This is a genomic window from Novosphingobium sediminis, from assembly GCF_007991615.1.
In the GTDB taxonomy this organism is placed as follows: domain Bacteria; phylum Pseudomonadota; class Alphaproteobacteria; order Sphingomonadales; family Sphingomonadaceae; genus Novosphingobium; species Novosphingobium sediminis.
Window position 1 is genome coordinate 1 of record NZ_BJYR01000013.1, and the last position, 54,971, is coordinate 54,971.

Below are 54,971 nucleotides of genomic sequence, written 5' to 3' on the forward strand. Positions count from 1 at the left end.
AACCGGATTTGACATTAAGGTGTCTTACACCCTTGAATCGGCTCTGTCGAACCCGTCTTGCGCGGAAAAGTATGCTCTTCCCGCTCAGGCGTCAGTCGTTTCGGCGCCGCAAGCCCCGCAGCGACCGCGGATTTCGACGACCGGGCGGACGGCGGCAAAGCCGGCACGGTGAGCCGCATCGCGCAGCGCTCCGGTCAACCGGTCATCATCGATATGCGTGGCTTCACCGCAAGCGTCGCAGATCAGGAAAATGCAATCATGGTGACAACCGGGATGGCTGTTGGCGACATAGGCATTGGCGCTTTCGACCCGCCGCGCGAGATTGGTGCGCACGAACAGGTCTAGGATGCGGTAGACGCTGTTTGCAGCTACCCGCTTGCCTCGCCGCGCGCCCACGCTCTCTGCGATGTCATAGGCCGAGGCCGGTTTTTCATGAGCAGCCAGCGCTTCGAACACGTCGCTGCGCATGTCCGTCCACTGCTCACCCGCCGCCTGCAACGCGCCCCGCGCTGCATCGACCAGCATGTCACCGGCAAAATCGTGATGGTTGTGATGGCCCGCCATGACCAGAGAGATAAACCGCCTTGCGCCGGATCGCAAATCCGGCGCGCATCGGCTCACCCGCGGGTGAAATCAGGCTTCCAAAGGCCCGGGAATCCGCGCTTCAGGGCAGTGACCTTTGGCGCATCCCACATCCGGATATAGCCGTGATCAGGGTTCTTCAGTGCGAAGTCCTGATGATATCCCTCTGCCGGGAAGAAGCCGCGATTGGGTTCAACGGCCGTCACGATCGGCCGCTTCCACAGGCCCGACTTCTTGATCTGCGCCAGATAAGCCGTGGTCACCCGTACCTGCTCCGAATTCTGCGGCACGATCGCATTGCGATACTGGGGGCCGGTATCGGGATACTGGCGATTGAGCTGGGTAGGATCGCTCGCCACCGAGAAGAATACCTGCAGCAACTGGTCGTAGCGGACGACCGCAGGATCATAAGTGATCTGCACGGCTTCGGCATGACCGGTCGTGCCGGTGCTGACGATCTCATAGTGCGCGTCGGCGCGGCTGCCGCCTTCGAACCCGGAGACCACGCTGGTGACGCCCTTCACGTGGCTGAACACCGCTTCCATGCCCCAGAAGCAGCCACCGGCGAACACGGCCGTTTTCACGCCCTTGGCTTCCCGTGCCTGCACGGCTGATGCCGGGGCCAACACGCCGGACTCGGCCTGCGCGGGCTGAAGACAGGCCGCCGCAAACGCAGCGACGACCACACCTGCGAGGATGCGCAGATCCTTGCGCGGGCGGCTCATCGCAGTGCCTCAACCGCAGCTTCGGGCGATGCGTCCGGGGCTGAAGGCAACCCGAAAGTGAACACCATCGCAGCCGAACCGAGCACAAAGCCCAGCACCAGCGAACGAACGAAATCCTTGCCGAAAAGCGTCATTACCAGAACGTCCAATCTTGCATTCGCGGGTAGCCGCGCCGCTCCGGCACAGGCTTTACCGCAGTGTTCCCGGCCCCAGGTGTGAACCAGAGCACAGGGGTGCTGCGGTGCCGTTCGCTTCATTCGGCCAAATGGTTACGCGATCTCCGATTACAAGATGGGCTTCGCGACGAATCAGTCTCGACGTCGTCATGCGGCGTGCGTCCGATTGACCTTCGCCGCAGCGCGCGCGAATAAGGCGCCACGAATGCAAACCCGTGGAGAGGATCGACCATGCACCGCCCCTTGCTGAGTTGCATTGCCCTTGGGGCGGTCGCCCTCGCTGCCGCACCGCTCGTCGCCAAGGACAAGCCTGCGCTGCCCAAGGAATTGCCGCCGGTGTTCGAAGCCGTGGTCAACTGCCGGGTTCTGACCTCCGACAGCGAACGGCTCGCCTGCTACGACAGGAGCGTCGCGGCCCTCGCCGATGCGCGTGACAAGCAGGACATCGTGGTCGCCGACCGCGCGACGATCCACGAAACCAAGAAGGGACTGTTCGGCTTCACCCTGCCCAAGCTCAAGCTGTTTGGCGGGACGGAGAAGGATGGCGACGAGATCAAGGAGATCGAAAGCACGATTTCGGCCGCCCGCGACACGGGTGACGGTTTCGCGATCTTCACGCTCGCCGATGGTGCGCGATGGAAGCAGACCGACGGAGGCAATGCCTTCGCGCGGCCCGGTGCTTCCATCCGCATCAAGCGCGGCGCACTCGGCAGCTACCTCGCCTCGATCGACAAGGGCGCCTATGTGCGCGTGGTGCGCCTCTCGCAGTAAGGCGAACCGGTCAATTCGACTGGTTGATGGACTTGCTCGACATCGCTTCATAGGCATCGCGGGCGACCTGGTTGCCCTGACGTTCCAGCGCAGCCCACTGCGACATGGTGTGGCAGATGAACGTCTTGTGCACGAGCGAGCCGGTTTCCTCGGTCTTGCGGCACCTGATGAAGTCTGGATCGTTGACCGAGCGCCCCTTGTTGAACGCGCGGATTTCGGACTGCGACATCGCAGTCGGATCCTTGTCCAACGCCGGAAGCTCTGTCGTTGGAACGGCAGTTGTTGCCGCAACGGCGGCAAGAGCGAACAGATATGTCGCGGGCATGCGTAGTGATCCTCTGAATACACGTAATACTAAAGTTTAGCCCGCCACTGCGTTCTGGGCAAGGTAAACGGCTAGCCTAACGCGGCATCATTCGCCGCAAAGTAGGCGGTTATTGCAGCGCATTCCCGTTCGGAAAGGTGCGGATTCCACGCATCGATGATCAGCACTGCGCGCCGCGCATCACTGTCGTTCCACGCTTCGTGCTCGATCGTATCATCGAACGCAAAGGCCTTGCCTTCTACCCATTGCCGCGTTTCGCCGCCGACACGGAACCCGCAGCCGGGCGGCACATCAAGCGCGAGGTGGATGATCGCACGCGTGTTGGTAACCCCGGTGTGGGCCGGAATCCGGCTGCGCGGGCGGAGCATCGAAAAGAACGCATTGGGCGCGCGTCCGGGAATCCGCGCCAGCGGCAGGCTATCCAGAACCCGCGCAGTATGGGGACAGCGCTCGATCACCGCGGCATTGGGAACGCCATATTCCAACAGGAAGCAGGCAGACCAATCGAGCGAACCATCGAGCACCGTCCACTTGTTCTCCGGGCTGCCCGGCTCCATGCGAACATAAGGGCGGATCGCCTCGCCCGGTTCGGCCAGAAGGGCATCAAGCTCGGCACGGATTGCGCCAGCTTCCGCTTCCAGTGCCGCGAACCACGGGAAATGGCGGCGATCGAAGAACTCGTCTGCGGGCAGGAAGGGGTAATAGAGCCCGGCGCACTCGTTGGCATAGATCCGGCGCTGGCCAAGCGCAGCAGCGGCAAAGGCATCGATACGGCGCCGCTCGGTCTCGTCGCGTTCCCCCGCATCGGCAGCAAGCGCCGCAGTGGTAGCTTCGGCAAGCCGCGAGCGCAGTTGCCCGCAGAAAGCCTCACCGGCCGCAAGTTCGGCCCGCACCGGATCGGGCAAGCCCGGGTATTGCTGCGCAAGCTGCTGGACGCCGTCCCACGCGATCAGCGCCTTGGTCTCCTCGCCCTCCCGCTGGAGGAGCTGCGCCATCCGCAACTGTGCGGTGAAATCGAGCCGATCGAGCTCAAGCGCCCGCTCAAGGGCGACGCGCTCGCCCGGCGTGTCACCGCCGATGCGGCAGGCCAGTGCAAGATTGATCCAGAGCGACAAGGCCGCCGGGTCGGCATCAGCCGCTTCCCGTGCGGCGAGGATCGCGGTGGGCGCATCGCCAGCACGCAGGGCGGCCATGGCGCGGGAATTGGCAGCCTGGGCCCTTGCCCGATCGATTGGTTGCGGTGTCATCGGCGAAAGTGTCTACAGCGCCGCGCCCATCAGGCAAGCGACGTTGCAGCAAAAGGGTCTGCGCCTTAAGGCTTGGTTCATGGCCCCCACAGCGTTCAATCCCGCAGATGCCGAATGGCTCGCGCACCGGTTGGTTGAAGGGACCGATGCGGTACGCTTCGCCCATGTGCCGCGCGCCGCCCATGATGCCATGGCATTCCTGACCGACGATGGCTTCACCGCGCATTTCGGTGCCATGCCGCAACAAGTCGATGTTCCCGCGGCACAGCTTCTCGCGCGGTTCCCCGGCAAGGCCCGGCTCGGCTTGCTGTTCCACTCCGCCTTCTGCGGCTCGACCCTGCTGGCGCGCGCGCTCGCGCAGCCGGGCGTGGCGATGGGGTTGTCCGAACCTGTGATCCTCAACGATATCGTCGGAATGCGCCGCCGCGGCGCGCAGCCGGCCGCAGTCGCCCGCGCTGCCGATCTTGCCTTGCGCCTGCTGGCCCGCCCGTTCGCGCCCGGGGAGGGCGTGGTGGTAAAGCCCTCCAATCTGCTCAACCCCTTTGCCGAACTGCTGCTCGCGCTCGCTCCGGAGGCGCACGCGCTGTTCCTGTACGCCCCGCTCGAGACCTTCCTCGTCTCGGTGGTGCGCAAGGGCCTGCCCTGTCGGCTTTGGGTTCGCGAGCTGCTCGAAGGGTACCTAGCGGCAGGCATCGTCGCGCCTCTGGGGATCACGCGCGAAGACGCCTTCCGCCAGAGTGACCTGCAAGTTGCCGCCACCGGCTGGCTCGCGCAGCACCGCCTGTTCGCGGCACTGGCGCACAGGATCGGACCGGGGCGGCTTCGGTCGGCGACGTCAGAACAGCTGACCGGCGATCCGCTCCGAGTGATAACCGCCGCGGCGGCGCATTATGGCCTCGCGATGGAATCGGCGGCTGCCGAACGGATTGCAGCAGGGCCTGCGTTTACCCGGCATTCCAAATCCGGCGCGTCGTTCACACCCGATCAGCGCCGGGATGAATATGCCGCTGCCCGCGCCCTCCATGCGGGCGAGATCGATATGATCCTCGGTTGGGCGATGCAGGTGGCGGAACAGGCGGGCATCGCAATGGATGCCCCGAACCCGCTGCTTCAGGACGCGTAGCCCAGCTTCTCGATCCATGGCTGCAGGATCGGCATCACCGGTTCGAGATAGGCCGCATAGGGTTCCCACTGCCGCGTGCCATCGAACAGGCCGCGGCGCACCTGCCGGGCGCTCGCGGTCGATACCCCACGTGCGCGGGCAGTGCGATCGAAGCGCTTGAGATCCTCGGTCCAAGCCAGACCGGCGATCTCGCAAATCTCGCGTGTCATGGCGTCAAAGTCCTGCACCATGCGGTGATAAGGGACTTCGAGAACGGTAAGCGGCAGCCGGGCAAGCGCCACTTCGGTAAGCCGCATCAGTGCATCATAATGCCGCGCCGTGCCTTCGAGCGTGGTGAAATCCATCGCCGCATTGCTGAGCGCGAAACTGGTGCGGAAACAGCTCCACACCACATCGCGCGGATCGCGGCGCACGAGCAGGACTTTTGCGGAAGGGAACAGCCGGGCGATGAGTGGCAGGCGGATGGACTTGAGCGGGTCCATGTCGACGAGTGTTGCACCCGCTGGATCGCGGCCGAGTGCCTGTCCTGCGCGCTGCCAGTACGCGCTTCGATAGGGTGCGAGGGCTGCATCATCGAGGGCAGCGAAACGGGCGAGCCCGCCGGGTTCCGCAAGGAAGGCAAGGTCAGCCTCGCGCAGCGTCGGCATTTCCTCGATGGCCGCAGTGCCGGGGAGCGAAGCGAGGACGTTCTCCAGCAGCGTATTGCCGCTGCGCGGATAGCCGAGCACGAAGATATGCGGATGTGCGTCTCCCGGCAGAGGCTGGGGCAAGTCTGAAACGTCCATCGCCGTAAGGCCCGCCGCAACCGCATCAATGAATTCGCGGTGCGGTGGCCGCCCGGCGAAAGTGGCGGCGTGGATCGCGGCGAAGTCCTGCTTGGCGCGGCTATAGGCGGCAAAGGCGGCATCGGTATCGCGCAGGCGGTTGCAGGCGTCTCCCAGGGTATGGAGCAATTCCATGCGTTCTGGCGATGGCTGGGGCAGCCATGCCAGTGCCGGTTCGACCAGCGCGCGCGCTGCCTGCGCCTCGCCCGCTTCGAGTTCGATCGTGGCCAGCGCGGAAATCGCTCCGGTGTTGGCGGGGTCGGCAGCCAATGCTGCGCGGGCATGATGGCGGCCCGCTTCGGCTTCACCATCGCGCGCGGCAATCGCGGCTAGGCCGGCGTGTGCGGCGCCGCGCGGCCGGGTATGCTCCGGTGCATGGGCAAGCACCTCGCCGTAACAGCGTCGGGCTTCGTCCATGACCCCGCCCGCGGCCATCACGTAAGCGCGTTCTAGCCAGGCCTCTGGATGGCCGGGGCTGATGGCAAGCGCGGCGTCGCACTGCAGCGCCGCATCGCGCAAACGACCGGCAGCGCGGTGAAGCCCGGCAAGGCCAACCATCGCTTCCACTTCGCGCGGGTTGATCTGCAACGCGCGCTCGAACAGCGCGGCTGCACCCGCGTGATCGCCGCTGACGGCACGATACCACCCGAGCGTGGTGCAATCCGCCGCTGTCCCGCGGCCTGCGTTGAGCGCAGCAGCAGCAGCCCGGGCAGCGGTTTCGAGGTCTTCTGACATCGCCTTGCCATCGGCTGCACCCGCCATGAGGTCAACTCCTGCAGTCACTGGTGGAACGGAGGCAATCACAAAAAAAGGGGCGGGCATTGCTGCCCGCCCCCTCTTTGGCGTTGTGATCGTTGCGGATCAGAACTTGACGCGAGCGCCAACCGCGAAGCGACGGCCCAGCGCGTCGTAGGACGACGGATAGGTGTTGCCGCTGTTGTACGAGGTCGAACCGATCGTGTTGCCGACGATCGGCGGCTTCGTGTTGAACAGGTTCTGCACCGTGAAGGTGAGGGTGAACTGTTCGATGTTGAAGCGCGTCGTCACGTCGAGGTAGTCGAACGCGTCGATCTTGTTGAAGTCGACCGTTTGACCGCTGAGCGCACCGCTGTCTGCAGGGATGGTGCCCTTGAAGGCGTTGCCGTCTTCGTAGCGAGCGCTCGACTGGTGACGCCACAGCAGCGACAGATCCATGCCCTTCAGGCTGAAGGTGTTCTGGACCGACCAGGTGTGACGCGGCTGGATCGAGCCGGTGAACGAGCAGTTCACCGAGTAGAGACCAACGCATTCACGATCGATGCTGGTGGCGGTAGCCTTGAACTTCGAGTGGAAGGTCACGTTCGCCACGGCATTGAGCGTCCACTTCACCGCGCCGATCGGACGCTGGTAGTTGAGGATCACGTCGATACCGTCGGTGAACAGCTTACCCTGGTTGGTAAGACCACCGAACAGGCCCTTGGTCGTCGCCGGGCTGCCGTCCAGACCACCGGTCGCCGGACCGCGGCGAATGATGGTGCAAGCCGTATCCGTGGCGCTGGCCGCGGTGACGTTGCCGAAGCAGGCGTCGATAAGGTCGCCCGGCAGCGGCGTACCGATCTGATTGGTGACCTTGATGTTGTAGTAATCGACCGACACCGAGAAGCCCGGCAGGAACGGCAGGTTCTGAACCACAGCGCCGAGCGTGTAGGTCGTCGCCTTTTCCGGCTTCAGGTTGATGTTGCCGCCCGAGGTGATGTTGGCCTGAGCCGCAGTCGGGTTGAGGATCTGACCGATCGAGTTCGCCGGAGCACCCTGCGCAAGGCAGATTGCACGGAGGTTCGCGTTGGTCAGCGGAGCCGCGCCGGCGCAGGGGTCTGCAGCCAGGTTGGTCAGACCGACGGTGTTCGGCGTGAACAGTTCGGCGATGTTCGGTGCACGAACAGCGCGCGAGTAGTTGCCGCGGAACTTGACCTGCTCGGTCGGTTCCCAGCTGCCGCCGAACTTGTAGGTCCAGGCTTCAGTCTTCGGTCCGCCGCGGACGCTGTACTTCGAGTAGCGCACGCCGCCTTCGGCGGTCAGGCTCTTGAAGAACGGCTTGTCGGAGACCAGCGGCGCCACGAGTTCGCCGTAGCTTTCCCACACGCTGTAGGCACCGTCGATGTCGGGAGCAGCACCGCCCGCACCGCCGAGTTCGCCCGGGGTCTTCGACAGGGTGTCGGAGATCTGGGCTGCACGGTAACGGCGGTATTCAGCACCAGCCGCGAAGCCGACCGGCTCGCTCGCGGTCGGAACGGTGAAGCCGAAGTCACCCGAGAGCAGACCGCGAACCTGGAACAGCGAGGTGTTGTTCGACGAGGTCGAGGGCGACAGGGTGTAAGCAGCCTGTTCCGGCGTGATCGAACCGGCACCACCGAAGAGGTTGATCGGAACGCAGCCGTCGTTGCCGCTGAGGCACGAGTTCTTGTTGGTGGCCAGCAGGGCATCCTGCACGCGCGACTTGAGCACGTAGCCGGTGATGGTCTGCAGGCGGTCGCTCTCGCCGTAGCTGGCGCGAACGTCCCAGTTCACCGTCTTCGTCAGCGCGCCGCGGAAGCCGAGCGAGTAGTCGAACACGTTGGTGGTGTACTGCGAGTTGCGGGTACCGGTTTCAACGAAACGACGACGCACCACGGTGTTGAAGGTGCGGTAGTTCGGATCCGTCGGATCGGTCGCGGCGCGGGCAGCAACGCACTCTGCATCGGTCAGGCCGTTCGCGGCGCAGAACTGACCGGCGGCGCCGGCAGGCAGGTACGGGTTGCTGAAGGGGATCTTCATGCTTTCAGCGAAGAGACCCGACGGCGCGATGATCGTCTTGACGGTGTTCTTCGAGAACAGGCCGCGCGTGTAGACTTCAACAGCGTCCGAGAGCTGGTAGTTCGCCTGGGCGAAGATATTGAAGCGCTGGAACGGCGTCTGGAAGATGTTGTAGGGGTTGAAGTTGAACGGCGTGAAGCCCGGCTTCAGCAGGCCGGTCGAGGGATCGATCACGCGGTTGGCGCCGTTGATCGAGAAGCGCGCCGGAACCGCAGTACCCGAACCACCAGCAGTGCCCGAGAAGCTGTCGAGCTGGATGTTCGAGAAGTCGCGTGCGCCCTGATAGACGGGGTTCGACTTCTGGTAGCCGATGCTCAGCACGGCATTGCCGCGGCCGTCATCGAAGTTGACGCCGGTGGTGACGTCGCCGCGGAAGTAGTTGCCGTCACCCTGCTGGGTGATCTGGTCGGACACGGCGATATCGACGCCCGCGAAGTCCTTCTTGGTGACGAAGTTCACAACGCCGGTGATCGCGTCCGCGCCGTAGGTGGTCACGGCCGCACCGGTGAGGGCGTCGACACGGCTGATCAGCGCGAGCGGGATGTTGTTGAGGTCGACGCGGCCCTGAAGGTCGGCCGGGACGATGCGCTGGCCGTCGAGCAGCACGATGTTGCGGTTCGAACCGAGGCCGCGAAGGTCGACGTAGTTCGAGCCGGTCGCGCCGTTGTTCACCGCCGAACCGATGTTCGGAACGATGCCGGGAACCTGACGAAGAACTTCTTCAGCGGTGTTCGACTGCTTGAGGGCGATCTGGTCGGCCGTGGTCACGTTGACCGGAGTGGCCTGAATGAGGTTCGGGTTGCGGATAAGGCTGCCGGTCACGACGATCGCGGTAGGCTCGTTGGTCTCGGTAGCAGAGTCAGCCTGCGGGGCGGCTTCCTGCGCGAACGCAGGCGCAGAGATGAGCGCGAGCGCGAGGGCAAAAGGCGCAGCACCCGCCTTCAGGGCGGCGTTGTTGTTGGTCTTCACGTGTCCAGTCCCTTCAATAGGCGGCCTCGATCCCCAAGGCCGCCGGAAGAAGTCCCTCGATCGAAAATGCCTCACCCCCGGTCTTCGCCGGGCCCGACAGATGGCATACGATCTTTGTGGGACGGTGGGGCTTACTGGTAGATTTAACCCACTTCTTGGAAGGATGTTCTGCAACCAAACCGCAAAACGTCCCTGCCATGTGGCGTGTTTGCAACACACTGTAAGCGTGGCGCAACGTACGGGTTACCGGACTGCAACGATCCTTGCGCTCGGAAATTACCTCCGGATCGGTTTGTTGATAATATTTTGCGCTCGCCCCGCGTTTTCAGGAAAGAAATGTGCGTCGGCCTGCAGATTCAGCGTGATGGTGCAGCAAACAACCGGGGATCAAGCCGCCGGCCCCGCCAAGTGAGAGCCCAATGAAGATGCGGGCCCGTCGCGCGGCCAGTCATCCCGACATGCCCAATCAGCTGGCCCTGAACCACCGTGTCACCCACATGCACCACCAGATCGGAGCAATGGAGGAACGCCGATGTCAGCCCCATGCCGTGATCGAGGATCAACAGGTGGCCCTCGAGCGTGAAGGGTACATCGCTTGCCGCGAGCGTCACCACACCATCCGCAGGCGCGCGGATTTCGGCACCTTGCGGCGCGGCGAGGTCGATCCCGGCGTGATAGGCGCCGGGTTCGCCGCGATAGATTCGCTGCGAGCCGAACTCTCCGGAAATACGCCCCGGCGCTGGCCAGGTCATCGTCTGCCGCCAGCCGTCCGCCTTGCTGCCGCTGGCGCGCGCCGCACCGATTCGGGCCAGCTCCGCCTCGCGCCGCGCCTTGAACTCGGCATCGGGCAGCTTGCCCGGGCGCTTGGCCACATTTATCGATTCGATGCGCCAGCTGCGGGGGGCCACGGCAAGCTCGGTCGAGAGCGAGAAGCCACTGGCAGCCGTGACCGCAAGAGCAAGGCTCGGCGGAGCATCGCGATCGAACGCGGCGAAGAAGCTGCCATCAGCTGCAAGCGGCAGGAGAGTTCCACCCAGCGTCACGCTGCGCGTACCAGCCGGCGCAGTACCGCGAATCCAGCCGCCTTGCGTCAGCTTGCCGCGATACTGAAGGCCGCCGACAGTGACGGCTGCAGGTTCGGCAGCAGATTGCGGGTTCGCAGGCGCACCCGATGGGCTAGGTCCCGGGCCCGCGCCACAAGCGCCAAGCAGCGCCAATACGGAAAATGCGCCGCGCCAGACCGCGCCGGCAAGCGGCACGCGCCGCGCTGTCATTCCTCGCCGAGCAGACGGCGCGTCGCAATATCGGCGCTGGCGTAGGCTTCCTGCTTCTCGACGCTCCAGTAGCGCAGCATGTCGAGGCCGATCCGTGCGCCGCTTACGGCGCAGAGCACGTGATCACCCGCGCTGAGCTGGCGAAAGTGGCTGGGGAGGTAGTGCAGGCGCGCAAGGCGGTTGGCAGAATTCATCAGCATGGATGCAATCTAGCCACTCAAGACGCTCAAAGCAATTTAGGCTGCGCATCACCCGGCGCAGGTGGGCGTGGTTTCGGCGCGGCACGGACCGGAGCTGCAGCAGGCGCGGCCCCGGGGACCACTTCGAGCACGCCATCGGCGAACTTGAGTTGGAGCAGCGCCTGCGCAGCCGCCGCATCGCGCGAGCGGACCAGCGAGCCGTCCGCCGCCTTCACCAGCACATAGCCTCGCGTCAGCGGCGCCTCAGGATCGAGCGAACGGCGCAGCCGGTCTAGCGCCCCGACCTGCGTGCGCGCCGCTTCGATTCGCTGAAGCACCACCGCCGGCCGCAGACGTTGCGCCGCCAGCGCACCGCGCGCCTGCTGAAGTCTGGCCGCAAGCGCGGCAGGGCGCAGCCCTGCGGAGCGCTGCGCCAGCAAAGTCGCGGCAAGTCCGGTACGGTGTACAAGCGCTCGCCGCAGCCGGTCGCCCAGATCATCCAGCCGCTGCGCTTGCCCCTCGAGCAAGGCTTGCGGTGCGGGCAAACGCCGCGCGCGTTGCTCCAGTCGTTCGCGCGAGTGGCTGAGCAGCCGAACGGCCGCCCGCTGCTGGCGTGCCTGAAGATCCGCCAAGCCAGCGAGCAGCTCGCCGCGCACCGGCACGGCCATCTCGGCCGCTGCGGTCGGTGTTGGCGCGCGCACGTCTGCGGCGAAGTCGACAAGCGTCGTGTCGGTCTCGTGCCCTACCGCGCTGATCGTCGGGATGGTCGAGGCAGCGATCGCGCGCACGACGTCCTCGTCGTTGAAGCACCACAAGTCCTCGATCGAACCGCCCCCGCGCGCGACGATCATGAGGTCAGGCCGAGGGACGGGGCCGCCGGGCTCCAGCGCGGAAAAGCCGCGCACGGCCGCCGCGATCTGCGCCGCCGCGCCTTGCCCCTGCACAAGCACCGGCCAGACCACGACATGAGTCGGAAACCGGTCGCGCAGACGATGGAGAATATCGCGGATCACCGCACCCGTCGGCGACGTCACGACGCCGATCACGCGCGGCAGATAGGGCAGGGGGCGCTTGCGCGAGGGTGCGAACAGACCCTCCGCTTCAAGCCGGGCCTTGGTCTTGGCGAGAAGCGCGAGGAGCGCGCCTTCGCCGGCGATCTCCATCCGCTCGATCACGATCTGGTAGTTCGACCGGCCGGGATATGTCGTCAGCTTGCCGGTCGCGATCACTTCGACGCCGTCCTCCGGCACGAAGCCCAGCCGCTGCGCGCCGCCGCGCCACATCACCCCGTCAAGCCGCGCACTCTCATCCTTGAGGCTGAGGTAGAGGTGCCCCGAAGCCGCCCGCTTCACCCCGGAAAGCTCGCCGCGCACGCGCACGAAACCGAAGCGATCTTCCACTGTGCGCTTGAGGAGCTGCGAAATCTCGCTGATCGAAAGCGCCGGGGCGTTGTCGCCCGCGGTCTGGGCGGCTAACAGCCCCGCATTCTCATCATCTCGGTAAGGCGGCATCTCTGGCATGAATATCCTGTTGCTCGGCGCGGGCGGACGCGAACATGCGCTGGCGTGGAAGCTGGCGCAATCGCCGCGTTGCACCACGCTGTGGGCTTCGCCGGGGAACCCCGGCATTGCCGACGTGATCGCCGATCTCAATGCGCACCGTTCCGGCACGGCTTCGGGCGCCTGCACGGCAATCGATCTGGCAGATCACGCCGCAGTAGAGGCATTCTGCATGGCGCAGGACATCGGTCTCGTCGTGGTCGGCCCTGAGGCGCCGCTTGTTGATGGCCTCGCCGATTCGCTGCGCGCTGCCGGGATCGCGGTGTTCGGGCCCGGCAAGGCTGCCGCGCAGCTTGAAGGCTCCAAGGGCTTCACCAAGGACATGTGCACGCGTGCTGGCATCCCCACCGCTGGCTACGTCCGTGCAAAGAGCGCTGCCGAAGCCCATACCGCGCTTGCCGGATTTTCCCTCCCGGTGGTCATCAAGGCCGATGGCCTCGCCGCCGGCAAGGGCGTCGTCATCCCCCAGACCGCCGAGGAAGCTGCCGCCACGGTAGACGACATGTTTGGCGGCGCGTTCGGCGGGGCTGGCGCCGAAGTGGTGATCGAGGAGTTCCTCGAAGGCGAGGAAGTCAGCCTGTTCGCTCTGACCGACGGCAGTGCGATCGCTCTGTTCGGATCGGCGCAGGACCATAAGCGGGTGGGGGAGGGCGATACCGGCCCCAACACTGGCGGCATGGGCGCCTATAGCCCCGCTCCGGTGCTGACCGCCGAACTCGAAGCACGTGCAATGGCCGAGATCATCGCGCCGACCGTGAAGGCCATGGCAGACGCGGGCATGCCCTATTCGGGCGTGCTGTTTGCCGGGCTGATGCTGACCGCGGACGGTCCCAAACTGATCGAATACAACTGCCGCTTCGGTGATCCCGAATGCCAGGTGCTGATGATGCGGCTGGACAGCGATCTGGTCGATTTGCTCGATGCCTGCGCGCGCGGCGAACTGGCGGAAGCTGCCGCTCCATCGCTGCGCCCCGAAAGCGCGATCACCGTCGTCATGGCAGCCAAGGGCTATCCCGGCACACCGGCGAGCGGCGGCATGATCGCCAACCTGGCTGCTGCAGAGGCGCGCGGCGCCAAGGTGTTCCACGCAGGTACGGCAGCACCGAGCGAGGGCGTTCTCGTCGCCAAGGGCGGGCGCGTGCTCAACGTCACAGCCGCCGGTGCAAACCTCAGGCAAGCGCGCGACCGTGCCTATGCCGCGCTGGCCGAAGTGCGCTTCGACGACGGCTTCTGGCGTAGCGATATCGGCTGGCGCGAACTGGCGCGCCAGCCCTGATCGTCAGCCCAGCCGCTCTGCCACCAGCGCAGCGAGGTCTGCCTCGGGCCGCGCGCCATAGTGCGAGATGACTTCAGCCGCGCAGATCGCGCCGAGCTTGAGGCACTCCGCAAGGCTCTTGCCGCGCACATGGCCGAACAGGAACCCGGCGGCGAAGAGGTCGCCAGCACCGGTCGTGTCGATCACGCGCTCGACCGGCTCAGCCGGGACAGAGACGTGTTCCCCATGCGCGACAGCATGCGCGCCGTTTTCGCTGCGTGTCACCACCAGCACCGGCACCTTGGGTGCCAACTGCGCGATCCCGGCGTGGAAATCATCCTCGCCGGTCAGCGCCGCGAGTTCGTGCTCGTTGGCAAAGAGGATATCGACCTCGCCCGCCGCAATCAGCGCGCGGAAATCATCGCCGTGGCGCGCGATCACGAAGCCGTCTGACAGCGTGAAAGCCACCTGCCGGCCCGCCGCACGCGCAGCGCCGATGGCGCGGCGCATGGCCTGCCGGGGCTCTTCCGGATCCCACAGATAGCCTTCGAGGTAGAGCACCGACGAATCGGCAATTACGTTTTCATCGAGCGCCGAAGCGGGGAGGAACTGCGAAGCGCCGAGGTAGGTGTTCATGGTGCGCTGACCATCGGGCGTCACGAAGATAAGGCACCGGGCGGTTGCCGGATCATCCCCGCGTGCCTGCGTATCGAAGGCAATGCCGCCCGCGCGGATGTCATGCGCGAAAACTTCGCCCAACTGATCGTCAGCGACCTGCCCGATGAACGCGCACTTCGCGCCCAGCGCCGCAAGGCCCGCCAGCGTATTCGCAGCCGAGCCGCCCGAAATCTCGCGCGCGGGGCCCATCGCCTCGTAGAGTTCATGCGCGCGGGCCGTGTCGATCAGCGTCATGCCGCCCTTGGCGAGGCCGAGTTTCGCGATATCATCTTCCGCTGCCGGAGCCATGACGTCGACGATCGCATTTCCGATCGCAATCACATCGAAACGGGCGGGGGCAGGGCTCATTCAAATACTCCGTGCAGGGCGCTAGCGCGGGCCGTAGCGGGCGGGGCAGCGCGGTGCAACGACAGGCTGCACCGATTTGCCATGCGTTGACAGCACGCGGCGCAGCGGCGATTCACCATCGCCATGAATGCTCGTCATCTGCTTGTTCTCCCCGTCTTGCTTGGTCTTTCCGCGTGCGGCGGCAGCACGGACGCCGTGCGCCCGCTGCCGCCACCTCCACCTCCGCCCAAGGCGATCCATCCGGCACCACCCGCCGCGATCCAGACGCAGCGCCCGCGGCCACACATCCAGGTCCTGCCGGGGCTTGAAGGCGTGATCGGCGCCGATGCCGAGGCGCTCACTCGCCAGTTCGGCACGCCGCGTCTGGACGTACGCGAGGGCGACGCGCGCAAGCTGCAGTGGACCGGCACACCATGCGTACTCGATGCCTATCTCTATCCGCCCGATGCAGGCGGACGCCCGGTCGCGACATTTATCGACGCGCGGCGCGGCGATGGGCGCGATGTCGATCGGGCAGCCTGCGTTGCAGCGCTCAGGAAGCCTCGCTGACCGAGCAGGTTGGCGCCTGCGGCAGGGCTGTCCACGGGGCAAACGCGGCAACGCCCTGCCGTGAAACATCGGCCAGCGTGTAGCGATCGAGTACGGCGAGGAAGGCTTCCAGCGCCTCGGCCAGCACACCGCTCAGCCCGCAATCGGCGCGCAGCGCACAAGTGGCGCAATCGGCAAGGCGCATGCCCTTTTCGAGCGTGCGCACCACTTCACCCACCGCAATCTGTTCTGCTGGCCGAGCCAGCGCGATCCCGCCGCTGCGCCCGCGGTGCGAGACGGCAAATCCGGCCGCGACGAGCGCCTGCGCGACTTTGGCGACATGGTGATAGCTCAAACCCTGCTGCGCGGAGAACGCGGGCAAGCTGAGCGAGCCCTCCTCACGGGCAAGGACGATCAGCAGGCGCAGGCCGAAATCAGTGTGCTGGGTGAGTTGCATGGCGCGTTCCAGACTCCATTTTCCGCTTGCCTAAATCAAGCAAATTAAATACCGGTATTTTCAATACCTGATTGGAGAGACTCTATGCGCACTGCTTCCGAACATGCCCGCGCCATCGTCAAGGCGACCGCTCCCGTGATCGAAAAACACGGGGTCGAAATTACCACCGCGATGTACAAGCGCCTGTTCGTGAACGGAGCGGTGAAGGACATGTTCGATTCCGCCGCGCAGGAAAGCGGCGAGCAGCCGCGCCGCCTTGCCAATGCGATCCTCGCTTATGCGAAGAACATCGATCATCTCGAAAACCTTGGTTCCGCTGTCACCAAGATGGTCCGCCGCCATGTCGAAACCGGCGTTCGGGCGGAGCACTACCCCTATGTCGCCGAAGCGCTGCTGCCGGCCATCCGCGATGTGGTGGGCGCCGACGTGGCGACTGACGAAGTGCTCGCCGCCTGGGGCGAAGCATACTGGATGCTCGCCGATATCCTGATTGCCGCTGAAGCCGAGGCTTACGCCGACGCTGCCTGAACAGGCCCCCCGTCAGCGGCGCGAGCCGCCTGCCGAGCACCCCCCTCTGGCGCGGCAGGCGGCTCACCAACGCTTATTCCGGCGCGAAGCTGATCTCGGCATGAGCGCGCAGGCGCTCGACCAGCGCTTCACCCAGCAAGGCGCCCGGCGTGGCAATCGCCCCTTCGGCCTCGCATGAAAGCAGCGCAATCCCGGTTTCGGCCAGCATGCGGCTGGTCGAGCCATAGCCCGGATCGTAGCGGCCCTTGACGCCATAGCGGATCTCCTGCCCGTCCGGCATTTCGCCCACGAACAGCACGTCATAGTGGCCATTGAGCCGCTCTTCCGCGCTCGGGCCTTCACCCGGCTTGGGGTCGTTCGGCCCGCCGATCATCGGCGTCTTGGCCATGTGCTCGGCAATCGCCTGACCCTGCTCGCCGGGGCCGGTCAGCACCATCTCGTCATAGACGAAGTCCGCGCCATAGGGATGCCCGCGCAGGAAATTGGTGCGGTGGACGTTCTTGGTGTTGATCACCGCCATGATGAAGGGTGCGGCCCAGCTGCCGGTCGCATCATCGAGGAACGGCTTGTCGCCCGCGGGTTGCGCGGGGCCTTCGAAGCCCGGCGTCAGGCCGAACGGGCTCTGCATGATCGGGATCAGCGAGGGATTGGCACCCAGCGCCTTGAGCGTCGCGCCAAGGCTGGCCGCCGTCCCGCCCGAGAAGCCGCCGACCATCGCCCGCACCCGGCACTTCACGCGCGGCGCCGGCGCACCGAAGCGGGCCCTGGCTTCCTGCTGCAGCATGTAGACGCCAAGATCGAAGGGAATCGAATCGAAGCCCGACGAGAATGCCACGCGCGCACCGGTCTCCTTCGCCTGCTCGTGCAGCGCATCGACCATCTGGCGCATCCACACCGGCTCGCCGCACAGGTCGGCATAGTCCGTCCCTGCCGCCACGCAGGCGCGCAGCACCGGCTCGCCATAGAGCTGGTAGGGACCCACTGTCGTCACCACGACGCGGGTTTGCTCGGCCATCGCGGCAAGGCTGGCTGCGTCATCCGAATCGGCCACCACCAGCGGGGTATCCACCGGCGCGCCGATCAGATCGCGCACTTCCGCCAGCTTCGCAGCGCTGCGCCCGGCCATCGCCCAGCGCGGGCCGTCTGTGCCGTAATGATGCGCCAGATACTCCGCCACCAGCCGCCCGGTGTACCCCGTCGCGCCGTAGACGATGATGTCGAACGGCCGCTGTGCCTTGCTCGTTGCCATGATTCTCTCCCCTTGATTGTTTTTGTTCAAAGCCTTGGCAGGGTCACCCCGCGCTGGCCCATGTATTTGCCCGCGCGGTCAGCGTAGCTCACCTCGCACGGCTCGTTCCCTTTCAGGAACAGGAATTGGCACGCGCCTTCGTTGGCATAGATTTTTGCCGGCAGCGGCGTGGTGTTCGAAAACTCCAGCGTCACGTGGCCTTCCCAGCCCGGCTCCAGCGGCGTCACGTTCACGATGATGCCGCAGCGGGCGTAAGTCGACTTGCCGAGGCAGATCACCAACACGTCGCGCGGCACGCGGAAATATTCCACCGTCCGCGCCAGCGCGAAGGAATTGGGCGGGATCACGCAGACATCGGTCTTGCGGTCAACGAATGAGTTGGAATCGAAGTCCTTGGGATCAACTATCGACGAATCGATGTTGGTGAAGATCTTGAATTCGTCGGCCACCCGCGCGTCATAGCCATAGGAGGAGAGGCCGTAGGAAATGCAGCCCTCGCGCCGCTGGCTCTCCACGAACGGCTCGATCATGCCGTGTTCCTGTGCCTGCGTGCGGATCCACTTGTCGGAAAGAATGGCCAAGTCGGCGCTCCGGTCTGTTGGGAAGGATAGAAGGTCGTTCAGGTCAGATTGGCCGGTCCGAACGCGTGGGGCAAGAGGGCGGACAGCGGGAGGCGGGTAAGTCCGTCTTGCGCCACCCCGATCACCTCGGGATCCGTGCCTCCAAGCGCCGCCAGTTCATACAGCATCTGCCGGCAGCGGCCGCAGGGCATGACCGGTTCCGGACCCAGCAGGGGATGGCCCTCGGCATCGGGCTTCCCGCCAACGATCGCGACTGCAACGAGTTCGCCGCGCCGTCCCTCGGTCATGGCCCGGGCAACCGCATTGGCTTCGGCACAGAGCGACAGGCCGTAGCTTGCGTTCTCGACATTGGCTGCGGAAACCACGCCGCCGTCGGCGAACAGCAGCGCCGCGCCGACATGGAAACCTGAATAGGGCGCGTAAGCACCCCGTGCTGCCGCCATCGCTGCCGCGACGAGATCTGGTTCCGACCCGCTCACTGGTGCACCGCCACCCACCGGACCGGACCCGCTACGCCCGCCATCCGCAGCCGCGAGGTTGCCGTCCACATCACCCATGGCCGCCCGGCATAAGTGGGCTCGAGGAAATCGCCCGCGACCCACAGGTTGCGATCAAGCCGCGCCGCAAGATGGTAGCGCGCCTCGAAGCTGCGCGACAGCATCAGGATTGCCGGGCGTTCGGTGTGCTTCTCGATCTGGTTGAGAAACGTGGTGAGCTCGCTCTGCATCGCCGCTTCCCCCGGCGGCTGCGGACACGAACGCGAATCGAGATCCAGCACCACGGCAGGGGGCAGCAGACCATCATCGCGCGGCACCACGATCACGAAGCTGCCTGCCTGCGCATCCGCCGGCGCGCAGAGGTCATAAACGTGGACAGCGCCGACCTGCAGCCCTGCCTTGCGCGCGGCATCGAGACCCGCCGTAAACGTTTCATCGCGCCGCCCCGCGCCTTCGCTGGCGGTGAGATAGACGAAATCTGCGCCGTGCGCCTTGAGCGAGGGCCATTCGATTTCCCCGTCATGCGCATCGAGCCACGCCCCCTGCACGGGGAAGCGTGCACGGTCCGGTTCCCAGCGCCGCGATTCCCACCAAGCGGCGGCAGCAAGGCCCGCCAGCAACAGCGCGGCCAGCAGGATCCACACGCGCTGACGCGTTGATTTTGCGGAGTTCGTCACGCTGTACTGCCCTATTGGCTGATTATCCCCTGATATGCAGAACGCAGATCAGGGTGAAGAGCCGCCGTGCGGTGGCAAAATCGGTCTCGATCTTCCCGTCCAGCCGCTCGAGCAGCAGTTCGGCCGCTTCATTGTGGACGCCGCGCCGGGCCATGTCGATCGTCTCGATCTCCTGCGCGGTCGCGCGGCGGATTGCCTGGTAGTACGAATCGCAGATCGCGAAGTAATCGCGGATCGGTCGGCGGAACCGGCCAAGGCCCAGCACGATGGTTTCGAGCGGACTGCCATCCTCCGCCGAAATCGCCAGCGCCAGCCGCCCGTCGTCCACCGATAGCCGCAAACGATAGGGGCCTTCATGGCCCGCGCCCGCCGAACGCACGGGGCGGAAGGTGTTCTCCTCGATCAGATCGAAGATCGCGATACGGCGTTCCTGCTCGATATCGGCATTGCGCCACACGATCGTCGCTTCGTCGAGCTCGATATGCGAAATGCGCGGGTCGGCCATGGCGGCCAGTGTCTTGCAGACGGATTCGGCTGCGGCAAGCCATTTGCGTGGGAGACGGCAGTTCCCTCCCCGCTATCCACAGGCACCGTTGCATGTGTGCCGCTTGCCGCACCGGCGCTGCTCCTCCACAAGGGCGCTATGTCCAACGTCCAGCCGATCCCCCTGCGCGACCCCGAATCCAACGGGTCCGCCGCCGCCACGCTTCCCTCCAACGTAGAGGCCGAAGCCGCGTTTCTCGGCGCGGTGCTGATCGACAACCGAATTCTCGAGGAGCTGCCCACGCCGCTGCGCGCGGAGCATTTCTACGCGCCGGTCCATGGGCGGGTCTACGAACGCATCCAGGCGCTGATCGACCGCAAGGCAGTGGTCACGCCGGTCACGCTCAAGCCCTATTTCGAAGCGGACGAGGGCCTCAAGGAGCTCGGCGGTACGGCCTATCTGGCGCGGCTCACCGCGGACGGTCAGGGCCTCCTCGCACCGAAGGAACTCGCCGAGCAGATCTATGATCTTGCCCTCTTGCGAGAGCTGATCACCGTTGGCCGAAACCTCGTTTCCGGCGCGATGGATACGAGCGAAACGGTCGCCCCGCTCAAGCAGATCGAGCATGCCGAAGCCGCGCTTTATGCCGTCGCGGAAGGCGCGCAAACCGGCAACGAGGCGCAAAGCTTTGGCAGCGCGACCCGCGTCTCGCTCGAAATGATCGAGAAAGCGCTGCTTTCGGGCGGCCATATCTCGGGCAAGACCACCGGCCTCACCTCGGTCAACGAGAAGATCGGCGGCCTGCACGACAGCGACCTCATCATCCTCGCCGGACGCCCCGGCATGGGCAAGACCTCGCTCGTCACCAACATTGCGTTCAACGCGGCCGACCGCCTCCGCCGCGATATCGCGGACGGGATTGCGGTCAAGGATTCGGTCGGCGCGGCAGTCGCCTTCTTCAGCCTCGAAATGAGCGCGGACCAGCTCGCCACGCGTATCCTCGCCGAACAATCGGGGATCAGTTCCGAGGCGCTGCGCATGGGCCGCATCAGCCGCGAGGATTTCCAGCAGCTCTCCTTCGCCAGCCAGCGCCTCGCCGAATTGCCGCTCTTTATCGACGATACGCCCGCGCTCACTATCGGCTCACTGCGCACCCGCGCCCGCCGCCTGAAGCGCCGCCATGATATCGGCCTGATCGTGGTCGACTACCTGCAGCTGCTGCAAGGCTCCGGCCGCGCCAGCGACAACCGCGTCAACGAAATCTCGGAAATCAGCCGCGGCCTCAAGACGCTGGCCAAGGAACTCAGCGTTCCCGTTATCGCGCTCTCGCAGCTCAGCCGCGCGGTCGAGCAGCGCGACGACAAGCGCCCGATGCTCTCGGACCTGCGCGAATCGGGCTCGATCGAGCAGGACGCGGACATGGTCTGGTTCGTGTTCCGCGAAGACTACTACGTGGCTTCACGCGAACCCAAGGTGCCCCAGGGCACCGACGATGCCAAGGTGCAGGAAGCCCACGCCGCGTGGCAGGCCGAAATGGAGCGCGTATTCGGCCTCGCCGAACTGATCGTCGCCAAGCAGCGCCACGGCTCGACCGGCAAGGTGCGCCTGAAGTTCGAGGCGCGGATCACCCGCTTCAGCGACCTTGCGCCCGATCACATGGCCTATGGCTTCGACGATGAATGATGGATTCGTTGGCTGAAACGCACGGAAGGGCGCGTTTCAGAGCTGCACCGGCTCAAAGACTCCCGAAACCGGCATTTTCTTGACTTTCGGGCTGCTCACGCCTAGCTCGCCGCTTTCCCATTCATTCCAGTTGCAACGGAGTGCCCCATGGCGCGCGTTACCGTCGAAGATTGCGTCGACAAGATTCCCAACCGCTTCGATCTCGTGCTGCTGGCTGCAGAGCGCGCCCGCGCGATCTCTGGCGGCGCGGAGCTGACTGTCGATCGCGACCGTGACAAGAACCCGGTCGTCGCCCTGCGCGAGATCGCGGACGAGACCGTGCGCCCGACCGTGCTCAAGGAAAACCTGATCCAGTCGATGCAGCGCGTGCTGCCGGACGACGACGACCAGGTTGACGAAATCGGCTCGCTCTCGCAGTCGGCCGAAGCGCTGCGCATTACGGCTGCGGCTCCGGTGCGTAACACCTCGCTCGGCGCTGACTACGACGGCTGAGACAGACCGCCCCCTCTCTCTGGCGAGAGGGGGGATAAAGCCCCAAAGGCCGCTTGCGCGCTGCAGGCGGCCTTGCCACATTCCGAGGCATGGCCAGCTTCAAGCCCTCGCGCGCTGACCGCTCCGGCCCGCCCGTCAAGGCGGTGCTTGGCCCGACCAATACGGGCAAGACTCACCTCGCCATCGAACGCCTCTGCGCCCATTCATCAGGCGCTATCGGCTTCCCGCTGCGTCTTTTGGCGCGCGAGGTCTACGACCGCGTCTGCAAGATCAAGGGCGAGGCCAATGTCGCGCTAATAACCGGCGAGGAGCGCATCGAGCCGCCGAACGCGCGCTGGCACCTCTGCACGGTGGAGGCGATGCCCAGCAGGCCCGATCTTGCCTTCGTTGCGCTCGATGAAGCACAACTCGCCGCCGATCCCGAGCGCGGGCACGTGTTTACCGACCGCCTGCTGCACACCCGGGGGCGCGAGGAAACCATGCTCCTCGGCTCGGCCACGATCGAGCCGATGGTCAAGGCGCTGGTGCCCAATGTCGAGGTTGTCAGCCGCCCGCGCTTCTCCACGCTCAGCCATGTCGGGGCAAAGAAGCTCAGCCGCATCCCGCCCCGGAGCGCCATCGTCGCCTTCTCCGCCGAGCAGGTCTACGCGATGGCCGAAATGCTGCGCCGGTTCCGCGGCGGCGCGGCGGTCGTGATGGGCGCGCTGAGCCCGCAGACCCGCAACGCGCAAGTGGCGATGTATCAGGCAGGCGAGGTTGACTACCTCGTCGCGACCGATGCCATCGGGATGGGCCTGAATCTTGACGTCAGCCACGTCGCCTTCGCCGGGCTCTCCAAATACGACGGGCACCGCCACCGCCGCCTGACAACCGCGGAAATGGCCCAGATCGCCGGGCGGGCGGGGCGGCACCACAAGGATGGCACCTTCGGCACACTGGCCGGAATGGGTGGGCACGATTCCGGGTCTGGCCCGGAATTCGCCGACGAGGAAGTCTACGCGATCGAGGAGCACCGCTTCCCGCCGCTCACCCGCCTGTTCTGGCGCGAAGCGGAGCCCCGGTTCGACAGCCTGCAGACACTGATCGAAGACCTTGAAAGCCCGCCGCCACAGCCGGAGCTGGCGGCCGCCCCGCAAGCCATCGATCTTGCCGTGCTCAAGCGCCTGGCCGAGGAACCGGACCTGGCCGGCACCGTGCGTGGACGGGCCTCGGTCCAGCGTTTCTGGCAGGTCTGCTCGCTGCCTGATTTCCGCCAACAGGGGTCCGAAACCCATTCGCGCTTCGTCGCCCGCCTGTGGCAGGACTTGCGCCACGGCTACCTCGGCGCGGATTATGTCGCGCAGGCCATCGCTCAGCAGGATAATCCTTCCGGCGATATCGATACCTTGCAGGGCCGCATCGCCGCGGTGCGTAGCTGGGCCTATATCACCCAGCGGCCTGACTGGGTGCTGGCGCGCGAGGAAATGGCAGCACGCGCCCGTGCGGTGGAGACGCGCCTCTCCGATGCGCTGCACGCCCGCCTCACCGAACGCTTCGTAAACCGGCGGACCACGGTGCTGATGCGCAAGGCCGGAGGTGATGCTTCACTCCTGCCGGTGCGGATCAGCGAGGCTGGGGCGGTGCTCGTTGACGATGAACCCATCGGCCACCTCGAAGGCTTCCGCTTCGTGGTCGATCCGCTGGCCCGCGCGGCGGACCGGAAACTGCTGCTCGCCGCTGCGGAGCGCCACCTTCCCGGCCTGCTTTCCACGCGCGCTGAGGCGCTGATCGCTGATGCGGGGGAACCGGCGGGCCTTGCCATTGAACGGGGCGCGCTGATCTGGAATGGCCTTGCCGTGGCGCGCCTTGAGCCGGGGAGATCGGTGCTGGAGCCGCGCTTGCGACTCGATGCGACGCTGGGCCTGCTTTCTGCGCGTCTGCGTCCGCAACTGGTCAGTTCATTCGAGGGATGGCTGTCCAAGCGCCTTGGGGCTGATCTCGGCCCCCTCGTGCGTCTGGCCGAGGCTGCGCGGGCGGCCGAGTCGGGCCCGGACCTGCGCGCACTCCTCCTCAAGCTCGTCGCTGGAGGCGGCGTACTGGCGCGCGAGGAATCAGGCCTTGAACGGCTCGATGGCCGCCAGCGCGATGCCCTGCGCCGTCTCGGCGTACGGATCGGGGCGCTCGACCTGTTCGTCCCGGCTGTACTGAAATCAGGCCCCCTGGCGCTCTGGTGCCGATTGGCCGAGCTGCGCGGTGATGCACCGTTGTCGCCGCCGACGAATCTCCCCCCGGTCGTGACGGCGAAGACACCGCCCGCCGGATATCGACGCGCGGGCGGGCAGGCCATCCGCGTCGACATGGCGGAAAAGCTGCTGCAGGCGGCGCACCGTTGCCGGATTGGCGCAGCGGCAAAGCGCTACCCGCTCGACCCCGCACTCGCCCGTTCCATGGGGCTTGCCACGGCTGGCTATGCTGCGTTGCTGCGGGCCGCAGGCTTTCGTGTCCATATGGCGCGTGCGCTGGCGGAGGCCGCGCATGGCCCGCCGGCACCGCCGCTGTGGGACTGGCGTCCGCCGCGCAGCGCACCGGCGCAGGCTGCCTCAGCGCCCTTGCCGCCCCCCACGGGCGCCTTTGCCGCGCTGGCCGAGCTTATCCGCTAATGGCTGGTGAAGACACCCTGCGCATCGACAAGTTGTTGTGGTTCCTACGTTTTGCCGGATCGCGCAGCCTTGCGCAGGACTGGGTTGCCGAGGGTCACATCCGCCTGAATGGTCGACGCATAGAACGCGCGAGTACCGCTGTACGCTGCGGCGATGTGCTGGTTCTGCCGCTGCGAAGCGGGGTGAAAGTGATCACCGTCGGACATCTTCCGCGGCGGCGCGGCCCTGTCGAAGAAGCGAGGGGTTGCTATGAGGTGCTTGACGCAGCGGGCACACCCCCTCTAGCAGGTCAGGGAATCCAACCTGAGGGACTGCCACTGCCATGACCTATGTCGTTACCGAAGCCTGCATTCGCTGCAAGTTCATGGATTGCGTCGAGGTTTGCCCGGTGGACTGCTTCTACGAGGGCGACAACATGCTGGTGATCAACCCCAGCGAGTGCATCGACTGCGGCGTTTGCGAACCCGAGTGCCCGGCCGAAGCGATCCTGCCCGATACCGAGAGCGGCCTCGAGCAGTGGCTTGAACTCAACGCCAAGTACTCGGCCGAGTGGCCGAACATCACCACCAAGAAGGACGCTCCTGCCGACGCCGACGATCACAAGGGCGAGGACGGCAAGTTCGAAAAGTACTTCTCGGCCGAGCCCGGCGAAGGCGATTGATCGCTTCACGAGGGGGCGCCAGCGAGCGTCCCCCCGAAACTGCAGCATTTTGGCGCTGATCCGCGCCCTTGCCTCTGGCATTTTTGTGACAGAGCTGCTATATGCGCCCGCAAGCACTGGGCGGAACGATCCTCCCGGTAGCCTACAACACGCTAAGGCAGGACAAACGGCAAACGGATCGCAGTGCTTGTAGACCGCGTTTAAAGACGGTCGTTTGCCGGACCTCTCCCCCAAAGGGCCCGGAGTGCTGTCCGGGGGCGTGACCCGCCCCGCTTTGCCATCGTCCCTGCTGCGCCGAAAGGATAAGCAATGGCAACCAAGGCACTTGCCTTCGATGTTGGGGATTACGTCGTCTATCCCAAGCACGGCGTCGGCCGTGTGGTGGAACTGCAGAACGAGGAAATCGCAGGCATGAAGCTGCAGCTTTATGTGCTGCGCTTCGAAAAGGAACGCATGACCCTGCGCGTTCCCGTGAACAAGGTTGAAGCAATCGGCATGCGCAAGCTGTCTTCGGACAAGACGCTGCGCGAGGCGCTCGATACCCTTAAGGGCAAGCCCAAGGTCAAGCGCACGATGTGGTCGCGCCGTGCGCAGGAATACGAAGCCAAGATCAACTCGGGCGATCTCGTTTCGATCGCCGAAGTGACGCGCGATCTGTTCCGCGCCGACGACCAGCCGGAACAGAGCTATTCGGAGCGCCAGATTTTCGAAGCAGCGTCCTCGCGCCTCGCGCGCGAACTCGCCGCCATGGAAAAGACGGACGAGCCGGCCGCGCTCAAGAAGATCCTCGCGATCCTCAACGAGCACGCACCGAAGTACTACGAAACGGCCTGAGGCAACTCGGGACCGCCCAGTAGCGCTTTTGGGGAAGCGCTGGAAAAAAGGGGCCGCCGGAACAATCCGGCGGCCCCTTTTTCGTGTCCGGATATGGACGGCGAACAGCCGATGCAGATCGGCGAATGACTTGGCGTCCCCAGTTCCGGTGCGTTATGATGGTAACACACCAGTTCCAGGAGAGCCCCATGATCAAGGATATTGCCCGCACCCTTGGCGGGATCGCCGTCGCTGCCATCGCGCTGTCGCTCACTGCCTGTGATGGCGCAACGCTCGAAGTGGGCGGCATGAAGGGTGTGCCGCTGGCAGATCTTGATCTATCGCAGAAGGCTCCTGAGGAAATCTCGCTGCTTGGGCCTGACAATGTCCACGTGATCAAAGGCGACAAGCTTGCGATCAGCGTCAGCGGCAAGCAGGACGCCAAGGACCGCCTCCGCTTCGTGCTCAAGGACGGCAAACTCGCCATCGGCCGCGAAGGCTGGAAGATCGGCGGCAGCGACGATCTCGCGACGGTTGAAGTCACCGTACCCGCTGCCCGGCGGTTGGTAATGGCGGGATCCGGCACGATGCGCGCCGATACGCTGAGCGGTGATGCGGTCGGTGTCAGCATTGCTGGATCGGGCGATATCGAAGTGCCGGCGATTGATACGCAGGACCTCAAGGTCGAAGTGATCGGCTCGGGTGATCTGAAGGCTGGCGGCAAAGCCAAGGCGCTCAAGGTCTCGATCGCCGGCTCCGGCTCGGCGGACATGGCCGGCCTTACCGCGGATGAAGCCAAGGTCGAGATCGCTGGCTCGGGTGACGCGCGCTTCGCCTCGGACGGTCAGGTCAAGGCCGATATCATGGGTTCCGGCTCGGTCACCGTGAAGGGCCGCGCGCAGTGCAAGGTCAACTCCATGGGCTCGGGCACGCTGACCTGCACGCCTTGACGCCATGGCCCCGCCGGAAAGGATAGGGTAAGCGCCGGGTTCCCTGACCGAAAGGCCCCGCGCTTGATCCGACCTTTGCCTGTCCTCGTTCCGCTCGCGGCCCTCACTCTTTCGGGCTGCATCGCCAGCACCGCCGCCAGCATCGTCACCGCGCCGGTGAAGGTGGGAGCAAAGGCGGTGGACATGGCGACCACCAGCCAATCCGAGGCGGACGAGAATCGCGGCCGTGCCATGCGCAAGCGCGACGAGAAGATCAGGAAGCTTGAGAAGCAATACAGCCGCCGCCTTGCGGCCTGCAATCGAGGCGAAACAGCGGCCTGTGCCGACGCCAACCGGATCAGCGGCGAAATCGAGGCCTTGCGGGCGGAACGCTAGACCGCCGCGCGGCGCAATCTGTCGTTGATCGCGACGCCGATGTCCTCGTCCGGAATAGGTGCCACCGCGATGCGCGGCTGCACTGCCTCGGCCGCGAGGTGGAGGCAGGCGTAGAGGCGCGCAGCCGCCTCGGCGAGGTCGGCCGATTCCGAAAGGGATACCGCTCCGGTGACGTCGCCAAAACCGATCAGAAACTCGTCCGGTTCTGCCGCTACAACGCCAAGACGGACCGGCTTGCCCGGCGCATAGTGGCTGGCCAGCTGCCCCGGCGCTTCGATTCGGGTTTCGCCTGATACCAAAGCCGCAGCAGCGCCCCCCAGCACCGCCGCCAACGCCCCCTCGGTGATAGGCCCGGGCCGCAGCACTTGCCAGCCGCCACCGGACCGGAGCGCAACGATCGTCGATTCGAGGCCCTGCTGGGTCACCCCGCCATCGAGGATCAAATCTGCCCGCGCCCCAAGCGAGGCCGCGACATGCGCTGCACTCGTAGGGCTCACCCCGCCGCTGCGATTCGCCGATGGCGCCGCCAATGGCAGCCCCGCCGCCGCCAGCACCGCGCGCATGACCGGATGCGCAGGTACGCGCAGCGCCACCGTCGGCAGGCCCGCCGTCACCGCCGCCGCCAGTGGTGCATCGGCGCGGCGCGGCAGCACCATGGTCAGCGGCCCCGGCCAGAACGCCGCCGCCAACGCTCTGGCGCGCGCATCGAACTCGGCCAGCACTTCGCCCGCCGCCATATCCGGCACATGGACGATCAGCGGGTTGAAATCGGGCCGTCCCTTGGCGCGATAGATCGCCGCCACAGCCGCATCGCTGTCCGCACGCGCCGCGAGGCCGTATACCGTCTCGGTCGGCACTGCGACGGTTCCGCCCGCCTCCAGCACGTGCGCAGCCTCGGCAATGCCCGCAGCATCAGCGAGCAGCACGTTTGGAGGCGATTGCGTGACCATGGCTTGCCGCTATAGGCCTCGGGAGAGGCTGCCAAGGAAAACAGCACATGAGCTTTACCGCCCCCACCGAAGACCAGGTCCTTGCCATGCGCATTTGCGCCGGAATCGACGAACTGGCCGAGCACGAACGCTACAGCGCGGCCACGCCTGATCTGGTGGAAGCCATCGCCGAAGGCATTGGCGCCTTTGCCGCTGGCGAGTGGGCGCCGCTCAACCGAATCGGCGATACCGAGGGCGCGCACTGCAAGGATGGCGTAGTCTCATCCCCTGCCGGCTATGCCGAAGCCTACAAGGCCTTCGTCGAACAGGGCTGGGGTTCGATTGCCGGCCCCGCCGAATTCGGCGGCCAGGGCCTGCCCTTCACGCTCGCCACCTGCGTGCTCGAAACGCTGGGCGCGGCCAATATGGGCTTCACGCTGCTGCCGATGCTCACCGTGGGTGCGATCGAGGCGCTCGATCATCATGGCAGCGATGCGCAGAAGGCAATGTACTTGCCCAACCTGATCTCGGGCGCGTGGTCGGGCACGATGAACCTGACCGAGCCGCAGGCCGGCTCCGACGTGGGCGCGCTGCGCAGCACGGCCGTGCCGATCAATGATGGGCCGCACGCTGGCAAGTACCGCATCGCTGGCACCAAGATCTACATCACGTGGGGCGAGCATGAGCTGGCCGAGAACGTGATCCACCTCGTGCTGGCCCGCACCCCCGGCGCCCCCGCCGGTTCGCGCGGCATCTCGCTGTTCATCGTGCCCAAGTACCACGTGAATGCGGATGGATCGCTGGGCGAGCGCAACGATCTGCGTGCGGTTTCGATCGAGCACAAGCTGGGCATCAACGTCTCGCCGACTTGCGTCATGTCCTACGGCGACAACGGCGAGTGCATCGGCGAGCTGGTCGGCCACGAGAATGAAGGCCTCAAGGCCATGTTCACGATGATGAACTCCGCGCGCATCAACGTCGGCAGCCAGGGCGTGCAGATCGCCGAGCGAGCGCTGCAGCAGGCCCGCATGTATGCGCGGGACCGCGTGCAGTCTGCCCGCGCCGGTTCGCCCGACAAGAACCCCGTCGCGATCATCGAACATCCCGACGTGCGCCGCATGATCCTGCGGATGCGCGCGCTGACCGAAGGCTCGCGCGCGCTGCTTTACTATACCGCGGGTCAGGTCGATCGCGGCCTGCTGGGCGACAAGGCCGCGCAGCAGCGAGCCGAGCTGCTCGTGCCGCTGCTCAAGGCCTGGGGCACCGATGTCGGCTGCGAAGTCGCCAGCCTGGGCATCCAGATCCATGGCGGCATGGGCTTTGTCGAGGAAACAGGCGCAGCGCAGCACTACCGCGATTCGCGCATTGCACCGATTTATGAGGGGACGAACGGCATTCAGGCTGCCGACCTCGTCACTCGCAAGCTCGGCATGGAACAGGGCGGTGTGCTGCAGGCTCTGATGGCCGATATTTCCGCAGAGATGCAGGACGTTCCCGAAGTCGCCTCGCTCGCCAAGGATGCTGCGGCCATCGGTTCGTGGATGGCGAGCGGCGACGCCAGCCTTGACGACAAGCTTGCGGGTAGCGTGCCCTTCCTCACCATGTGCGCCGTTGCAGTGGCAGGCTGGCAGCTCGCCCGTCAGGCGCGTGCGACCGGCAGCGTGGAGAAGACAGCGGTGACCAAGGTGTTCAATCGCACCATCGTCCCCGAAGCCCGCGGGCTTGGTGCGGCGGCCATGGCCGGTGCAGCGCTCTACTACGAACTGGAAAGCGAGGCGCTGACCGGATGAGCGATCCGCTCGAACGGATTGCAGCGGCGCTCGAGCGGCTCGCCCCGGCGCGGCCAGTGCCAACGGACTGGCTGGCACACCCGGCCTATGTCTGGACCGGCACCGGTGCGCGCGCAGTCGATCCGCTCGAAGCCCCCGCGCTGGCGCTGATCAAGGGCGTCGACGCGCAGAAGGCCGCTGTCGCTGAAAACGTGCTGCGGCTCGCGTCCGGCGCGGCAGCGCACGATATGCTGCTGTGGGGCTCACGCGGGATGGGCAAGTCGGCGATGATCCGCGCCGCCGTCCGCGCTGCGCAGGAGGCCTATCCGGGCGGGATTGCGCTGATTCAGGCGTCGCCCGACGAAAGCCTCACCCTGCTGCTCGGCGAACTGCGGAAGACGGACCGACGGTTCCTGATCCTGCTCGACGATCTAGGCTTCGATGCAGGCGACGCGGGTTCTGCCCGCCGGCTACGCTCGTGGCTTGAAGGCGGTGTGGAAGCGCGGCCAACCAACGTGCGCCTTGCGGTCACATCAAACCGCCGTGCCATCGTCGAGCGCCACATGGCCGAGCAGGACGATCCGATCAATCCGCGCGACGTGGTCGACGACCGGCTCGCGCTGGCAGATCGCTTCGGCCTTTCGCTCGGGTTCCATGCCTGCTCGCAGGACGACTACCTGGCCATCATCCATGGCTACGCAGCGCATTACGGCCTCAGCTTCGCTGAAGACGATGCGCTGACGTGGTCCAGGCAGCGCGGCGGCCGCTCTGGCCGTGTCGCGTGGCAATACGTCAACGAACTCGCAGGGCGGGCCGGTCGCAACCTTTAGTTCTGAGACTTGGTCAGGTCCGAATCCGTCGCCGGCTTGACGATGAACTTGGTGCCCGGCTTGGGTGCCGGCGGCATTGGCGTTGCCGGGATGGGCGTGATCTCTGCGGCCGGCTTTGCACCCGGCGCCACCACGCGCCAGATAACCCCGCCGGTATCATCACTCACCAGCAGCGCGCCATCCTTGGCGAAGGCGACCCACGTGGGACGCCCATGCGCGGTGTCATCCTTGTTCAGGAACCCCGTCAGGACTGGCACAGGGGCCTTCGGCAGCGCATTGCCATTGCTGTCGAAGGAAATGAATACAACGTCGTAGCCAGACAGCGGCTTGCGGTTCCACGATCCGTGCCGCGCCACGAAGGCACCGCTGGCAAAGCGTTCGCCCATCAGGTTGCCGCCGCGCGCGAAGGCAAGGCCAAGGGCCGCAACATGCGAGCCGAGGCCATATTCCGGCTTGCGTACATAGGAGAACATGTCGCGCGGCATGGGATCATTGACCCGCCAGTCGATATTCTTTTTCCAGTAGACCCACGGCCAGCCATACTGGGCGCCAAGCGGCACGTTGGTGAGATAATCGGGCACGAGATCCGAACCAAGCATGTCGCGTTCGTTGACCGTGGTCCACAGCTCACCGCTGCGCGGGTTCCAGTCGAGCCCGTTGGGATTGCGCAGGCCTTCGGCGTACCGGCGCGAGCTCTTGCGATCGAAATCGTACTCGTAGATCGCCGCGCGGCCCTTCTCTTCGTCCAGTCCGCGCTCGCCGATGTTCGACGCCGAACCGACCGTGACATAAAGAAGCTTCCCATCCGGGCTGACCGTCAGGTTGCGTGCCCAGTGGTTGCCGCCGCCCGGCAGGTCCATCAGCTTTTCCGGCTTTCCAGCGAGCGTGGTCTGACCCGGCGTGAATGGCCACGACACCACCGCATTGTGGTTGCCGACATAGAGCCGCCCTTCGCGAAGGACCATGCCGAAGGGCGAATCGAGCCCCGGGTTGCTCATCTCGAAGCGCTGATCGGCAACACCGTCACCATTGCTGTCGCGCAGGACGACGATCTTGTTCGGCGAAGCCTCACCCGCGCCGGCGGACGACATCAAGTAGGACATGACGAGACCGGTCAGCCCGCCCGGGCCGCGCTGTGCAGGTCCGTTGGTCTCGGCGGCCAGAACATCACCGTTGGGCAGCACAGTCAGGGTGCGTGGATGATCGAGCTTGTCGGCAAAGCGCGTCACGACAAGTCCCTCAGCCGCCACCGGCTTCTCCCCGGAGGCCCAGCCCACCGGCTTGGCAATGCCGATCGTGGGGAACCACTGCGGGGCCGCTTCGGCGAGTTCCGGCTTGGGCCCGGTCGTCTTTTCGAGCGAGAGCTGCGCGGAATCGCCACGGAGCAGCCAGGCGGCAGCCAGGCCAAGGACGACAACAACGACGATGAGCCCGGTCAGGGCCTTGCGGAGTGTGAACATGGCAGCATGTCTAGAAGTAGCCCCGCCATCCCGCAATGGTCCTCGCGGTGAACCGCCCGGCCTGCTAAGGCACCGCACATGTACGATTTTGCTCCCGTTGCCGGCCAGCCCAAGCCTGACCTCTATGCCGATCTGCTCGATGCGGTGCGCGCGATCACGCACGGCGAACCCGATGCGGTTGCCAACATGGCCAATTGCGCCGCGCTGCTTGCCGAGTTCCTGCCCGATCTCAACTGGGCGGGTTTCTACCGCATGGTGGACGGCGAACTCGTGCTCGGGCCGTTTGCCGGCAAGCCCGCCTGCATCCGGATTGCGCTGGGTCAGGGCGTATGCGGCGCCGCAGCTGCCACTGGTGAGACCCAGTTGGTACCCGATGTCCACGCCTTCCCCGGCCATATCGCTTGCGATGCTGCAAGCCGATCCGAATTGGTCGTCCCGGTGAAGCGCGATGGCGCCGTGATCGCGGTGATCGATCTCGACAGCCCGCTGCTCTCCCGCTTCGATGCCGAGGATGCCGCCGGGATCGAAGCGCTTGCCCGCCTGCTCGCGGACCGTATCTAGCACCGCCCCCTGCCCCGTTTCGGCACAGTGATGCCGCACCCCGTGGCCCAGCGCGGTCAGGGATGCTAAACAGCGTATTAACCCCGAATTCCAGGCTGCGGGCACCGTGTGCGCATCAGGAGTTCGGCCTACGCTGACAGGGGAACAAGATGGCCAGACTTTTACGTGCCCTCGTGGTGGTCGCGGCGGCCTCCAGCCTCGCCACGCCGGCGCTTGCGCGCCAGCAGCAGACCCAAGTCGCACAGAGCAGCTGGCAAACGACCTATCCCGCAGGCTACCCCGGCGCCTATCCCGTCTATGGCGCGCCAGTCTATGCGCCGCCGGTCTACAGTGTGCCTGTTTACCCGGCTCAGGCTGCCCCAGCGCAGGTTTATGCTCCACCGCAGGGTTATGTCCCACCGCAGGGTTATGTTTATGCGCCCCCGCAGGGCTATGTGCCGGCGCCGCAGGGCTACGTTGCCCCGCAAGCAGCCCCGGACGCCGACCCGCGCTACCGTGAGATGGTCGATAAGTGCCAGGGCGTCACCACCCGCCATAGCGGAACGACCGGCGCTGTGATTGGCGGGCTCGTCGGCGGTGTCGCCGGCAATCGCATTGCCTCGGGCGAACGCGTGATCGGCACGGTTGCAGGCGCCGCCGTTGGCGCTGTGGCGGGCGGCGCGATCGGCAAGTCGATCGACAAGAAGCGTGAGCGGGAATGCGAAGACTTCTTCAGCAGCTACACCCCGCCAGCGCCTGCTCCGGCCCCAGGGTACTACGGCTATACGGCGCCTGCTGGCGGTTACGCCTATGGCTATCCGTCCTACGGCTATGTTCCGCCGGTGAGCGGTGCGCCGATGGGCTACGTGATGGTGCCATCGAATGCTCCGCAGGCAGCTACCGCGCAGGGCCCCTGCACCGAAACGCGCACGGTGTCCTATGAATATGTGCCCGTAAAGAAGCGCTACATCGGTGCGCCCCCGCGCCGCCCGGCCATGCGTGACAAGCGCGTGAAGGTGCCGATGGGCAGCTGAGCGGAGTTACTCTCCGCTCCCCGCCGCGCGCGGGAGGAGTGCCACGACGACGCCCACTTCGTGCGCGATGCCCGAGGGGAGCCGCATCAGCACACGGCCGCTATAGTCGACGTCGAATCGCGTTGCGTCGGTCTGGAAGGTCCAGGCATAGTCAGCTGAACTTGGAATCGCTTTTCGTCCCACCGGACGGCGCGTGCCGTCATAGGCATCGATGCGCCCGCTTTTGGTGATGTAGTAGTCGTTGGGATCATCGTAGAGGATCATCCGCGCCATCAGCGCCAGATCGGAAGCGCCATCGCCCTCGCCATCGGGGTCAAAGCGGCTCTGCTTCATCGGCACGAGACCACGGTTGTGCCGAGCCTGGCTCAATTCAGCGCTGACCAGCGCCTCGGCATTCTGCCAGCCATGGACGATTGCCGCAATTCGGTCCTTGCGGCCGGGATGCGTCGGGGTTGCCTGTTCGGGCAGGATCCGCGCTGCCGCGGAGGTCGTCTCAGCCAATGACGCACCGAGCCGCGCGAGGACGAAGCCGGAAAACTCATCCGCTTCCAATTCATCACGCCAGGGCTCTGCCGATTGGCGCAAAGTGTGCCCCGCCAGATGATGGCCAACCTCGTGCGCCAGGATGCTCATTGCACCCCAGTCGGGGCAGATGCGATCAGCCATTTGCGCCATGAAGCGGGGGTCGAACAGGATCACGCGCCGTCCGTTGATGATTTCGGCCGCCGCCGGGGTGGACGGATCGATAATCATCTCGAAGTTCATCTCGAGCCCGCTGACCCGCACCACGCGCTCCACCTGCGCCCGCGCTTCCGCAATATCTATTTCGCGGGTAGCATTCTGCTGGCCCATATAGCCCAGTGCGCCCCTGCTCTGAACCCGGCCCTCGGTTGGCCAATAGTCGTGGAGACGCGCCTCCGACCACTCCTTGCCCAGCTCGCACTGCCCCTTCTCGCGCCCACTCGCGGGTTGCTCGCCGGCAGTCTGAGCGAAAAGAAAAGCGGGAGCCGCCGCGCCAAGAACGGCGGCTGCGATGATCCCGAAGGAAGCACGCGTCATGAAGGTTCAGCTGCTGCGAGGACGGAAAAGCCAGGGAAGCGGCCCATATGGGTCCACTGTGAAATGGTCAGCGGCGTTGTCGGAAGTCGCGCCGACTTTCCCTGCACACGCCCACTCCCGCCTCTGACCTTGTCTTAGTTGTATAGACTAAATGTCTAAGGCAAAATACATATATCTACCGATCTCCAATGCTCGGGGACCAGGACAAGCGACGGATTCTAATACTAATTCTAGTTCGCGATCCGAAAAGTATAACTGTACCGATCGCGTGGCGCGTTGCGGACACCGGTTATGGTCACCGTATAAGTGCGTCCCGAGACGATCCCATCGACTCGCCAGGAGAGACAATTGGCTACGCCGTAGCCATCGTTGTCAGACAGTCGATCACGAATGGGTAAGCTCCGTTCACCATCGCTGATGGCAATCTTCGCCTCTGAGAAATCGACGATGGTCTCGGAATCAGGATCCTGGCTGATCGAAAACGACAGGCGGGCGCGGGCAGAGAAGAATAGGCCCGGATACTCGCCTTGCGGCCACGCAACGAACTCCGGAGCTTTCGGCAAGCGACCGGAGCGGGCTGACCTCGCGGGGAAATCGAACACCTTCATGACCGCCGAATCAACGCGAACGCCGCCGGGCAGCACCGTGATGACCCGGCCAAGAGATGTTTCCTCGAGATAGGGGTCGAGCAGCCAGCGGCGATGGCCGATCTCGTCGCCATCGCCTTCGATCAGCCACTCGGCAAGGATGGCATCGTCATCTTCATAGGTCAGGTAGGGCGAAGAAACGCCGCCAAGGAGGTTTGAACTTCCTGCTGCGGCAGCCCCCGCCGCCGTCCAGCACTTCCATGTCGGCGGTGGATCATGGCTCAACGCGTTGTTGGTGGCCATGATCAGCGCCGCTTCGGCAGCTGAAGAGTCTGCTCCTTCGTTATACCGCACCGGGGCAAGCCCGTGGCGAGCCCGCAACGCATTGAAGGCATCGAGAAAACGATATCTGGTTTGCGGCCGCAGCACCCCGGCGAAGCAGCGAGCGGGATCGGGTGGCTGGGAATAGAGCGACGCGGTGTTGGACCAGGCGCTCTGATCGATTGGCGTCACCACACCTCGATTGGCCACGAATGGCGCGGAACTCGGTACTTCCGCTTCTTCGTAGATAACTTCATCTGGCTCGGGATCGTACTGAGCGCTGGCAGGGGCCGTACCTCCCAACAGAAGCAGCGCAAGACCTGCGGCCAGAATGCGACCATGCGCACGCGAGTTAGGGGTGAATCCTATCCGCGTGCGCATGGCAGACATGTCAGCAGCTATGGCTGTTCATCGGGGTGACACTCACAGCTTGCGTCCGATGAGCTCCTTCATGATTTCGTTCGTGCCGCCGAAGATGCGCGTCACGCGCGCGCCACGCCATGCGCGGGCAATCGCGTACTCGTTCATGTAGCCAGCGCCGCCGTGCAGCTGGAGGCACTTGTCCATCACTTCCCACTGGAGTTCGGTGTGCCAAAGCTTGGCCGCAGCGCCCTCCTCCGCAGTCAGCTCGCGCTTGAGGTGGCGGGCCAGCGCCCAATCGAGGTGCGCCCAGCCGACCTGCAGCTTGGACTTGAGATCGGCAAGCGTGAAGCGGGTGTTCTGGAAATCGAGCACCGGCTTGCCGAACGCCTTGCGCTCGCGCGTGAAGGCAACGGTATCGTCGAAGGCCTTCTGCGCCGAAGCTTGCGCGCTGACGGCGATCGACAGGCGCTCCTGCGGCAGTTCGCTCATCAGGTAGATGAAGCCCTTGCCTTCTTCGCCGAGGCAGTTGGTGATCGGCACGCGCACGTCCTCGAAGAACAGCTCCGAGGTATCAGCTTCGTCCTGCCCGATCTTGTCGAGATTGCGGCCGCGCTTGAAACCTTCACGGTCCGCCTCGACCAGCACGATCGAAACACCCTTCCAAGCGGGCTGGACTTCGGTGTCGGTCTTGCAGCAGACAAGGACGAGGTCGGCGTTCTGGCCGTTGGTGATATAGGTCTTCGACCCGTTGATCACGTAGTGGTTGCCGTCCTTCTTGGCCGTGGTGCGCATACCCTGAAGGTCGGAACCGGTGCCCGGCTCGGTCATCGCGATCGCGGTAACCACTTCGCCTGCGACCATCTTCGGCAGCCACTTGCGCTTCTGTTCTTCCGACCCGTACGAAACAAGGTAGTTCACCACGATGTCGGACTGCAGCGAAAAGCCGGTCGCGACGCGGCCGTAGTAGGCGCTCTCTTCATCGACGATAGCGTTGTAACCGAAGTCGAGGCCGAGGCCGCCGTACTCCTCAGGCACAGTCGGGCAGAGCATTCCAAGCTCACCGGCCTTGGGCCAGATCGACTTGGGTACGATGCCTGCTTCGGCCCATTCGTTGGCGTGCGGGGCGATTTCGGTTTCGAGATAGCGGCGCACCGTCTGTCGGAACGCCTCGTGGTCCTCGGTGTAGGCGGAACGGGGAATCAGATCGAGCGACATGGCAGGCTCTCCGGTTTCGGGTCTGTTATTGCCTTGAAAGATAGGCAAACCGATCCGGCCCGGTCAATCGAAATTAATCGACCGGTTAAGGCGCCTGTCCTTCGGGGCAAGAAAGCCTAGATCGCCCCGCCAGTCAGGCGCTGGCAGATAAGATCAAGCTGATCGAGCGTCTTGTAGCGGATCGTAACCGAGCCGGTGCGCGGATCGGCATCGGCCTGGATCGTGACCTTGAGACCAAGAAACTCCTCAAGATGCGCCTGCACCGCTGCAATATCAGCGGAACTCGCCGGGTCGCGCTCGGCCCTCGCACGCCGAGGCGCTGATTCAGGCCGCATCGTCCGCTTCGCCAACCGCTCGACATCGCGGACGGAATGGCCCTTGGCCACCGTCTCACGCGCGAGCGGCACGGGATCAGGGAGAACAGCCAGCGCGCGCGCATGCCCCATCGAGAGCTCCGCACGCTCGACCATATCGAGCACTTCACTCGGCAGTACGAGCAACCGCATGAGGTTGGCAACGTGACTGCGCGACTTGTCAACGAACGTGGCGATTTCCTGCTGGGTCAGCCCATCCTGTTCGGACAGCCGCTGATAGGCGCGGGCCTCCTCGATCGGGTTCAGATCCTCGCGCTGCAGGTTTTCGATCAGCGCCAGCGCTGTCACTTCGCGATCATCAAGTGGCCGGACGATGGCCGGAATCTCGTGGAGCCGCGCCCGCTGCGCCGCTCGCCAGCGCCGCTCGCCGGCGACAAGCTGATAGCGGCCATTGCCCATGGGACGCACGACCACAGGCTGAATCACCCCACGCGCTGCAATCGAGCGCGCCAATTCCTCGAGCGCGTCCTCATCGAAGTGCCGCCGCGGCTGCTCGGGATGCGGTTCGATCGAGGCAACAGAAAGCAAAGCAAGACCGCTCGCAACCGCCTCACCTGGCGCCGAAACGGAGATGCGCGAAACCGCCTCCTCACGCCGCGTTTCGCCCAGTAGCGCGCCAAGGCCACGACCGAGCGCCGGCCGCTTCGTTGCCTTCACCGCCGTGCCATCAGCACCCTCGCTCATGCCGCTTTCCTCCGCTCCGGCAGGCGGCCAATCAGCTCGCGTGCCAGCTTCATATAGGCCTGCGATCCGGCGCAGGCATGGTCATAGATCAATGCCGGCAACCCATGGCTTGGTGCCTCGGATAGCCGCACGTTGCGCGGAATGACCGACTCGAACACCAGACCATGGAGGCAGGATCGCACGTCATCCGCCACCTGATCGGTCAGCCGGTTGCGACGATCATACATCGTGAGGACAATCCCCAGGATGCCAAGATCGGGATTGAACCGTTCCTGCACCCGCTCCACCGTCTGGAGCAGCTGGCTGAGTCCTTCGAGCGCAAAAAACTCGCACTGCAGAGGAACGAGCAAGGAATTGGCGGCGGTCATCGCGTTGAGCGTGAGAAGGCCAAGCGATGGGGGGCAATCGATCAGGCATATCTCGTGCCCGGCATCCTCGGCCAATGCAGCGCGCAGCTTGCTGGTCCGGTCAGCCACGCTGACCAATTCCACCTCGGCGCCAGACAGATCGACGGTCGCCGGAATGAGATCCAGCCCTGGAATCCTCGTCGGTATCATGCAGGAAGCAACGCTCGCCTGCTCGATCAGCAGGTCGTAAGAGGAGCGCTCACGCTCTCCCGCCGAGATACCGATCCCGGTAGAAGCGTTGCCCTGCGGATCAAGGTCGATCAGCAGGACTTTCCAACCGGTCGCTGCGAGCGCCGTGGCAATGTTGATTGCGGTGGTGGTCTTGCCCACCCCGCCCTTCTGGTTCGCGACGGCTACCGTGATCATCGACCTGAACCTCGCTTGCGTTTTGCGGCTTTGCCAACGCGCATTGTTTCGGCGCGCCCGTGTAGATGACCAAGGATGATGCCCGCGGCGGGATCGGTCAACGATTGTTCCACGTGGAACACGCGATTCCATTCTGCACCGAGCGCATCCAGTTCATGCTGCGCCTTGGCCCCCTTCGGCAACAGCCACAGCGTTTCCGGTGTGGAAAAACGCGCAGCTACATCCAGCAACCGATCGAGCGGCGCAAAGGCGCGCGCGGAGATCACCTGCCACTGCCGGTCTGCCAGATCCTCGACGCGCGACAGCATGACCTCGACATTGGAGAGGCCCATCAGAGCCGCTGCCCGCGCCAGCCACTCGGTCCGCAGCCGCCGTGAATCAACAAGAGTCACGGGGCGCTGCGGCTCCAGCGCTGCAATGACAAGGCCGGGGAACCCTGCTCCGCTACCTAGATCGAGCCATGCTCCGGGGGGTATGGTTCCACGTGAAACATGCAGAAGCTGCGCGCTGTCGACGATGTGACGCTGCCAGACCCCATCGAGCGAAGGCCGCGACACAAGATTCTGCTTCTCGTTTTCATCACGGAGTGCGCCAACCAGCACCTCCAGACGGTTCACGGCATCGCCGTGCCGTTCATTGAGCCACGCGCGGGCCTCAGCCTCCGTCTCAACCATCACGCTGCCACCCGCCGACGTGCCGCAACCAACAGGCTGGCCAGTGCCGCCGGGGTGATCCCCGGCACCCGCCCAGCAGCCGCCAGCGTATCGGGCTGCGCACGCTCAAGCCTCTCCACCATCTCCTGCGAGAGGCCCGGTACCTCGGCATAAGGAAAACGATCGCCGAGCGCAACACCGTCGCTCGCCCGCAGTTGCTTCAGCTCAGCCTCCTGCCGTGCAAGATAGGGTGCATAGGCTGCATCCTCTGCAAGCTCCTCGGCGAGGTCCGGATCAATGGCAGCATCACCCAGCCAGGGTGCTAGCGCATCAAAAGTCACTTCGGGAAACCGGAGCCACTCCGCAAGCGGCCGGCGCACCCCGTCCGAGCGCACCATGACGCCCTGGGAACTCAACTCCGTCGGCAGCACTTGCTGCTCAAGCCGCGATGCGATGTGCGATTTGGCCTCCTCGCGTGCCGCAAACCATGCCGCTCGCTCCGGCCCGATGCACCCGATCTCTAGGCCAGCAGGCGTGAGCCGCGTCGATGCGTTGTTGGCCCGCAGACGCAAGCGATACTCCGCTCGCGCCGTCAGCATCCGATAGGGCTCTGTGACACCATGCAGCGTCAGGTCGTCGACCATCACGGCCATGTAGCTGGAAGCCCGATCAAGGGCGGGCGCGGGGCGGCCAAGGACGGCCGCCGCTGCATGCATGCCTGCAACCAGTCCCTGCGCAGCTGCTTCCTCGTAGCCCGTTGTCCCGTTGATCTGGCCGGCGCAATAGAGGCCCGGGACTTGGCGCAGTTCAAGGCTGCGCCGTAGGGCGCGTGAATCGATATGATCGTACTCCACCGCATATCCCGGCACGAGGATCTCGACCGATTCCAGTCCCTCCATCGACCGCATCATCGCCACCTGCACATCGGTCGGCAATGACGTCGAGACGCCATTGGGATAGATCACATGATCGTCGAGACCCTCGGGCTCTAGGAAGACCTGATGGCCGTCGCGATCCCCGAAACGATGGATCTTGTCCTCGATAGAGGGACAGTACCGCGGCCCCTGTGCATCAATGGCCCCACTGAACAGCGGCGAACGATCAAGCCCGGCGCGAATGGCGTCATGGGTTCGTTGATTGGTCCGCGCGATGGCGCAGAAGACTTGCGGTTGCAGCCTCGCGCCGGTGAGCGGCGACATCGTCCACGGCTCGGGATCGCTTGGCTGGACCGGGAGGCGCGACCAGTCGATCGTTCGGCCATCGAGCCGCGGCGGCGTTCCTGTCTTCAGCCGAGCCATCGGCAGCCCTGCCCCGCGCAACTGCTCAGCCAGACGGTGCGCCGCGGATTCGCCGATGCGCCCGCCTTCCATTCGCTCCTCGCCGCGGAACAAGCGGCCGCCGAGAAATGTGCCAGTGCAAAGAACAACTGCACGCGACGCGAGTGCGGTGCCATCAGCAAGATCAACCCCGCGCACGGTGCCACCGTCGAACCGCAGTGCCGCTGCCTCCCCGGCAACGACGGTGAGGTCGGCCTGAGCTGCAACCATGCGTTGGATCGCTGCACGGAACAGCCGGCGGTCAGCCTGCACGCGCGGTCCCTGCACCGCGCTGCCCTTGCTGCGGTTGAGCATGCGGTAGTGAATCGCCGCCTCATCCGCAGCGCGGGCAATCAGTCCATCGAACGCATCCACCTCACGCACGAGATGGCCCTTGCCAAGGCCACCGATGGCGGGATTGCATGACATGGCCCCGATCATCGCAGGATCAAAGCTGACCAGTGCGGTGCGCGCACCCATGCGCGCGGCGACCGACGCCGCTTCGACGCCGGCGTGACCGCCGCCGACAACGATGATGTCGAACTGGTGCATGGTCGCCGCGATATGCGATTCGGACTGCCGCGTCAAAGCTGGCGGACGGTCATCACTGTTTCACGTGGAACATCACTTACCGATACAGAAGCGTCCGAACAGGGCATCCAGCATGTCCTCGGTGCCGGCACGGCCAACAAGCCGGTCGAGGGCTACACGTGCCAGTCGCAGATTCTCAGCCGCAAGGAGTGGATCACCGCACCGAGCTGCGTCTCCAACACTGTCAGCAACTTCCGCCAGCAGAGTGTGCTGCCGCGCATTCAACGCAACTGCGCCAGGCTGCGGCAGCGCCATGCGTGCGTGCGCAACAAGCGCCTTCCGCAAGTGGTCGAGTCCTTCCCCCGTCACTGCTGAAAGACGGAAATGCGCCTCACGCTTCGCAGGAAGCTCCTTGCGGTCACACTGAGCGGCAACCTCCCAAAGGATGCGATCGTTCGGCCCCTCGCCCTCCGGTCCCAGCCAGAGCACAAGGTCTGCCCGCTCAGCCTCAGCCCGCGCGCGCGCGATACCGATCTGCTCGATCGAACCTGCGCCCTCATCACGGAGACCTGCCGTATCCACAAAGGCGAAGGGTACACCATCAATCGCCACAGCACGGATAAGCACATCACGCGTGGTGCCGGGCTCGGCAGCGGTAATCGCGGCTTCATCTTCAACCAACGCATTGAACAACGTCGATTTTCCAGCGTTAGGGGGCCCAGCGAGGACCACTCGGAAGCCCTCGCGCAGGGGTTCCGCACGCGGACGCGCAAGCCAATCGGAAAGTTCCCCGGCCAATGCCGTACAACCCTGCTTAACGCCCGCAGGAACCCCCGCCCCGTCCTCGGCGATATCGTCGTCGCCCGCAAAATCGAGCGCGGCTTCGATTGCCGCTGAAAGAGCCAGCACTCTCATGCGCCAATCAACCACCAGCCGCGACAACGCCCCGCCTGCCATGGCAAGGGCGCCGCGCCGCTGCAGTTCGGTCTCGGCGGAAAGCAGATCGGCCAACCCCTCCGCTTCAGCTAAGTCGATGCGGCCATTGGCGAAAGCGCGGCGGGTAAATTCTCCCGGCTCGGCCCGGCGCAATCCGCGCTGCATGCCAAGCGCGGCTTCGACGGCCGCCACCACAGCCCGGCCGCCATGCAGATGAAGCTCGGCACTGTCCTCACCTGTTGCAGTGCCCGGCCCGGGCAGCCACAGGGCCACCGCATGATCGAGGATCTGGCCCTCGGTGTCGCGCAACGCGGAGAGTACGGCGCGGCGCGGCGCGGGCCGCTTTCCCGCCAGCCGATCGAGCGCCGGTCCGGACAAGGGCCCACTGATGCGGATAACAGCAATGGCGGCAGGCGGTGCGCCTGAAGACAGAGCAAAAATCGTATCAGTCACCGGCGCGGATCGCTCAGGTCTTGGACTTCTCGCTGCCAGATGCGCCGGCCTTGAAACCGGCCATCGCGGCGCCAGCGCCCTGCTCGACGAACTGCTGGAACAGCTTGAGACCCATCTCGCCCATCGGCGCGATCTGCTTGGCAAAACCCTGTAGCTGGTCGACGCTGTTCATGCCCTGCATCGCCTTGGCGATCGCATCGACATAGACATCGTTGGCGCGAGTGACATCCGGCAGGCCCAGAAAGCGGCGCGCTTCTTCGGGCGTGCATTCCACTTCGACGTTTACCTTCATGGGCACACCTCTCACTTTGCCGCAGCGACACTGTCATGTGATCTTGGCAAAGTCCATGGACACCGCCAATCAGGGCGAGAACAACAGTTCTACGAACACATTCGACAAAAGGACCAGCACCATGGGCGAGAAGACGACCATCGGCACCCTCACCGGCGACAATGAGATCCCGGTCTATGTCGCGACGCCTGCAGAGCAGACCGACGCGGCGATCATCGTCATTCCGGAAATCTTCGGGGTCAACGCCGGTATCCGCAAGAAGTGCGACGATTGGGCCGCGCTTGGCTACGTCGCGCTCGCCCCGGACATCTTCTGGCGCTTCGCACCTGGTGCCGAGCTCGATCCTGATGTCCCCGAACAGTTCCAGACCGCACTCGGCTATTTCGGGCAATACGATCCGAACCTCGGCGTGCAGGATATCGAAGCGGCGATCCACTGGCTCCGGCAGGAACAGGGCGTCGACAAGGTCGGACTCGTCGGCTTCTGTTTGGGCGGGCGCATGGCCTACATGGCTGCGGCGCGGACCGATATCGATGCTTCGGTTGGCTATTACGGCGTGATGATCGACCAGATGCTGAACGAGGCACACGGCATCGCGAGGCCGCTGATGCTGCATATCCCGACCGCGGACCACTTCGTTGGTCCGGACGCGCAGGCGGCGATCCATGGCGCGCTCGATTCGCACCCCAAGGTCGTGCTGCACGACTACGTCGGGCTGGATCACGGCTTTGCAGCCGAAATGGGCTCACGGCGTGATGAGGCCGGCGCACAACTCGCGGATGAACGCACCCGCGATTTCTTCAAGGCGCACCTGACCTGAGTTCGGCTCAAGCTGTTCCGTCGTAGCCCGCGATGCCTTCGAGCAGCCGGGCTATGGCGGCGCGGTCTTCCTCGGGAACTTCCGGACGCCAGATTTCGAAGAGCAGGACCGTGCGAGTCTCTGCGCCAGCATTGCGCGCTTCGTGCTCCATCGAATCGTCGAAAATCAACGGAACGGCGGGCTCCCATGTGCGCGTCTCGCTGCCAACGCGCAGCGTGCAGGCAGGAGCAGTGCGGATTGGCACGTGGCAGATGAGCCGCGTATTCAGCATCCCTGTGTGCGGTGCGATGTGAGTGCCGGGCTTGAGCCGTGACCAGAGCGCGTTGGGGGCGCGGCCGGGAATCATCGGCATCGGGGCATGGGAGAGCGCTGCCATCGTTGCCGGGCACCGCGCAGCATTCCCCTCGACCGGGGCGCCATCCTTCCAGAAATAAAATGCACCCCACGCTGGATCGTCCAGCAGGGGATTGTTGGGCGCAGGCCTGTCCCCCGTCGCAGTGACGTAGGGTGCGAACGTCTCCGCGCCTTCCTCTGCGCAGATTGCGGCAAATTCGGCCTGCATCTGCGGCAGCAGGTCGAGCACCGCATTGATCCAGCCGAACTCCGCCGGATCATAGAACCGCCGCTGCGGCAAACCGGGATAGTAGAACAGTGAAGGCCGCTGGAGGTCGATTTCCCGAGTCCCCCTGAGCAGCCCCAGCGCTTCCTCCATTGCGGGAGAAAGGCCGCCCGCCATGACGCCATCAAGATGGCGCTGGAAGGCGCCCTGAGCCTCTCCGATAAACGCCCGCGCAGATGCAGCCACTGCCTCAAGCCCGCGCGGTATGCCGCTTATGGAGGCCTGTGCGAGCGCCGTCGTGTAGAAGCTGACCGCCGCACGATCATCCCGTGCCCTGCTGCGCAGATCTCCCTTCGCAAGGAGCGAGCCGACGTCACGTGGTGTAATGGAAAGCTGCCGATCCAGCGCTGACTCTCCGGCTGCGAGATTGCCCAAGGCCAGTTCGGCGTTCGCAAGCGCAGACCATGGCATCCTCTCGGCGGGAACCAAGGCGCTTGCCTCGCGCAGCAAGGCAGCCGCTCGGTGCGGGTCGCGCGCTCTGAGCGCGGCCAGTCCTTCGCTGATCAGGATTTCCGGCGAAGCGGTTGTCATGCACCCACGACTAGCGCAAACCTGCGCTGGATCAATGGCAGGCACGTTCCTGACGTGTCACAAGGCCTCATTGCGACTGGGGCACGACAAGGAGAGAGAACCCATGCACACCGGCCTCGCCGCCTGGCACCGCTATATGCAGACCGGCGACACCGCCCTGCTTGCGGAGCTCATTGCACCTGATGCGGTGTTCCACTCGCCTGTTGTGCACACGCCGCAGGAAGGGCACGCCAAGGTCCTGATGTACCTGACCGCCGCCGGACAGGTCTTTGCCGATACCGGGTTCTCTTATGTCCGCGAACTGGTCGATGGACCCGAGGCGCTGCTTGAATTCACCGCAACCGTCGATGGCATCCATGTCAACGGTATCGACTTGATCCGCTTCGATCTTGAAGGAAAGATCATCGATTTCAAGGTGATGGTGCGGCCCTTGAAGGCCATGAACAAGCTGTGGGAAATGATGGCGGCGGCGCTGCAGAACACCTGAGCGCCGCCAGCCAACATCAGTCCTACTGATTCATCGTCGCGAAGAAGTCCTCGTTGGTCTTCGAGTTCTTCATCTTGTCGAGCAGGAATTCCATCGCGTCGATGGTGCCCATCTGCATGAGGATGCGGCGCAGCACCCACATCTTGCTGAGCTGATCCTGCGGCACGAGCAGTTCTTCCTTGCGGGTACCGCTCTTGCCAACATCCAGCGCCGGGAAGATGCGCTTGTCCGCCACCTTGCGGTCGAGCACGATTTCCGAGTTGCCGGTGCCCTTGAACTCTTCGAAGATGACTTCGTCCATGCGGCTACCGGTATCGATCAGCGCGGTGGCGATGATCGAAAGCGAACCGCCTTCTTCGATATTACGCGCCGCACCGAAGAAGCGCTTGGGACGCTGCAACGCATTGGCGTCGACACCGCCGGTCAGCACCTTGCCGGACGACGGCACCACGGTGTTGTAGGCGCGGCCGAGGCGGGTGATCGAATCGAGCAGGATGACGACATCGCGCTTGTGCTCGACGAGGCGCTTGGCCTTCTCGATCACCATTTCGGCGACCTGCACGTGGCGGGTGGCGGGCTCGTCGAAGGTCGAGGAAATCACCTCGCCCTTCACCGAACGCTGCATGTCGGTCACTTCTTCCGGACGTTCATCGACCAGCAGCACCAGCAGGAACACTTCCGGATGGTTGTCGGTGATCGCCTTCGCCATATTCTGGAGCAGCACGGTCTTGCCGGTGCGAGGCGGCGCCACGATCAGTGCGCGTTGGCCTTTGCCCTGCGGGCTGACGAGGTCGATCACACGGGCCGACTTGTCCTTGACCGTCGGATCGAGCGTATCGAGCCGCAGTCGCTCGTTCGGATAAAGCGGGGTGAGGTTGTCGAAGTTGACCCGGTGGCGCACGGCCTCGGGGTCATCGAAGTTCACCTTGATCAGGCGGGTGATCGCGAAATAGCGCTCGCCATCCTTGGGCGCGCGGATCTCGCCTTCCACGGTATCGCCGGTGCGCAGGCCCCATTTGCGGACCTGGTTGGGCGACACGTAGATATCGTCCGGACCAGCGAGATAGTTCGCCTCGGGGCTGCGGAGGAAGCCGAAGCCATCAGGCAGCACTTCGATCGTGCCGATGCCGAGGATTTCCTCGCCGTCTTCCGCCACTTCCTTGAGAATGGCGAACATGAGGTCCTGCCGGCGCAGCGTGCTTGCGCCCTCAACATCGAGTTCCTCGGCCATCTGGACGAGTTCGGCGGGCGTCTTCTTCTTGAGTTCCTTGAGATGCATCTTTGGTATCCGAATTGGCGCATGTGCGCGCGCCGGACGGTCATGGGGCTTGGAGAAAGCGGACCTAAGGGGGCAGAGCACAATGGCGCTGCCGAAACCGGATTGCTCAAAAGCGCATAGGCCCCGCCAAAGGGGGCGTCAATCACCCAGCAGACTCAGAACGGCCGACTCAGAACGGTTTGACGATCACCATCACCACAATCACCGCCGCCGTTATGCCGGGGATCTCGTTGAGCAGGCGCAGTTGCCGCCCGGTCAACTGCCGTTCTCCCCGCTCGAGCTTTGCAGCATAGGTCGCCAGCCACATGTGGTAGGCCGTGAGCACCAGCACCATGGCCAGCTTCGCATGAAACCAGCCTTGCGTGTACCACTCGCCGCTGACCGCCAAAGCGAGGCCGAAACCCCAGACCGCGAACAGCGACGGCCACATGATGATCTTCATCAGCTTGCGCTCGCGGTCGATCCAGATCGCGTTTTCTGGCGATCCTGCCGGCGCTTCCTGATGATAGACGAAGAACCGCGGCAGCATGAACAGGCCGGCCATCCAGAAGATCACGAAGATGACATGACCGGCCTTGAGCCAAAGATATAGCATTGCGAGTACCTGCAACATGTTGCCGAGATTAGCGCTTTCTCGGCCAAACCGGAACTTGGGAATTGAGGCAGGTCAGTCCACCTCGCGCTGAACCTGTCAGTGCGACCAGCCCCGCACCACCTCAAGCAGTCGCTCGACATGCGCGATGGGTGTGAACTGCCCGATGCCGTGGCCCAGGTTGAACACATGCGGACGGTCTGCGAACACGTCGAGTACGCGGCGCGCACCGTCTTCCAGTGCATCCCCGCCAGCGAGCAGCAGCAGCGGATCGAGATTTCCCTGTACTGGCAGGCCAGCCGGCAAGGTCTTGGCTGCCCAGACGGGATCGATGGTCTCGTCAACGCCGACGGCATCCACACCGGTGCCTTCCGCATAGGCGGCGAGCTTCTCGCCCGCACCCTTGGGGAAGCCGATGATGGGCACATCCGGGTGCAGCTTGTGCATTTCAGCAGTGATCCGGGCATTGGGCGCGATGACCCAACGGTCGAACTCGGCGGGGGCAAGGCTGCCGGCCCAGCTGTCGAACAGCTGCAAGCCTTCGGCGCCGGCCTTCACCTGACCGCTGAGGTATTCCACGGTCACATCGACGATCGCGTCGATGATAGCCTGAAACGCACCGGGATCCTTGTAGGCCAGCGCACGCGTATCGTGCTGGTCGCGGCTGCCTTCGCCGGCCACCATGTAGGTTGCGATGGTCCATGGGCTGCCTGCAAAACCCAGCATGGTCGCTTCTGGAGGCAGGGCCGCGCTGACCTGCGCCACGGTGTCGTAGATCGGCGAAAGGCGCTCAGGGACGCTCCTGAGCGTCTCCAGACCTACATCGAGCAGGCGGGGGGAGAGCGCTGGACCTTCACCGGCAAGGAACTGGAGATCCTGACCCATGGCATAGGGCACGATCAGGATGTCCGAAAACAGGATCGCGCCATCGAAACCGAACCGGCGTAGCGGCTGGAGGGTGATTTCCGCAGCGGCGGCGGAATCATAGACTAGCGCAAGAAAACCGCCCTTCTCGGCACGCAGCTCGCGGTATTCCGGGAGATAGCGGCCCGCTTGGCGCATGAGCCAGATTGGACGGCGGGGAAGATTGGCCCCCTTGAGGGTGGCGAGCAGCGGCTTAACGGCGGGATCAGACATCAGGCAATCGGTCCAATTCAAATCTATAGATTCTTTTGAATCAGATTGAGGTTGTTTGTTGGCCCTGTGGATATCGGGGACGACAGGGGTGTGCCCGAATTGTCCCGCCGTCTCCACAAGAAAGTGTGTCAGCGACTCTGAACAGTCTCGGGGGCAAGCGAAAGTTCTCCCCGTTGTCCCCGGCCTGTGGGTAACCTTATCCAGCTGTGGCCAAATGCCGGGCTCACACGCCGAAGGTGGGTGCATAATCGCAGTGCAAACTTGTCCGCAGTTTCCTCCCGTGGTTTATCCTAGCTCTATCCACAGCCCTTTCCCGGGGCGGACTCCAAGGGCAACGATGGCGCGCCTGCACTTGCATCTTCTGTCGGACTCGACCGGCGAAACGCTTGAAATGATCGCCAAGGCTGCCTTGGCGCAGTTCGATGATGCCGATGTGGTGCGCCACTTCTGGCCAATGGTCCGCTCGCAGCAACATCTCGACCGGATCATGGGCGAGATCACCGCCAATCCCGGCCTCGTGCTCTTCACCATGGTCAATGCCGAAACGCGCGAGCTTCTGCAAAGCCGTTGTGCCGCACTTGGTCTGCCCAGTGTACCGGCGCTCGATGCCGTGACGCTCGCGCTCGAAGCGCAGCTCGGGCAGGCCGCGAAAGGCCGTCCTGGCCGCCAGCATGCCATGGACGATGCCTACTTTCGCCGGGTCGAGGCGATCCAGTTCACGATTGCCCATGATGATGGCATCGCCTGGGAAGATTGGGAGGCTGCGGATATCCTGCTCGCCGGTGTCTCGCGGTCGTCCAAGACACCGACGGCGATCTATCTCGCCAATCGCGGTTACCGGGTGGCCAACATTCCCATTGTTGTCGAAAGTCCCCCGCCGCCAGCCTTGTTCAGTTTGCGCCGACCGCTCGTCGTCGGCCTCACCACCAGCACCGAGCGGCTGATTCAGGTCCGGCGCAACCGGCTGCTCTCGCTCAATCAGGCACCGGAAACGGCTTATGTCGATAGCGACCATGTCGCGCGCGAGGTGCAGTATGCCCGCCGCATGTTCGCGGATAACGGCTGGCCGGTGATTGACGTATCCCGGCGATCCATCGAGGAAACCGCCGCCGCCATCATCAATCTCTACAACGAGCGGCGGCCTGATGGCAGTGCGGGCACCGGTGGCCATGCCTTCTGATGGCGAGTGAATCGATGAGGGTGAGAAGATGTTGATCCTGGCGTCGCAAAGCGGAAGCCGCAAAGCCATGCTGACCGCGGCAGGCGTGCCGTTCGAAGCGCGCGGTTCGGATGTCGACGAAGCCGAGATCAAGCGCGAGCTGATCGGGGTGCCCGGCAGCGAGAAAGCGATGATTCTCGCCGAAGCGAAGGCGCTCTCAGTCTCAGTAGGCACTCCGGGGCGGTTGGTGCTGGGCGGGGATTCGCTTGTCGAGGTCTGCGGGCGCGGCTTCGACAAGCCAGCCAGCCGCGAAGATGCTGCGAGACACCTCGCATTCTTCTCCGGGCAGACGATGCACCTCCATTCGGCAGCCATCCTCGTGCGCGATGGCCTGCCTGTCTGGCGCCATTGCGAAACCGCGAAACTGCGGGTGCGGTCGCTTTCAAGCGAGTTCATCGAGGGCTATCTGGCGCAGGAGTGGCCTGCCGTAGGGGCCTGCGTCGGCGTGTTCCGGATCGAGGCGCTTGGCGCCCAGCTGTTCGATCATATCGAGGGCAGCCATTTCACGGTGCTTGGCATGCCGCTCCTTGCCTTGCTCGGTGCGCTGCGCGCGCAAGGTGAGCTTCCTGCATGAGCCGTCCCTATGCCGAAGTGATCGGTGATCCCATCATCCAGTCGAAGTCACCGAAGATCCATGGTTTCTGGCTGCAAGACCTGGGAATCGATGCTGACTACCGCGCAACCCATGTTCGCAGTGATGAGCTGGCGGATTTTCTGGCTGCACGGCGGACCGACGCGCTCTGGCGCGGCTGCAACGTGACGATGCCGCACAAACAGGCAGTGATGCCATTTCTCGACCGTCTCGACCCGCTTGCTGCGGCAGTGGGGGCGGTCAACACGATCATTCCCGAGGACGGCAAGCTCGTCGGCTACAACACCGACGTGCCCGGCTTCCTTGAGCCTCTGCAGTCCGAACTGGGCCAGACACACTATTTCCGCATGGCCCGCGTGATCGGAACCGGCGGTGCTGCGCGCGCAATCATCAAGGGGCTGGCGGACGAGAAGCTGGTCATCGTTCTTGCCGGCCGCAATCCCGACAAGGCCCGTGCTTTGCTCGACGAGCTCGATCCTGCGGGAGAGCACCACGCCATCGATCTTGCGCACTTTGCCGATGCGACAGACTTCGCCTTCGATGATCGCGAGGGCTGCCTTGATCTTGTCGTCAACGCGTCATCGCTCGGGATGACCGGCCAGCCGCCGCTCGTGTTCGACATGAGCCATGCCCCGCCGGGCTCGATCTTCTACGACATCGTGACCAGCCCGCTCGAAACACCGTTCCTCAAGGCAGCCGCCGCCGCAGGGTTCCGCACCATCGACGGCCTCTCGATGCTCATCGGCCAGGCGGACCACGCCTTCCGGCGCTTTTTCGGGGCCAAACCGTCGCGAGCGAGGGATGCTGAATTGCGGGAGGTTTTGGCTGCATGAGTCGTCCCTTCATCCTCGGCCTCACCGGATCGATCGGCATGGGCAAGTCGGCTGTCGCCATGATGCTGCGCGAACTGGGTGTGCCGGTGTTCGATGCCGACGCAACGGTCCATCGGCTTCAGGGCCCCGGCGGCACACTCCTTCCCGCCATCGAGGCAGCCTTTCCCGGCACTACCGGCCCCCACGGCGTGGATCGTCCGGACCTCGGTGCGCAAGTCTTCGGCAATCCTGAGGCACTCGCACGGCTGGAAGCCATCGTCCATCCCGCCGTGGCGGATGAGCGCGCAACTTTCATGCTGGAGCACGCAGGCGAGGCGATTGTCGTCTTCGATATCCCGCTGCTTTACGAGAAGGGTCATGGAGCCGGCCTCGATGCCGTCGCCGTCGTCTCTGCGCCCGCGGAAATGCAGCGTAACCGGGTGCTTGCACGGCCCGGCATGACACCCGAAAAGTTCGCTCAGATTCTCGCGCTGCAAGTACCGGATGCCGAGAAGCGGGCACGCGCCGATCATGTCATCGATACGGGCGTGACACTTGCGGAGACGCGTGAACAAGTAGCGACACTAGTCTCTGCCCTACGGCAAAAAAACCCGCGCTGAAGCCTTGCAACCCCCCTTGGTCGGGTCCAGACTACAGCAAATGCGTGAGATCGTTTTCGATACAGAGACGACCGGCCTCGACCCGCAGAGCGGCGATCGGCTGGTGGAGATTGGCTGCATCGAGATGGTGAACCGCGTGCCTACCGGTGCGGTTTTCCATGCCTATTTCAACCCAGAACGCTCGATGCCCGCTGAGGCGGAAGCCGTGCATGGTCTGTCCAGCGCCTTCCTGGCCGACAAGCCGCGCTTCGCAGAGAAAGCCGAGGAATTGCTCGCATTTCTTGGCGATGCGCCGCTGGTGGCGCACAATGCCGGGTTCGATTTCGGCTTCCTCAACGCCGAACTTGCAATGTGCAAGCTGCCGGCAGTGGACCGTGCCCGCATGGTCGATACGGTGGCGATTGCCCGGCGCAAGCACCCCGGCGCCAAGCTCAGCCTCGATGCGCTGTGCTCGCGTTACGGGATCGATCGCAGCCACCGCGTCCTTCACGGCGCACTGCTGGACGCCGAGCTTCTGGCGCAGCTCTACGTCGAGCTGATGGGCGGCCGCCAGATCGGTCTCGAATTGGCCGCAGAAGTCGAAGTCAGGACGGTAGCAGTTGCAGCCCCGATACACGCCGCATCCCCGCGTGTGCATCGCCCGGCGCGGCCTCACGCGGCGAGCGCGGAAGAGATCGCCCGGCACGCCGCATTCCTCGAAGGGATCAAGGGCGCCATCTGGCTGCAGTGAGTTTGCCCTTCCCGGTTCGGTCCGGGCGGGAATTTGAGCGAAGGAGAGTGGACTTATGGATATTCGCGTTTCGGGCCATCAGGTCGATACCGGCGCCGCCTTCGAAGCTCACGCGGAAGAACGTCTCTCCGCGATTGTGGACAAGTACTTCTCCCGTGCGCTGACTTCCCACGTCACGCTCGGCAAGGCGCCGCACGGCGGATTCCGCTGCGATATCGTCACCCATGTCGCGCAGGGTCTGATCCTCAAGGGCAGCGCGGTGGCGCAGGATGCCCACGTCGCGCTCGATCAGTCGGCGGAGAAGATCGACAAGCAGCTGCGCCGCTATAAGCGCCGGATCAATGCCCGGCAGGATCAGGCTGATCATGCCCGGCGTGAAGAAGAAGCCGCTTACACCGTCTTCATGGTCGAAGAGACCGATACGGAGGAACCGGCCGACGCACCGCTCGTCATTGCGGAAACGCGCGTCGACGTTCCCACTGCCAGCGTGTCTGATGCAGTGATGATGCTCGATCTGCGCAACACCAATGCGCTGCTGTTCAAGAACGCCGGCACCGGGGTGCACAACATGGTCTATCGCCGCGGCGATGGTTCGATCGGCTGGGTGGAACCGAGCAAGTAACCGGAACGCCGGAATACTGTGGCCGTCTGATGCCGAGCAGAGGGATCAGTGACATGGCGAACGCGATTCGGTGCTTGCACCGCGTCGCGTTCGGGCGCATGGGCCGCACCATATCAGGCGCGCAAGCGCATTTTCCGGCATCACTGTTCCCATGACCGCTCTTTTCTCGATCGATCTTCAGGCAGTGCGCGTTGTGCGTGCCGAAACCAAGACGCAGATCCTCGGCGCGCTCGCGGATTGCTTCGGCGAGGTCTACGGGCTTGACCGTTCGACCGTGCTTGAACGGATCGAGGAGCGTGAGACGCTCGGCAGCACCGGTTTCGGTCGTGGCGTCGCAATTCCTCATGCCCGGCTGGAAACGTTGGCACGCCCGGTGGCGGCCTTTTTCCGGTTGGAAAACCCTGTCGATTTCGCGTCATCAGACGGTATGCCCGTCGATTGCGTGTTCGGACTGCTCTCACCCGAGCAGGCGGGTGCAACGCATCTGCAGGCCCTTGCGGCGATTTCGCGCCTGATGCGCGATGAGCGGATGCACGAACGGCTGATTGCCGCGCCCGATGCCGATGCGATTTACGCCTTGCTCGTCAATGTCATCGACCGCGACGCTGCCTGATCTTCCGGCAGGATCTGCCGATGTTTCTGGATTGACGATCACCATGGCACGCTGGTGTGCCAATCCCTCGGTACTGGTAGTCGGGCAGTCCCGTCCCCACTTCAAAGTCGTCGAAGAAAGCTTCTCCCGGGTTCATGTCGAGAAGCGGTTCGAGCCGTTGCTCCCGGCCGTCGGAGCGCACGGCCAGGCCCCGGATTTCATGGCGGACGTACCAATCACATGAGCGCAAATCGCCTTCCGGCCGCCATGGAGGCGACAGCGCTGATTCGGTTGGCGGAGTCGAATGGTGGGTTCGGCATGGTGCTTCACCGCGGCGAACCGGACAGCGGCACGATCCTGATTGTTATTCTGGATAATCAAGGTTTTGGCCAAACCACGGCGCAAGCATACGAACGGTTGCCCCGAGCGGATGGAACGCGAGGATGGACCCTTTCCAAGGTTCAAGATACTGAAAACAAAGCGGAGTTCGAGTCTTATCTCGCGCGCCGTACAGCCCAGGACCGCGACGTATGGATAGTCGAGCTGACCATCGCTGATGGCGAACAGTTCATCCGGAATCTGGAGACAACGTAAGAACAAACCCGGACTTATGGGTTGACTTGCCGGTGCCAGCCCATATGGGGCGCCACTCTATCATGCGTAGGCAGCGACGGGACGGCAAGAACGCCTTCCGCGCCAGCACGCAGACGGGGGGCAGA

At 64.6% G+C, this 54,971-nt stretch carries 59 protein-coding genes; 27 read left to right on the forward strand and 32 right to left on the reverse strand.

Annotated elements, in window-relative coordinates; genetic code table 11:
• Positions 1-84 precede the first annotated feature (84 nt).
• The 3 genes from NSE01_RS09770 to NSE01_RS21285 are packed head-to-tail and all read right to left on the reverse strand — an operon-like array spanning position 85 to position 1,441.
• Positions 85-564, reverse strand: a complete 480-nt coding sequence (locus NSE01_RS09770; protein WP_147159412.1) for a Fur family transcriptional regulator — start codon at positions 562-564, stop codon at positions 85-87.
• Between the two features lie 53 nt (positions 565-617).
• Positions 618-1,307, reverse strand: a complete 690-nt coding sequence (gene msrA / locus NSE01_RS09775; protein WP_147159413.1) for a peptide-methionine (S)-S-oxide reductase MsrA — start codon at positions 1,305-1,307, stop codon at positions 618-620.
• Entirely contained in the window at positions 1,304-1,441 is a 138-nt protein-coding gene (locus NSE01_RS21285; protein WP_170233808.1) for a hypothetical protein, read from the reverse strand. The genes msrA and NSE01_RS21285 overlap by 4 nt, the downstream gene beginning before the upstream one ends.
• 273 nt (positions 1,442-1,714) lie before the next feature.
• On the opposite strand from NSE01_RS21285, the gene NSE01_RS09780 reads away from it, so the two are divergent.
• Positions 1,715-2,254, forward strand: coding sequence for a hypothetical protein (locus NSE01_RS09780; RefSeq protein ID WP_147159414.1), 540 nt, complete (start codon positions 1,715-1,717; stop codon positions 2,252-2,254).
• A gap of 10 nt (positions 2,255-2,264) precedes the next feature.
• Here NSE01_RS09780 and NSE01_RS09785 read toward each other — a convergent pair whose 3' ends face one another.
• On the reverse strand, positions 2,265-2,579 hold the full coding sequence (locus NSE01_RS09785; RefSeq protein WP_147159415.1) for a hypothetical protein: 315 nt from the start codon (positions 2,577-2,579) through the stop codon (positions 2,265-2,267).
• A gap of 71 nt (positions 2,580-2,650) precedes the next feature.
• Positions 2,651-3,772 carry an aspartyl/asparaginyl beta-hydroxylase domain-containing protein gene (locus tag NSE01_RS09790; protein WP_246135138.1) on the reverse strand — a complete coding sequence of 374 codons (1,122 nt, stop codon included), beginning with the start codon at positions 3,770-3,772 and terminating at the stop codon, positions 2,651-2,653.
• Between the two features lie 133 nt (positions 3,773-3,905).
• Here NSE01_RS09790 and NSE01_RS09795 point away from each other — a divergent pair, with 133 nt between their 5' ends.
• Positions 3,906-4,949 carry a hypothetical protein gene (locus NSE01_RS09795; RefSeq protein ID WP_147159417.1) on the forward strand — a complete coding sequence of 348 codons (1,044 nt, stop codon included), beginning with the start codon at positions 3,906-3,908 and terminating at the stop codon, positions 4,947-4,949.
• Here NSE01_RS09795 and NSE01_RS09800 read toward each other — a convergent pair.
• The 5 genes from NSE01_RS09800 to xseA form a co-directional block, all read right to left on the reverse strand.
• Positions 4,937-6,535 (reverse strand): tetratricopeptide repeat-containing sulfotransferase family protein, encoded by a 1,599-nt coding sequence (locus NSE01_RS09800; protein ID WP_170233809.1) that lies wholly within the window; start codon positions 6,533-6,535, stop codon positions 4,937-4,939. The two genes, NSE01_RS09795 and NSE01_RS09800, sit on opposite strands and share 13 nt — an antisense overlap.
• Before the next feature lie 99 nt (positions 6,536-6,634).
• Entirely contained in the window at positions 6,635-9,574 is a 2,940-nt protein-coding gene (locus NSE01_RS09805; RefSeq protein ID WP_147159419.1) for a TonB-dependent receptor domain-containing protein, read from the reverse strand.
• Between the two features lie 356 nt (positions 9,575-9,930).
• Positions 9,931-10,848 carry a M23 family metallopeptidase gene (locus NSE01_RS09810; protein ID WP_147159420.1) on the reverse strand — a complete coding sequence of 306 codons (918 nt, stop codon included), beginning with the start codon at positions 10,846-10,848 and terminating at the stop codon, positions 9,931-9,933.
• Entirely contained in the window at positions 10,845-11,048 is a 204-nt protein-coding gene (locus tag NSE01_RS09815; RefSeq protein WP_147159421.1) for a DUF2093 domain-containing protein, read from the reverse strand. Before NSE01_RS09815 ends, NSE01_RS09810 begins: the two co-directional genes overlap by 4 nt.
• A gap of 26 nt (positions 11,049-11,074) precedes the next feature.
• Positions 11,075-12,547 (reverse strand): exodeoxyribonuclease VII large subunit, encoded by a 1,473-nt coding sequence (gene xseA, locus NSE01_RS09820; RefSeq protein WP_147159422.1) that lies wholly within the window; start codon positions 12,545-12,547, stop codon positions 11,075-11,077.
• On the opposite strand from xseA, the gene purD reads away from it, so the two are divergent.
• Positions 12,546-13,862 carry a phosphoribosylamine--glycine ligase gene (purD, locus tag NSE01_RS09825; protein ID WP_147159423.1) on the forward strand — a complete coding sequence of 439 codons (1,317 nt, stop codon included), beginning with the start codon at positions 12,546-12,548 and terminating at the stop codon, positions 13,860-13,862. The genes xseA and purD overlap by 2 nt on opposite strands.
• A gap of 3 nt (positions 13,863-13,865) precedes the next feature.
• On the opposite strand, the gene NSE01_RS09830 is transcribed toward purD, so the two are convergent.
• Complete coding sequence (locus NSE01_RS09830; protein ID WP_147159424.1) at positions 13,866-14,867, reverse strand: adenosine kinase; 1,002 nt, start codon at positions 14,865-14,867, stop codon at positions 13,866-13,868.
• A 195-nt stretch (positions 14,868-15,062) separates the two neighbouring features.
• Between NSE01_RS09830 and NSE01_RS09835 the strand changes: the two genes are divergently transcribed.
• Positions 15,063-15,416: a hypothetical protein gene (locus NSE01_RS09835; RefSeq protein ID WP_371863209.1), complete on the forward strand. Its 354-nt coding sequence runs from the start codon at positions 15,063-15,065 to the stop codon at positions 15,414-15,416.
• On the opposite strand, the gene NSE01_RS09840 is transcribed toward NSE01_RS09835, so the two are convergent.
• Positions 15,400-15,852 carry an RrF2 family transcriptional regulator gene (locus tag NSE01_RS09840; protein ID WP_147159426.1) on the reverse strand — a complete coding sequence of 151 codons (453 nt, stop codon included), beginning with the start codon at positions 15,850-15,852 and terminating at the stop codon, positions 15,400-15,402. The two genes, NSE01_RS09835 and NSE01_RS09840, sit on opposite strands and share 17 nt — an antisense overlap.
• An 84-nt stretch (positions 15,853-15,936) precedes the next feature.
• On the opposite strand from NSE01_RS09840, the gene NSE01_RS09845 reads away from it, so the two are divergent.
• Complete coding sequence (locus tag NSE01_RS09845; protein ID WP_147159427.1) at positions 15,937-16,380, forward strand: globin domain-containing protein; 444 nt, start codon at positions 15,937-15,939, stop codon at positions 16,378-16,380.
• 73 nt (positions 16,381-16,453) lie between these two features.
• Here the strand turns inward: NSE01_RS09845 and NSE01_RS09850 are convergent, their stop codons facing one another.
• Genes NSE01_RS09850 through NSE01_RS09870 form a run of 5 tightly spaced genes read right to left on the reverse strand, consistent with a single transcriptional unit; the run spans position 16,454 to position 19,889 of the window.
• Complete coding sequence (locus NSE01_RS09850; RefSeq protein WP_147159428.1) at positions 16,454-17,629, reverse strand: saccharopine dehydrogenase family protein; 1,176 nt, start codon at positions 17,627-17,629, stop codon at positions 16,454-16,456.
• A gap of 26 nt (positions 17,630-17,655) precedes the next feature.
• Complete coding sequence (gene dcd, locus NSE01_RS09855) at positions 17,656-18,210, reverse strand: dCTP deaminase (protein ID WP_147159429.1); 555 nt, start codon at positions 18,208-18,210, stop codon at positions 17,656-17,658.
• A gap of 38 nt (positions 18,211-18,248) precedes the next feature.
• Positions 18,249-18,689 carry a cytidine deaminase gene (locus tag NSE01_RS09860; RefSeq protein WP_281289496.1) on the reverse strand — a complete coding sequence of 147 codons (441 nt, stop codon included), beginning with the start codon at positions 18,687-18,689 and terminating at the stop codon, positions 18,249-18,251.
• Positions 18,686-19,384: a glycoside hydrolase family 25 protein gene (locus NSE01_RS09865; protein ID WP_147159431.1), complete on the reverse strand. Its 699-nt coding sequence runs from the start codon at positions 19,382-19,384 to the stop codon at positions 18,686-18,688. Before NSE01_RS09865 ends, NSE01_RS09860 begins: the two co-directional genes overlap by 4 nt.
• Before the next feature lie 22 nt (positions 19,385-19,406).
• On the reverse strand, positions 19,407-19,889 hold the full coding sequence (locus NSE01_RS09870; RefSeq protein WP_147159432.1) for a UPF0262 family protein: 483 nt from the start codon (positions 19,887-19,889) through the stop codon (positions 19,407-19,409).
• A gap of 138 nt (positions 19,890-20,027) precedes the next feature.
• On the opposite strand from NSE01_RS09870, the gene NSE01_RS09875 reads away from it, so the two are divergent.
• From NSE01_RS09875 to NSE01_RS09910, 8 genes are all read left to right on the forward strand, one after another.
• Entirely contained in the window at positions 20,028-21,551 is a 1,524-nt protein-coding gene (locus NSE01_RS09875) for a replicative DNA helicase (RefSeq protein ID WP_147159637.1), read from the forward strand.
• Between the two features lie 147 nt (positions 21,552-21,698).
• On the forward strand, positions 21,699-22,043 hold the full coding sequence (rpoZ, locus tag NSE01_RS09880; RefSeq protein ID WP_147159433.1) for a DNA-directed RNA polymerase subunit omega: 345 nt from the start codon (positions 21,699-21,701) through the stop codon (positions 22,041-22,043).
• Positions 22,044-22,132: 89 nt separating this feature from the next.
• The gene (locus NSE01_RS09885) at positions 22,133-24,682 is read left to right on the forward strand and encodes a helicase-related protein (RefSeq protein WP_147159434.1); all 2,550 of its coding nucleotides are present in this window, start codon (positions 22,133-22,135) and stop codon (positions 24,680-24,682) included.
• Positions 24,682-25,008, forward strand: a complete 327-nt coding sequence (locus tag NSE01_RS09890; protein ID WP_147159435.1) for an RNA-binding S4 domain-containing protein — start codon at positions 24,682-24,684, stop codon at positions 25,006-25,008. The genes NSE01_RS09885 and NSE01_RS09890 overlap by 1 nt, the downstream gene beginning before the upstream one ends.
• Complete coding sequence (gene fdxA / locus NSE01_RS09895) at positions 25,005-25,343, forward strand: ferredoxin FdxA (RefSeq protein ID WP_147159436.1); 339 nt, start codon at positions 25,005-25,007, stop codon at positions 25,341-25,343. The genes NSE01_RS09890 and fdxA overlap by 4 nt, the downstream gene beginning before the upstream one ends.
• Positions 25,344-25,652: 309 nt before the next feature.
• Positions 25,653-26,177, forward strand: coding sequence for a CarD family transcriptional regulator (locus tag NSE01_RS09900; RefSeq protein ID WP_067906430.1), 525 nt, complete (start codon positions 25,653-25,655; stop codon positions 26,175-26,177).
• Positions 26,178-26,365: 188 nt separating this feature from the next.
• Positions 26,366-27,106, forward strand: a complete 741-nt coding sequence (locus NSE01_RS09905) for a head GIN domain-containing protein (RefSeq protein WP_246135139.1) — start codon at positions 26,366-26,368, stop codon at positions 27,104-27,106.
• A gap of 63 nt (positions 27,107-27,169) precedes the next feature.
• Positions 27,170-27,481 (forward strand): hypothetical protein, encoded by a 312-nt coding sequence (locus NSE01_RS09910; protein ID WP_307725977.1) that lies wholly within the window; start codon positions 27,170-27,172, stop codon positions 27,479-27,481.
• Here NSE01_RS09910 and NSE01_RS09915 read toward each other — a convergent pair.
• Entirely contained in the window at positions 27,478-28,431 is a 954-nt protein-coding gene (locus NSE01_RS09915; protein ID WP_147159437.1) for an L-threonylcarbamoyladenylate synthase, read from the reverse strand. The two genes, NSE01_RS09910 and NSE01_RS09915, sit on opposite strands and share 4 nt — an antisense overlap.
• Before the next feature lie 47 nt (positions 28,432-28,478).
• Here NSE01_RS09915 and NSE01_RS09920 point away from each other — a divergent pair, with 47 nt between their 5' ends.
• Positions 28,479-30,200, forward strand: coding sequence for an acyl-CoA dehydrogenase family protein (locus tag NSE01_RS09920; RefSeq protein WP_147159438.1), 1,722 nt, complete (start codon positions 28,479-28,481; stop codon positions 30,198-30,200).
• A complete protein-coding gene (locus tag NSE01_RS09925) occupies positions 30,197-31,009 on the forward strand; it encodes an ATP-binding protein (RefSeq protein WP_147159439.1) in 813 nt (270 codons plus the stop codon). The genes NSE01_RS09920 and NSE01_RS09925 overlap by 4 nt, the downstream gene beginning before the upstream one ends.
• On the opposite strand, the gene NSE01_RS09930 is transcribed toward NSE01_RS09925, so the two are convergent.
• Complete coding sequence (locus NSE01_RS09930; protein ID WP_147159440.1) at positions 31,006-32,469, reverse strand: PQQ-dependent sugar dehydrogenase; 1,464 nt, start codon at positions 32,467-32,469, stop codon at positions 31,006-31,008. The two genes, NSE01_RS09925 and NSE01_RS09930, sit on opposite strands and share 4 nt — an antisense overlap.
• A 78-nt stretch (positions 32,470-32,547) precedes the next feature.
• Here NSE01_RS09930 and msrC point away from each other — a divergent pair, with 78 nt between their 5' ends.
• A complete protein-coding gene (gene msrC / locus NSE01_RS09935; RefSeq protein ID WP_147159441.1) occupies positions 32,548-33,030 on the forward strand; it encodes a free L-methionine (R)-S-oxide reductase MsrC in 483 nt (160 codons plus the stop codon).
• A gap of 149 nt (positions 33,031-33,179) precedes the next feature.
• Positions 33,180-34,043: a glycine zipper 2TM domain-containing protein gene (locus tag NSE01_RS09940; protein WP_147159442.1), complete on the forward strand. Its 864-nt coding sequence runs from the start codon at positions 33,180-33,182 to the stop codon at positions 34,041-34,043.
• Between the two features lie 6 nt (positions 34,044-34,049).
• Here NSE01_RS09940 and NSE01_RS09945 read toward each other — a convergent pair whose 3' ends face one another.
• The 9 genes from NSE01_RS09945 to NSE01_RS09985 all read right to left on the reverse strand — a co-directional run bounded on the left by NSE01_RS09945 (position 34,050) and on the right by NSE01_RS09985 (position 43,600).
• Entirely contained in the window at positions 34,050-35,102 is a 1,053-nt protein-coding gene (locus NSE01_RS09945; RefSeq protein WP_147159443.1) for a M48 family metalloprotease, read from the reverse strand.
• Between the two features lie 230 nt (positions 35,103-35,332).
• Positions 35,333-36,400, reverse strand: a complete 1,068-nt coding sequence (locus NSE01_RS09950; RefSeq protein ID WP_147159444.1) for a CAP domain-containing protein — start codon at positions 36,398-36,400, stop codon at positions 35,333-35,335.
• Between the two features lie 33 nt (positions 36,401-36,433).
• Positions 36,434-37,588: an acyl-CoA dehydrogenase family protein gene (locus NSE01_RS09955; protein ID WP_147159445.1), complete on the reverse strand. Its 1,155-nt coding sequence runs from the start codon at positions 37,586-37,588 to the stop codon at positions 36,434-36,436.
• A gap of 116 nt (positions 37,589-37,704) precedes the next feature.
• Complete coding sequence (locus tag NSE01_RS09960; protein WP_147159446.1) at positions 37,705-38,646, reverse strand: ParB/RepB/Spo0J family partition protein; 942 nt, start codon at positions 38,644-38,646, stop codon at positions 37,705-37,707.
• Positions 38,643-39,419, reverse strand: coding sequence for a ParA family protein (locus NSE01_RS09965; protein WP_147159447.1), 777 nt, complete (start codon positions 39,417-39,419; stop codon positions 38,643-38,645). The genes NSE01_RS09960 and NSE01_RS09965 overlap by 4 nt, the downstream gene beginning before the upstream one ends.
• Positions 39,416-40,093: a 16S rRNA (guanine(527)-N(7))-methyltransferase RsmG gene (rsmG, locus tag NSE01_RS09970; protein WP_147159448.1), complete on the reverse strand. Its 678-nt coding sequence runs from the start codon at positions 40,091-40,093 to the stop codon at positions 39,416-39,418. The genes NSE01_RS09965 and rsmG overlap by 4 nt, the downstream gene beginning before the upstream one ends.
• The gene (gene mnmG, locus NSE01_RS09975; protein ID WP_147159640.1) at positions 40,093-41,940 is read right to left on the reverse strand and encodes a tRNA uridine-5-carboxymethylaminomethyl(34) synthesis enzyme MnmG; all 1,848 of its coding nucleotides are present in this window, start codon (positions 41,938-41,940) and stop codon (positions 40,093-40,095) included. The genes rsmG and mnmG overlap by 1 nt, the downstream gene beginning before the upstream one ends.
• Positions 41,941-42,012: 72 nt before the next feature.
• Positions 42,013-43,308 (reverse strand): tRNA uridine-5-carboxymethylaminomethyl(34) synthesis GTPase MnmE, encoded by a 1,296-nt coding sequence (gene mnmE / locus NSE01_RS09980; RefSeq protein WP_147159449.1) that lies wholly within the window; start codon positions 43,306-43,308, stop codon positions 42,013-42,015.
• Positions 43,309-43,321: 13 nt separating this feature from the next.
• Positions 43,322-43,600: a DUF6489 family protein gene (locus NSE01_RS09985; RefSeq protein WP_147159450.1), complete on the reverse strand. Its 279-nt coding sequence runs from the start codon at positions 43,598-43,600 to the stop codon at positions 43,322-43,324.
• Positions 43,601-43,721: 121 nt separating this feature from the next.
• Between NSE01_RS09985 and NSE01_RS09990 the strand changes: the two genes are divergently transcribed.
• On the forward strand, positions 43,722-44,420 hold the full coding sequence (locus tag NSE01_RS09990; protein ID WP_147159641.1) for a dienelactone hydrolase family protein: 699 nt from the start codon (positions 43,722-43,724) through the stop codon (positions 44,418-44,420).
• Positions 44,421-44,427: 7 nt separating this feature from the next.
• On the opposite strand, the gene NSE01_RS09995 is transcribed toward NSE01_RS09990, so the two are convergent.
• Positions 44,428-45,570: an aspartyl/asparaginyl beta-hydroxylase domain-containing protein gene (locus NSE01_RS09995; protein WP_147159451.1), complete on the reverse strand. Its 1,143-nt coding sequence runs from the start codon at positions 45,568-45,570 to the stop codon at positions 44,428-44,430.
• A 103-nt stretch (positions 45,571-45,673) separates the two neighbouring features.
• Here NSE01_RS09995 and NSE01_RS10000 point away from each other — a divergent pair, with 103 nt between their 5' ends.
• Positions 45,674-46,057, forward strand: coding sequence for a nuclear transport factor 2 family protein (locus tag NSE01_RS10000; protein ID WP_147159452.1), 384 nt, complete (start codon positions 45,674-45,676; stop codon positions 46,055-46,057).
• 22 nt (positions 46,058-46,079) lie between these two features.
• Here NSE01_RS10000 and rho read toward each other — a convergent pair whose 3' ends face one another.
• The 3 genes from rho to hemE form a co-directional block, all read right to left on the reverse strand.
• Complete coding sequence (gene rho, locus NSE01_RS10005) at positions 46,080-47,336, reverse strand: transcription termination factor Rho (protein WP_147159453.1); 1,257 nt, start codon at positions 47,334-47,336, stop codon at positions 46,080-46,082.
• Positions 47,337-47,505: 169 nt separating this feature from the next.
• Entirely contained in the window at positions 47,506-47,949 is a 444-nt protein-coding gene (locus tag NSE01_RS10010; RefSeq protein WP_147159454.1) for a CopD family protein, read from the reverse strand.
• A 78-nt stretch (positions 47,950-48,027) separates the two neighbouring features.
• On the reverse strand, positions 48,028-49,065 hold the full coding sequence (gene hemE / locus NSE01_RS10015; protein WP_147159455.1) for a uroporphyrinogen decarboxylase: 1,038 nt from the start codon (positions 49,063-49,065) through the stop codon (positions 48,028-48,030).
• 337 nt (positions 49,066-49,402) lie between these two features.
• Between hemE and NSE01_RS10020 the strand changes: the two genes are divergently transcribed.
• From NSE01_RS10020 to NSE01_RS10055, 8 genes are all read left to right on the forward strand, one after another.
• Positions 49,403-50,245, forward strand: coding sequence for a pyruvate, water dikinase regulatory protein (locus tag NSE01_RS10020; RefSeq protein ID WP_147159456.1), 843 nt, complete (start codon positions 49,403-49,405; stop codon positions 50,243-50,245).
• Between the two features lie 28 nt (positions 50,246-50,273).
• Positions 50,274-50,858, forward strand: coding sequence for a Maf family protein (locus tag NSE01_RS10025; RefSeq protein ID WP_147159457.1), 585 nt, complete (start codon positions 50,274-50,276; stop codon positions 50,856-50,858).
• Positions 50,855-51,709 carry a shikimate dehydrogenase gene (gene aroE, locus NSE01_RS10030; protein ID WP_147159458.1) on the forward strand — a complete coding sequence of 285 codons (855 nt, stop codon included), beginning with the start codon at positions 50,855-50,857 and terminating at the stop codon, positions 51,707-51,709. Before NSE01_RS10025 ends, aroE begins: the two co-directional genes overlap by 4 nt.
• Complete coding sequence (gene coaE / locus NSE01_RS10035; RefSeq protein WP_147159459.1) at positions 51,706-52,308, forward strand: dephospho-CoA kinase; 603 nt, start codon at positions 51,706-51,708, stop codon at positions 52,306-52,308. Before aroE ends, coaE begins: the two co-directional genes overlap by 4 nt.
• Before the next feature lie 40 nt (positions 52,309-52,348).
• A complete protein-coding gene (dnaQ, locus tag NSE01_RS10040) occupies positions 52,349-53,038 on the forward strand; it encodes a DNA polymerase III subunit epsilon (protein WP_147159460.1) in 690 nt (229 codons plus the stop codon).
• Between the two features lie 55 nt (positions 53,039-53,093).
• Entirely contained in the window at positions 53,094-53,660 is a 567-nt protein-coding gene (gene hpf, locus NSE01_RS10045; protein ID WP_147159461.1) for a ribosome hibernation-promoting factor, HPF/YfiA family, read from the forward strand.
• 151 nt (positions 53,661-53,811) lie between these two features.
• A complete protein-coding gene (locus NSE01_RS10050) occupies positions 53,812-54,273 on the forward strand; it encodes a PTS sugar transporter subunit IIA (protein WP_147159462.1) in 462 nt (153 codons plus the stop codon).
• A gap of 219 nt (positions 54,274-54,492) precedes the next feature.
• On the forward strand, positions 54,493-54,846 hold the full coding sequence (locus NSE01_RS10055) for a DUF1491 family protein (protein ID WP_147159463.1): 354 nt from the start codon (positions 54,493-54,495) through the stop codon (positions 54,844-54,846).
• The last annotated feature ends 125 nt before the right edge of the window (positions 54,847-54,971 follow it).

Coding starts and splice junctions, on each gene's coding strand:
- rsmG (WP_147159448.1), bottom strand. CDS start 40,093: ATGGTTGAGACGGAGGCTGAGGCCCGCGCGTGGCTCAATGAACGGCAC.
- NSE01_RS09800 (WP_170233809.1), bottom strand. CDS start 6,535: ATGGCGGGTGCAGCCGATGGCAAGGCGATGTCAGAAGACCTCGAAACC.
- NSE01_RS09925 (WP_147159439.1), top strand. CDS start 30,197: ATGAGCGATCCGCTCGAACGGATTGCAGCGGCGCTCGAGCGGCTCGCC.
- NSE01_RS10000 (WP_147159452.1), top strand. CDS start 45,674: ATGCACACCGGCCTCGCCGCCTGGCACCGCTATATGCAGACCGGCGAC.
- NSE01_RS21285 (WP_170233808.1), bottom strand. CDS start 1,441: ATGACGCTTTTCGGCAAGGATTTCGTTCGTTCGCTGGTGCTGGGCTTT.
- NSE01_RS09815 (WP_147159421.1), bottom strand. CDS start 11,048: ATGCTGATGAATTCTGCCAACCGCCTTGCGCGCCTGCACTACCTCCCC.
- NSE01_RS09915 (WP_147159437.1), bottom strand. CDS start 28,431: ATGGTCACGCAATCGCCTCCAAACGTGCTGCTCGCTGATGCTGCGGGC.
- NSE01_RS09810 (WP_147159420.1), bottom strand. CDS start 10,848: ATGACAGCGCGGCGCGTGCCGCTTGCCGGCGCGGTCTGGCGCGGCGCA.
- dnaQ (WP_147159460.1), top strand. CDS start 52,349: ATGCGTGAGATCGTTTTCGATACAGAGACGACCGGCCTCGACCCGCAG.
- NSE01_RS09850 (WP_147159428.1), bottom strand. CDS start 17,629: ATGGCAACGAGCAAGGCACAGCGGCCGTTCGACATCATCGTCTACGGC.
- coaE (WP_147159459.1), top strand. CDS start 51,706: ATGAGTCGTCCCTTCATCCTCGGCCTCACCGGATCGATCGGCATGGGC.
- aroE (WP_147159458.1), top strand. CDS start 50,855: ATGAGCCGTCCCTATGCCGAAGTGATCGGTGATCCCATCATCCAGTCG.
- NSE01_RS10050 (WP_147159462.1), top strand. CDS start 53,812: ATGACCGCTCTTTTCTCGATCGATCTTCAGGCAGTGCGCGTTGTGCGT.
- NSE01_RS10010 (WP_147159454.1), bottom strand. CDS start 47,949: ATGTTGCAGGTACTCGCAATGCTATATCTTTGGCTCAAGGCCGGTCAT.
- mnmG (WP_147159640.1), bottom strand. CDS start 41,940: ATGCACCAGTTCGACATCATCGTTGTCGGCGGCGGTCACGCCGGCGTC.
- NSE01_RS09840 (WP_147159426.1), bottom strand. CDS start 15,852: ATGCAACTCACCCAGCACACTGATTTCGGCCTGCGCCTGCTGATCGTC.
- NSE01_RS09990 (WP_147159641.1), top strand. CDS start 43,722: ATGGGCGAGAAGACGACCATCGGCACCCTCACCGGCGACAATGAGATC.
- fdxA (WP_147159436.1), top strand. CDS start 25,005: ATGACCTATGTCGTTACCGAAGCCTGCATTCGCTGCAAGTTCATGGAT.
- rho (WP_147159453.1), bottom strand. CDS start 47,336: ATGCATCTCAAGGAACTCAAGAAGAAGACGCCCGCCGAACTCGTCCAG.
- NSE01_RS09795 (WP_147159417.1), top strand. CDS start 3,906: ATGGCCCCCACAGCGTTCAATCCCGCAGATGCCGAATGGCTCGCGCAC.
- msrC (WP_147159441.1), top strand. CDS start 32,548: ATGTACGATTTTGCTCCCGTTGCCGGCCAGCCCAAGCCTGACCTCTAT.
- NSE01_RS09770 (WP_147159412.1), bottom strand. CDS start 564: ATGGCGGGCCATCACAACCATCACGATTTTGCCGGTGACATGCTGGTC.
- NSE01_RS09995 (WP_147159451.1), bottom strand. CDS start 45,570: ATGACAACCGCTTCGCCGGAAATCCTGATCAGCGAAGGACTGGCCGCG.
- NSE01_RS09930 (WP_147159440.1), bottom strand. CDS start 32,469: ATGTTCACACTCCGCAAGGCCCTGACCGGGCTCATCGTCGTTGTTGTC.
- NSE01_RS09985 (WP_147159450.1), bottom strand. CDS start 43,600: ATGAAGGTAAACGTCGAAGTGGAATGCACGCCCGAAGAAGCGCGCCGC.
- NSE01_RS09785 (WP_147159415.1), bottom strand. CDS start 2,579: ATGCCCGCGACATATCTGTTCGCTCTTGCCGCCGTTGCGGCAACAACT.
- NSE01_RS09830 (WP_147159424.1), bottom strand. CDS start 14,867: ATGAGCCCTGCCCCCGCCCGTTTCGATGTGATTGCGATCGGAAATGCG.
- NSE01_RS10020 (WP_147159456.1), top strand. CDS start 49,403: ATGGCGCGCCTGCACTTGCATCTTCTGTCGGACTCGACCGGCGAAACG.
- NSE01_RS09920 (WP_147159438.1), top strand. CDS start 28,479: ATGAGCTTTACCGCCCCCACCGAAGACCAGGTCCTTGCCATGCGCATT.
- NSE01_RS09940 (WP_147159442.1), top strand. CDS start 33,180: ATGGCCAGACTTTTACGTGCCCTCGTGGTGGTCGCGGCGGCCTCCAGC.
- NSE01_RS09845 (WP_147159427.1), top strand. CDS start 15,937: ATGCGCACTGCTTCCGAACATGCCCGCGCCATCGTCAAGGCGACCGCT.
- NSE01_RS09875 (WP_147159637.1), top strand. CDS start 20,028: ATGTCCAACGTCCAGCCGATCCCCCTGCGCGACCCCGAATCCAACGGG.
- NSE01_RS09780 (WP_147159414.1), top strand. CDS start 1,715: ATGCACCGCCCCTTGCTGAGTTGCATTGCCCTTGGGGCGGTCGCCCTC.
- NSE01_RS09945 (WP_147159443.1), bottom strand. CDS start 35,102: ATGACGCGTGCTTCCTTCGGGATCATCGCAGCCGCCGTTCTTGGCGCG.
- NSE01_RS09960 (WP_147159446.1), bottom strand. CDS start 38,646: ATGAGCGAGGGTGCTGATGGCACGGCGGTGAAGGCAACGAAGCGGCCG.
- NSE01_RS09955 (WP_147159445.1), bottom strand. CDS start 37,588: ATGTCGCTCGATCTGATTCCCCGTTCCGCCTACACCGAGGACCACGAG.
- NSE01_RS09790 (WP_246135138.1), bottom strand. CDS start 3,772: ATGGCCGCCCTGCGTGCTGGCGATGCGCCCACCGCGATCCTCGCCGCA.
- NSE01_RS09900 (WP_067906430.1), top strand. CDS start 25,653: ATGGCAACCAAGGCACTTGCCTTCGATGTTGGGGATTACGTCGTCTAT.
- purD (WP_147159423.1), top strand. CDS start 12,546: ATGAATATCCTGTTGCTCGGCGCGGGCGGACGCGAACATGCGCTGGCG.
- NSE01_RS10025 (WP_147159457.1), top strand. CDS start 50,274: ATGTTGATCCTGGCGTCGCAAAGCGGAAGCCGCAAAGCCATGCTGACC.
- hemE (WP_147159455.1), bottom strand. CDS start 49,065: ATGTCTGATCCCGCCGTTAAGCCGCTGCTCGCCACCCTCAAGGGGGCC.
- NSE01_RS09870 (WP_147159432.1), bottom strand. CDS start 19,889: ATGGCCGACCCGCGCATTTCGCATATCGAGCTCGACGAAGCGACGATC.
- rpoZ (WP_147159433.1), top strand. CDS start 21,699: ATGGCGCGCGTTACCGTCGAAGATTGCGTCGACAAGATTCCCAACCGC.
- NSE01_RS09950 (WP_147159444.1), bottom strand. CDS start 36,400: ATGTCTGCCATGCGCACGCGGATAGGATTCACCCCTAACTCGCGTGCG.
- msrA (WP_147159413.1), bottom strand. CDS start 1,307: ATGAGCCGCCCGCGCAAGGATCTGCGCATCCTCGCAGGTGTGGTCGTC.
- NSE01_RS09885 (WP_147159434.1), top strand. CDS start 22,133: ATGGCCAGCTTCAAGCCCTCGCGCGCTGACCGCTCCGGCCCGCCCGTC.
- NSE01_RS10055 (WP_147159463.1), top strand. CDS start 54,493: ATGAGCGCAAATCGCCTTCCGGCCGCCATGGAGGCGACAGCGCTGATT.
- xseA (WP_147159422.1), bottom strand. CDS start 12,547: ATGCCAGAGATGCCGCCTTACCGAGATGATGAGAATGCGGGGCTGTTA.
- NSE01_RS09890 (WP_147159435.1), top strand. CDS start 24,682: ATGGCTGGTGAAGACACCCTGCGCATCGACAAGTTGTTGTGGTTCCTA.
- NSE01_RS09905 (WP_246135139.1), top strand. CDS start 26,366: ATGATCAAGGATATTGCCCGCACCCTTGGCGGGATCGCCGTCGCTGCC.
- hpf (WP_147159461.1), top strand. CDS start 53,094: ATGGATATTCGCGTTTCGGGCCATCAGGTCGATACCGGCGCCGCCTTC.
- NSE01_RS09965 (WP_147159447.1), bottom strand. CDS start 39,419: ATGATCACGGTAGCCGTCGCGAACCAGAAGGGCGGGGTGGGCAAGACC.